Below are 53,308 nucleotides of genomic sequence, written 5' to 3'. Positions count from 1 at the left end.
CCCGTGGGGCATCTCCTTCGGCGGCATCTGGGTGCGCGACAACGAGGATCACCCGCGGGCCAAGGCCTTGATGGCCGACTACCAGCAGACGCGCGGTGAGCGCGTGCGCGGCGAGCGTGAGGCCGCGCTGCGCGAGGGCACGGCCGAGACCTTCGGCAGCCTGATCCGGCGCCGCCCGGTGTTCGTGGTCACGGTGCTGGTCGGGATGGCCGTCGCGGCCGCGCTGGTGCTGCTGCCGTTCGTGCTGCTGCGCGGCTGATTCCGGCGCGGCTCAGGCGTCGCGGCCGCCCAGCGGCTAAAATGGCGTGATGATCGCCAATACCGCCGCCTACCACTTCACCCCCGTCGCCGACCCGGACGCGCTGTGCGCGACCCTGCTGGAGCGGGCCACCGCCGCGCAGCTGCGCGGCACGATCCTGGTAGCGGGCGAGGGCATCAACCTGTTCCTGGCCGGGGCGGAGCAGGCAATCGATGGCTTCTACACCGCCCTGCGGGCCGATGCCCGGTTTGCCGGGCTGCGGGTGAAGACCAGCTACAGCCACATGCAGCCCTTTGCCCGGCTCAAGGCCAAGGTCAAGCCGGAGATCATCAGCTTCCGCATCGACGACGCCCAGCCGCTGGCCTACCCGCGCGCGCCCTCGATCGATCCGGCCACGGTGCAGCGCTGGCTGCGCCAGGGGCACGATGACGCCGGCAAGCCGGTGGTGATGCTGGACACCCGCAACACCCAGGAGATCGAGTACGGCACGTTCCAGGACGCGCTGGTGCTGCCGATCACCAAGTTTACCGATCTGCCCGAGGCCCTGGCCCCGCACCGCGAGGCGCTCAAGGACAGCACCGTGGTCAGCTTCTGCACCGGCGGCATCCGCTGCGAGAAGGCGGCGCTGTGGATGCGCAACGACGGCATGGACAACGTCCTGCAGCTGGACGGCGGCATTCTGGGCTATTTCGAGGCCGTGGGCGGTGAGGGTTATGACGGCCGCTGCTTCGTCTTCGACGAGCGCGTGGCGCTGGATCCGGCCCTGCAGCCGCTGGTCGACCAGGACACCGGCGCCGCCTGAGCCGTCTTCACGGCGTTGATTGTCCTGAATCGTCGCGAGACGGAAATCAGCGTCTTGCCACCTGCGCCTTGTGGGCGGTGGCAAACCAGCCGGACAGCCCCATCTCAGTGGGATATCTCCTGGTTGGAACGAGCATTCATGATGCAGCTGTCGATTCTTGATCTGGCGCCGGTCTGCGAAGGCAGCGACACCACGCAGGCCTTCGCCAACATGCTGGACCTGGCCCAGCACGCCGAAGGCTGGGGCTTCCACCGCTATTGGCTGGCCGAGCACCACAACATGCCCGGCATCGCCAGTGCCGCCACCGCGGTACTGATCGGCCATGTGGCCGGGGGCACGAAGCGTATCCGCGTTGGTGCCGGCGGCATCATGCTGCCCAACCACTCGCCGCTGCAGGTCGCCGAGCAGTTCGGCACGCTGGCCTCGCTGTACCCGGACCGGATCGATCTTGGCCTGGGCCGCGCGCCTGGTACCGATCAGCCCACCGCCCGCGCACTGCGTCGTTACTTCGACAGCGCTGACCAGTTCCCGCAGGACGTGCGCGAGCTGCTGCATTACTTCGAGCCGGCCCAGAGGGGCCAGGCCGTTCGCGCCGTGCCCGGTGCGGGCATCCCGGTGCCGGTGTGGCTGCTCGGCTCCAGTCTGTTCAGTGCGCGGCTGTCGGCTGCGATGGGCCTGCCCTTCGCCTTCGCCTCGCACTTTGCGCCGGACGCGATGGATGAAGCGCTGGCGGTCTACCGTCGCGAATTCCGCGCATCGCAGTATCTGCAGGCGCCGTATGCGGTGCTGGGCTTGAACGTGGTCGCCAGCGATTCCGAAGCCGAGGCCAAGCGTCTGTTCACCACCCAGCAGCAGAGCTTCGTCAATCTGCGCCGTGGCCTGCCGGGCCTGATTCCGCCGCCGATCGACGACATCGAAGCGTTCTGGCAGCCGCACGAAAAGGCCGGCGTGCAGAACGCGCTGGCCTGCGCAGTGGTCGGTGACGTGAAGCAGGTGCAGGAAGGGCTGGCCGCGTTTGTGGCGCGGCACAAGCCTGACGAAGTGCTGGTCACCGCCAACATCTACGACCATGCCGCGCGCAAGCGTTCGTTCGGGCTGGCGATGCAGGCATGGCGCGCACTGCAGGCGTAATGCCCACGGCGCATGCGAAGAAGGTGTGACCGCGCGGTTCACGTCGCCGTAGCCGCCGATCGGCTGTGATGGTGGCTCCCCTTGCAGGAGCCACCCCATGGCCGAGCACGATCGTCAGCAGCACATCAAACAACTGGCCGAACTGATCCGCGGCGTGGACATCGCGATGTTCACCACGGTCGGTGTGGACGGACGCTTGTTCAGTCGTCCGCTGGGCACGCAGGAAGTCGAGTTCGATGGCGACCTGTGGTTCGCCACCGGCGCCGACAGCCCGAAGATCGCGGAAATCACCGCCAACCCGCGCGTCAACGTGGCCTACGCCTCGCCCTCGGGCAATACCTATGTCTCGGTCTCGGGCATCGCCCGTGTCGTGAACGATCGGGCCAAGATCGACGAACTCTGGTCGCCGGCGATGAAGATCTTCTTCCCGGGCGGCAAGGACGACCCGAACCTGCGCCTGATCCACGTCAGCGCCGAATCGGCCGAATACTGGGATGGCCCGGGTGGACTGCTCGGCAAGGCCCTGTATTTCGTGCTGTCGGCCGTGACCGATGACCCGGGCGCGATGTCCGACACCGGCACGGTGGATCTCAAGCCCGGCGCGTAACCGGGCTCACAGGGCCGGCCCTGCGCCGGCCAGTGTGGTGCTGAAGCCGGCCGCGGGGTCGGCTTTTTTCATGGCGCGTCGCGTGAAGGGGGGCCGGCCTCAGCCGAACCAGCGTTGGAACAGGTCCACCGTGTAGCCCACCAGGTGGCCCGAACTGAAGCCGAAGAACAGCACGGCAGCCACCGCCCCGACCCAGTTGACCAGCATCAGCACGCCGTCGCGTTCCAGCAGCGCCAGCGCGAACAGCAGCAACTGGAAGCCGAACAGATAGTTGGTGAGCGGGATCGGCAGCGACAACAGCACGCCGATCAGGATCAGCAGCAGGCCGCTGAAGGCATGGGCGGGCAGCGGCACCAGCAGTCCGGCCATCCGCGGTTTGAGCAGGCGGTCCAAGCGCCGCAGCGGGCCGTCGATGCGCTCTAGGAAGCGATGCATGGTGCCGCGCTTGGGCCCACGGTTGCGGATGAAGCCCGGCAGCCACGGCCGGCGCATGCCGCACAGCATCTGCGCACCGATCAGAACCACCAGCGGCCCACTGACCGCGCCGCCGATCCCGGGAATCGGAATGAAGGCCGGCAGGATCGCCACGAACAGGAACACACCGAACGCGCTCTGCTGCAGATCCTGCAGGATCTGGCCCAGCAGCAGCCGTTCCTCCGGGTCACCGTGGTCGAACATCGCCAGGAGGGTACGGATACCCTCGTTGCGGTACTGCGGCCGCGTCGGATCCGGCGGCGTCGGCTCAGCCGGTGATGTCATCGGTTTCGTCTTCGCTCAGGGTGCGCAGCAGCAGCTTGTCGACACGGGCACCGTCGAGATCGACGATCTCGATGCGCCAGCCGGCCCAATCGAAGTACTCGCCCGCATGCGGGATGCGGCCGAAATAATGGATGCACATGCCGGCCAGCGTGTAGTAATCGCCATCGTCGGCATCGGGCAGCTCGGCGTTGCCCATCAGTTCGCGCAGGTCCTCGATCGACAGCGAGCCATCGACCAGGAACGAGCCGTCCTCACGGGTCACGACCAGTGCGTCCTCGTCCACGTTCTCCACCGACTGCAGGCGGCCGACCACCGCGCCCATCAGGTCGCTGATGGTGACCAGGCCCTGGATCTCACCGTACTCGTCCACCACCAGCGCCATCGACTGCTGCTCCTCGCGGAAGATCTCCAGCAGCTTCATCGCGTGGGTGGACTCGGAGACGTACAGCGGCTCGCGCAGGTTCTGGAACAGCGAATGGTCATCGCGCACGAGGCGCGTCACCAGGCTTTTGACTTCCAGCACCCCGACGATGTCCTGGTCGTTGTCGCGGAACACCGGGTAACGGGAGAACTCGTTCTCGCGCATGGTGGCGAGGTTCTTCTCCGGCGCGGCCTGCGTATCCAGCCAGGCGATCCGGTTGCGCGGGGTCATCAGGCTGTCGGCGGTACGGTCGCCCAGGCGCATGACGCGGTTCATCATGTCGCGCTCGTGGGCGTCGATCACGCCGGCTTCGTGGCTCTCGGCCACCAGCATGCGGATCTCTTCTTCGGTGACCGAGGCGGCCTCATCCTTGCCCAGGCCGAGCACGCGCAGCACCAGCCGGGTGCTGTGGGAGAGCAGCCACACGAACGGGAAAGCGATCCGGGACAGCCAGCCCATCGGCCAGGCGACCAGCCCGGCGATGTCTTCCGAACGGGTAATGGCCAGTCGTTTGGGGACCAGTTCACCGAAGATCAGCGTCAGGAAGGTGATCAGGGCAACCGCCAGCGCCTTGCCCACTTCACTGGAGTAGGCGAAGGCCGGAACGATGCCGTGCAGCCACTCGGCGATGGCCAGGCCGATCGCCTCACCGCCGAACACACCGGTCAGGATGCCGATCAGGGTGATGCCGATCTGGACCGTGGACAGGAAGCTCTCGGGCTTTTCAGACAGTTCAAGCGCGCGCTCGGCGCGTTTGCTGGTGGCGGCCATCTGCTTGAGGCGGCTCTTGCGCGAGGTCATGACCGACATTTCGGACATGGCGAAGAAGCCGTTGAGCAGGATCAGGGCAAGGACGATAAGCAGTTCAAACACGGGCTTCATCCCCGGTTGGTGGCAGGGAGGGCGTGTTCAAGCGATGTCGGCTACCGGAGGGCGCGTAAGCGCGGCGGTGCGGCGGGGGGTAAGGGTCGTCGTCCATAGAGTGCACCCGAAGGTGCCCGCGCATCTTAACAAAAGGCCGGGGCAGGGATGCAATCAGGGTCGTTCAGGCAGGGCCGTGGGAGCGTGAAGATGACAGGGAGTACCCGGATTGGACATCAAACCGTCATAATTCCGCCCGGTGCCGTCCTTCCTCGACGGCGAATAGGTTTCTCAATGTTCTCTCTGCAGACCATTTTTGGCTCCGGCAAACAGTTCTACACCCTGCTGGACGAGGCTGCCCAGGCCGCCCAGGACAGCGCCAAGGCGCTGCACGCGATGCTGCGCGAAGCGGACCGCCAGCCGGCGCTGGACGCCTTCAAGCTGGCCCGCCTGCGCGAGCGCGCCGCCTCGGACAAGATCAGCCAGGCGCTGGTCGACAGCTTCATGACCCCGATCGAGCGCGAAGACATCGAAGCGCTGGGCTCGGCGCTGTACAAGATTCCCAAGCAGATCGAGAAGTTCGCCGATCGCTATTCGCTGGCCACCCAGCACCTGGAACACATCGATTTCGCGCCCCGCGCGGCGATGCTGGAGCAGGCCGCCAGCGTGGTGGTGGAAATGGTGGGCGACCTGCGCCACATGAATCTGGACCGGATGACCGCGCTCAACGAGAAGCTGCGCTCGCTGGAGAACGAAGCCGACCGCCTGATGCTCGAGCTGTACCGCGACATCTATTCCGGCCGCCTGGACAGCCTGCAGATGTTCCTGCTCAAGGAGTTCTTCGAGATCCTGGAGAAGGCCATCGATCGTTGCCGCGAGGCCGGCGTGGTCGCCTACCAGATCGTCTTGAAGAACAGCTGACGGACGCCACAGCATGCTGACCCTTGTTCTGGTGGTGATCCTGGCCGCGCTCGTCTTCGAGTTCATCAACGGCTTCCACGATACCGCCAACTCCATCGCCACCGTGGTGGCGACCAAAGTGCTCTCGCCCGGCTGGGCGGTGATGCTGGCGGCCTTCATGAACCTCATCGGTGCCCTGACCGGCACCGCCGTCGCGCTGACCATCGCCTCGGGCCTGCTCAACACCAACGTGGTCGATGTGACCCCGCAGGTGATCCTATGCGCGCTGCTGGGCGGCATCATCTGGAACCTGATCACGTGGTGGAAGGGGCTGCCGTCCTCGTCCTCGCACGCCCTGATCGGCGGCCTGTGCGGCGCCGGCCTGGCCGCTGCCCATAACAACTGGGACGCGCTGATCTGGTCCGAGCGCATCGGCACCTGGGCCCAGAATAAGGGCCTGCTGTGGAAGGTGTTCCTGCCGATGATCACCTCGCCGATCGCCGGCTTCCTGCTCGGCATCGCGGTGATGCTGCTGCTGTGGGCGATCATCGCGGGCATGGCCAAGGTGGGCGGGTTCATCGGCCGGCTGGCGCGCCCGCGCATCGTCAATGCGTTCTTCGGCAAGGCCCAGATCGCCTCGGCGGCCTACATGGGCTTCGCCCACGGCCACAACGATGCGCAGAAGACCATGGGCATCATCGCCATGACGCTGATCGGTGCCGAAGCGACCGGTGCCCTGAACGACCTGCCGTCCTGGCTGGCCTTCATGCACCCGGACGCGAGCGCCGGCGACGGCATCGCCATGTGGATCGTGCTGACCTGCGCCGTGGTGATGGCCGCCGGTACCGCCTCGGGCGGCTGGAAGATCATCAAGACCCTGGGCCACAAGATGGTCAAGCTGCACCCGATCCACGGCTTCGCCGCGGAAACCAGCTCGGCCACCATCCTGACCCTGGCCGCGCACTTCGGCATGCCGGTCTCGACCACCCACAGCATCTCCACCGCGATCATGGGCGTGGGCTTTGCCAAGAACCCGCGTTCGCTGCGCTTCGGCGTGATCGAGCGCATCGTGTGGGCGTGGATCCTGACGATCCCGGCCGCCGGCGGCTGTGCGTACCTGATCCTGCGCCTGTTCGAACTGTTCGGCTGGGCCTGACCGGTCCGCACGGTTGAACATCGAAAAGCCCGCCGCAAGGCGGGCTTTTTCGTGGAGGGAGCGTGCCGGACGGGGCGGGGCGAGGCCGGTATACGCAGGATGGCGCCGCGCCCGTTCTAACGCGGCGCCGGGTCGGCCCGATCCTGCCACTCGCGTGCCAGCAGGCCGTAGACGGCAGAATCGGAGACCTCGCCGGCAACCCGCCAGCGCTCCCGCAGCAGTCCTTCGCGCTGGAACCCGATCCGCTCCAGCACCTTGGCCGACGAGACGTTGCGCGGATCGATCTCCGCTTCCAGCCGACGCATGCGCAGTTCATCGAACAGGTAGGCCGCGAACCGTGACAGCGCCTCGTGCATGTAGCCCTTGCCCTGTGCCGCCGGCGCCAGGTGATACCCGATCTCCGCGCGCCTGGACGTCTCGTCGATCGCGAACACGACCACGATGCCCAGCAGCGGTCCGTCCACGTGCTCACGGATCGCCAGTTTCAGTTGCGTGCCTGCCTCCAGCGCGGCGAGATCGTCGAGGATCTGTACGTAGGCCTGCTTGAGGTCGGTCCACGCCGGATGGTTCCAGTAGCGCATGCCCGGACGGTCGGACTGGATCGCGAACAACGCCTGCGCGTCCGTGGCGCGGATCGGTGTCAGCACCAGGCGCGTGGTTTCCAGCATCAGGGTCGGGTCGAACGGCATGCGGGTTCCTGCGAATGCGGTGACGCCACGGTAATCCTTCCCGCTGCATGCATCCATGCCTGGTGGCACAGGCAAGAAAAAACCCGCCGGAAGGCGGGTTTTTTCAGTGCCACTCGAGGCGGATCAGACCTCCAGCGAAGCCAGGTCGCCCTTCTTTTCCAGCCAGCCCTTGCGGTCGCTGGCGCGCTTCTTGGCCAGCAGCATGTCCATCAGCGAATGGGTCTGCTCGCCATCATCGATGGTCAGCTGCACCAGGCGACGCGTATCGGGATGGATGGTGGACTCGCGCAGCTGCTGCGGGTTCATTTCACCCAGGCCCTTGAAGCGGGTCACGCTGACCTGGCCCTTGATCTTCTCGCGTTCGATCTTGTCCAGCATCGTGCGCTTCTCTTCCTCGTCCAGGGCGTAGAACACCTGCTTGCCCACGTCGACACGGAACAGCGGCGGCATCGCCACGAACACGTGGCCGGCATCGACCAGTGCCGGGAAGTGCTTGAGGAACAGCGCGGTCAGCAGGGTCGCGATGTGCAGGCCGTCCGAGTCGGCGTCGGCCAGGATGACGACCTTGCCGTAGCGCAGCCCGGCGATGTCTTCCTTGCCCGGGTCGCAGCCGATCGCGATGGCCAGGTTGTGCACTTCCTCGGAGGCCAGCACGCTGCCCGAGGACACTTCCCAGGTGTTGAGGATCTTGCCGCGCAGCGGCAGGATCGCCTGGAAGTCCTTGTCGCGGGCCTGCTTGGCACTGCCGCCGGCGGAGTCGCCTTCGACCAGGAACAGCTCGGTGCGCGACAGGTCCTGGCTGATGCAGTCGGCCAGCTTGCCGGGCAGGGCAGGCCCCTGGGTGACCTTCTTGCGGGTCACCAGCTTTTCGGTCTTCAGGCGCGCACTGGCGCGCTCGATCGCCAGCTGGGCGATCTGCTCGCCCAATGCGACGTTCTGGTTCAGCAGCAGGCTGAAGGCATCATGCGCAGCGCCCTCGACGAAGCCGGCGGCCTGGCGCGAGGACAGGCGTTCCTTGGTCTGGCCGCTGAACTGCGGATCGGTCATCTTCAGCGACAGCACGAACGACACGCGGTCCCATACGTCTTCCGGGGCCAGCTTGACGCCACGCGGCAGCAGATTGCGGAAGTCGCAGAACTCGCGCAGCGCCTCGGTCAGGCCGGTGCGGAGGCCGTTGGCGTGGGTGCCGTGCTGGGCGGTCGGGATCAGGTTGACGTAGCTTTCCTGGACCAGCTCGCCTTCGGGGATCCAGGCCAGGGCCCAGTCCACCACCTCGTTTTCTTTCTTCAGGTGGCCCACGAACAGGTCGGCCGGCAGCATCTCGCGCTCGCCGAGCTCGGCCTTGAGGTAATCGCTCAGGCCGTCTTCGTAGTACCAGGTGTCCTGCTCGCCGGTGGCTTCGTCGTGGAGCTTCACGGTCAGGCCCGGACACAGCACGGCCTTGGCACGCAGCAGGTGGCGCAGCGCGCGCAGGTTGTACTTGGGCGTGTCGAAGTACTTCGGGTCGGCCCAGAAGCGCACGCGGGTACCGGTGTTCTTCTTGCCGACGCTGCCGACCACTTCCAGCGGGGTGGCGCGGTCGCCGTTGCGGAAGGTGATGCGGTGTTCGCTGCCGTCGCGCTTGATATGCACTTCGACCAGGGTGGACAACGCGTTGACCACGCTCACGCCAACGCCATGCAGGCCGCCGGAGAAGGTGTAGTTCTTGTTGTTGAACTTGCCGCCCGCGTGCAGGCGGGTCAGGATCAGTTCGACGCCGGGGATCTTCTCCTCGGGGTGGATGTCCACGGGCATGCCGCGGCCGTCATCGCTGACCTCGCAGCTGCCGTCCTTGAACAGCGTGACTTCGACCGTGTGGGCATGCCCGGCCAGGGCTTCGTCGACGGCATTGTCGATGACTTCCTGCGCCAGATGGTTCGGGCGCGCGGTGTCGGTGTACATGCCGGGGCGGCGCTTGACCGGGTCCAGGCCGGACAGGACTTCAATATCGGCGGCGTTATAGCGGGCGTTCATCTGTCTTCATAAAGCGCAATGCGACGGCGAAGTTTGCGGTCTGGACGGGTTTTTTGCACGCCACACGTTCAGGGGGCGGCCGACCGGGGCGCGATAGACTGTGATGGATGGGAAACCGGAGCCTCCGGCGCCCCATTCCATGCCATACCGCGAGGAGCACCCCATGAAGAAGTTGCTGACCATCGTTGCCATCGCCGCCGCCGTGGTGGCCGTGCCCATGGCACTGGCCCAGAACGCCGGACAGGGCCAGCCCACGCCGCAGCAGGGCGAACAGGCCGACAGGGCGCAGGCCGAGGCGGACGCCAAGGCCAAGCGCCGCGCGGCCGCCACGGCCGAAATGAAGGCCAGGGGCGAGCAGGCCCCGCAGAAGGAGGAAGAGGAAGAAGCGCGGAAGAAGCGATAAGCGCTTCGCGCTGACGCTTCCCCACGGTTTGCGCGGCAAACCGTGGGCCCCGCTCACCCTCTCTTCCACATCCCCGCGCCTGTCGGCGCGCCCCCTTGAACTCCAAGGGGGCTCTCCACCAGAGAGACCTGGGGATCTGAAAAAGTAGTCAACATGAGCCCCGGTATCGCGCCGGGGCTCTTCTTCTTATGTGAAGACCGTCATCCGCCCCTTGGGCTGGGGGCCGTCAATCTGTAAACTATGGCTTTCCGGGAGTAGTGCGTGTCATCCATCAGCGAATGGACTGGCCTGATCGTGCGCGATCGCCAGCAGGGTAGGCAGGAGGTGACGGTCCAGACAGTGGCCGGCACGGCTGACCCGACGTCGCTGACCCACTCCCGCACCGCATCCCCCCTGATCCCGGCCCTGGCGCGTGAACGCCCCGCAGCCGCCCGGATCGCTCTGATTTCCCCCTTCACGTCGTCCGTCGCCCTGCGCGTCGGCGCCGTTTCCCCCTTCCTGACAGGACACCCCCAGCCATGACTCCCTTGATCTTCGTAACCGGCGGCGTAGTGTCCTCGCTCGGCAAAGGTATTGCCGCCGCGTCGCTTGCCGCCATCCTCGAGGCCCGCGGCCTGCGGGTGACGATGATGAAGCTCGATCCGTACATCAACGTCGACCCGGGCACCATGAGCCCGTTCCAGCACGGTGAGGTCTACGTCACCGATGACGGCGCCGAGACCGACCTGGACCTGGGCCATTACGAGCGCTTCGTGCGCACCCGCCTGAGCCGCAAGAACTCGGTCACCACCGGCCGCATCTACGAGAACGTGATCCGCAAGGAGCGCCGCGGCGACTACCTGGGCGCCACCGTGCAGGTCATTCCGCACATCACCGATGAGATCCGCCGCTGCATGGACGAGGCCACCGAAGGCTTCGACGTGGCGCTGGTGGAGATCGGCGGTACGGTGGGCGACATCGAGTCGCTGCCGTTCCTGGAGGCGATCCGCCAGGTGCGCACCGAGCGCGGCCCGGAGAAGGCGCTGTTCATGCACCTGACCCTGGTGCCGTACATCGCTGCCGCCGGCGAGTTGAAGACCAAGCCGACCCAGCACTCGGTCAAGGAGCTGCGTTCGATCGGCATCCAGCCGGACGTGCTGCTGTGCCGTTCCGAGCAGGTCGTGCCGGATTCGGAGCGCCGCAAGATCGCCCAGTTCACCAACGTCTCCGAGCGCGCCGTGATCAGCGTGCCGGACGTGGACGTGCTGTACCGCATTCCGATGGGCCTGCACGCGCAGGGCCTGGATGACATCGTCATCAACCAGCTCAAGCTCGGCGACAAGGCCGGCCCGGCCGACCTGCACGAGTGGGAAGCGGCGGTGGACGCCACCCTGCACCCGCTGGACGAGGTCACCATCGCGGTGGTCGGCAAGTACGTCGACCACCAGGACGCCTACAAGTCGGTCGGCGAAGCGCTCAAGCACGGCGGCCTGCGCCAGCGCACCAAGGTCAACCTGAAGTGGCTCGAAGCGCAGGAGCTGGAAGACAGCGACCTGGCCGCGCTGAAGGATGTCGACGGCATCCTGGTGCCGGGCGGCTTCGGCGACCGTGGTTTCGAAGGCAAGGTGCTGAGCTCGCAGTTCGCCCGTGAGCAGCAGGTGCCGTACTTCGGCATCTGCTACGGCATGCAGGCCGCAGTGGTCGATTTCGCCCGCCACGTGGCCGGCCTGGAAGGTGCCAACAGCACCGAGAACGATCGCCAGTCGCCGAACCCGGTGATCGGCCTGATCACCGAATGGCGCACCGCCACCGGCGATGTCGAGAAGCGTGACGACAAGAGCGACCTGGGCGGCACCATGCGCCTGGGCCTGCAGGAGCAGCGCCTGAAGCCGGGCACGCTGGCCCGCGAGCTGTACGGCAAGGACGTGGTCGCCGAGCGTCACCGCCACCGTTACGAGTTCAACAACCGCTATCGCACCCAGCTGGAAGATGCCGGCCTGGTGATCGCGGGCAAATCGATGGATGACACCCTGGTGGAAGTCATCGAACTGCCGCGCGACCAGCACCCGTGGTTCCTGGCCTGCCAGGCGCATCCGGAGTTCCTGTCGACCCCGCGCGACGGCCACCCGCTGTTCATCGGCTTCATCCGTGCCGCGCGCGAGCGCAAGGCCGGTGGCAAGCTGGCCCAGGACGCGGCCGCCTGATCGGCACGCCGCACTTGCGGTGGGGGCCACGTGCCCCCATTGCAGAGCGCTAATCACCCACGGCGGCTGGCCTGGCCAGTGTTCGCCGGACAACAAGGAAACGCCATGAAACTGTGTGGATTCGACGTCGGGCTGGACCAGCCCCTGTTCCTGATCGCCGGCCCGTGTGTGATCGAGTCGATGCAGCTGCAGCTGGACGTGGCTGGCAAGTTGAAGGAAATCACCGATCGCCTCGGCATCAACTTCATCTTCAAGTCGAGCTTCGACAAGGCCAACCGCACCTCGGGTACCGCCTTCCGCGGCCCGGGCATGGAAGAGGGCCTGAAGGTCCTGGCTGAGGTGAAGAAGCAGATCGGCGTGCCGGTGCTGACCGACGTGCACGAATACACCCCGATGGACGAAGTGGCCTCGGTGGTGGACGTGCTGCAGACGCCGGCGTTCCTCGTGCGTCAGACCGATTTCATCACCAAGGTGTGTGCGGCCGGCAAGCCGGTCAACATCAAGAAGGGTCAGTTCCTGTCGCCGTGGGACATGAAGCCGGTCGTCGAGAAGGCCAAGGCCACCGGCAACCAGGACATCATGGTCTGCGAGCGCGGTGCCAGCTTCGGCTACAACAACCTGGTCAGCGACATGCGTTCGCTGTCGGTGATGCGCGATACCGGTTGCCCGGTCGTGTTCGATGCCACCCATTCGGTGCAGCTGCCGGGCGGGCAGGGCAACAGCTCCGGCGGCCAGCGCGAGTTCGTGCCGGTGCTGGCGCGCGCGGCAGTGGCGGTCGGTGTCTCGGGCCTGTTCGCCGAGACCCATCCGGATCCGTCCAAGGCGCTGTCCGATGGCCCCAATGCGTGGCCGCTGGATCGCATGGAAGAACTGCTTGAAACCCTGATGGAACTCGACGCGGTCACCAAGAAGCACGGGTTCTCGCGCTTCGCATGATGGCCGACGTGCCGGCGTCACCCGCGGTGCGCCGCGGCTGGCGCGGTTGGGCCTGGGGCTGGATCGCGCTGGGTGCGGCGATGACCGCCTGGGGCGGTGTGTTCGTGCTGGTGCTGCTGGTATTCGCCAGCGTCGGCTCGCCGGGCGATGGCGACAACGCGCTGCGCTCGGTGCGCCCGCTGCTGCTGGTGACGCTGTCGCTGACCGGGACCGTCGCGCTGGTCTGTGTCACTGCCAGCGTGCTCGCATTCCGGCTGCGCCGGCAGGCGGCTGGCGGCGGTGGCGCACTGCTCCTGCTGGCGCTGTTGATGCTGGTATTGTTGATCCCATCGCTGGTCTCGCGCCAGGCCACCGTGGCCGGGGTGCTGCCGTCGGCCACGCCGATTTGGCAAGTGACGGGTGTGCAGGGATAATCACGCGGCATGTTTTTTTCGGCGCTGCATTGGCGGCGCCTCCCCTCTCTGACTGGTAACCGGCCCGCTATGACCACGATCCGCAGCATCCACGCCCGTGAAATCCTCGACAGCCGTGGCAACCCCACGCTGGAAGCCGAAGTCATCCTTGAGGACGGCTCGTTCGGTCGTGCCGCGGTGCCGTCGGGCGCCTCGACCGGCACCAAGGAAGCCGTGGAACTGCGTGACGGCGACAAGACCCGTTACCTGGGCAAGGGCGTGCGCAACGCCGTGTCCAACGTCAACACCACGATCGCCACGGCACTGAAGGGCTTCGACGCCGCCGACCAGGAAGGCCTGGACCGCCGCCTGATCGATCTGGACGGCACCGAGAACAAGGGCCGCCTGGGCGCGAACGCGCTGCTGGGGGTTTCGCTGGCCAACGCGCATGCCGTGGCCGCCTCGAAGAAGCAGGCGCTGTGGCAGCACCTGGCCAATGGCCGCGACGTGACCCTGCCGGTCCCGATGATGAACATCATCAACGGCGGCGCACATGCCGACAACAACGTCGACTTCCAGGAGTTCATGGTGCTGCCGGTCGGCTTCACCTCGTTCTCCGAGTCGCTGCGTGCCGGCACCGAGATCTTCCATTCGCTCAAGTCGGTGCTCAAGGGCCATGGCCTGAGCACGGCGGTGGGCGATGAAGGCGGCTTCGCGCCGGACTTCCGCAGCAACGTCGAAGCGCTGGACACCATCCTTGAAGCGATCGGCAAGGCCGGCTACACCGCCGGTGAAGACGTGCTGCTGGGCCTGGACGTGGCCTCCAGCGAGTTCTACGAGAACGGCAAGTACAACCTGGTCGGCGAGAACAAGCGCCTGACCTCCGAGCAGTTCGTCGACTTCCTGGCCGACTGGGCCGCGCAGTACCCGATCATCACCATCGAAGACGGCCTGGCCGAGAACGACTGGGCCGGCTGGAAGCTGCTGACCGATCGCATCGGCAACAAGGTGCAGCTGGTCGGTGACGATCTGTTCGTCACCAACCCGAAGATCTTCAAGGAAGGCATCGAGTCCGGCACCGCCAACGCGATCCTGATCAAGGTCAACCAGATCGGCACCCTGACCGAGACCCTGGAAGCGATCGCCATGGCGCACGCGGCCAACTACGCCTCGATCGTCTCGCACCGTTCGGGCGAAACCGAAGACACCACCATCGCCGACATCGCCGTGGCCACCACCGCCACCCAGATCAAGACCGGCTCGCTGTGCCGCAGCGATCGCGTGGCCAAGTACAACCAGCTCCTGCGGATCGAGGAAGCCCTCGGTGCCGGCGCGCGTTACGCTGGTCGTGACGCGTTCGTGTCGCTGAAGCGCTGATCGCATGCGCAACTGGCGCTGGCTGCTGCTGGTGCTCGCGCTGCTGCTCGCGTGGCTGCAGTACCGCTTCTGGTTTGGACCGGGCAACTCGGGCGAGGTGATGATGCTCGAAGCCCAGGTCGAGAACCAGAAGCGGGACAACGCCGGCCTGCAGCAGCGCAATGACGCGCTGGCTGCCGAGGTCAAGGACCTCAAGGAAGGCGAGGCGGCCATCGAAGAACGCGCGCGCAGCGAGCTGGGCATGATCAAGCCCGGCGAGAAGTTCTACCGCGTGGTCGAAGACGCGCCGGTGCCGCCGCCGCGTGCACCGACGGCCGTTCCCGATCCGGACGCGCCGCACCAGGACGTGCCCTGATGGCCGGCATCTGGGCGGTGGTGCCCGCCGCTGGACGTGGCACCCGCTTCGGCGGGCCCACGCCCAAGCAGTATCTGCTGGCCGGCGACCGCGTGTTGCTGGCCCATACCCTCCAGGCGCTGCTCTCGCACCCGGTCGTGGCCGGGGTGATGGTGGTGGTCGCCGAGGATGACGCCGATTGGCCGGGCTGGCAGTCGCTGGCGGACAAACCCATCCTGACCTGCATCGGCGGGGCGACCCGTGCCGGCTCGGTACTGGCCGGCCTGCATGCCTTGCCCGATGACGTGCGGGCCGATGATTTCGTGCTGGTCCACGATGCCGCCCGCCCCAACCTGGCCGCTGCCGATCTGGGCCGCCTGCTGGAAGTGGGGCGTGCCGACCCTGTCGGCGCGATCCTCGCCGCCCCCGTCCGCGACACCCTCAAGCGTGCCGGCGACGACGGCGGCATCGATGCCACCGAGCCGCGTGAGCGCCTGTGGCGCGCGCTGACCCCGCAGCTGTTCCGCCGCCACCAGCTGGCGCGCGCGCTGCAGGAGGCGGCCGATGCCGGCGTGGAGGTCACCGACGAGGCCATGGCCATGGAGCGCCAGGGGCTGCGCCCGCTGCTGGTGGAAGGCAGCGAAGACAACTTCAAGGTCACCACCCCGGCTGATCTGTCCCGTTTTGAATTCGTGTTGTCGCGTCGCGAACCCTGACGTCCGCACGCGCCACACCCAACCGCAGGTTCTTGCAATGACCACGCCACAGTTCCCTCCCTTCCGCATCGGACAGGGCTACGACGTCCATGCCTTCGGCGAGGGCGACCACATCATGCTCGGTGGCATCCGGGTCGAACACAGCTGTGGCGTGCTCGCGCACAGCGATGGCGATGTGATCCTGCACGCCCTGTGTGATGCGATGCTCGGCGCGCTGGCGCTGGGTGACATCGGCGTGCATTTCCCGCCGACGGACATGCGCTGGAAGGGCGCGGACAGCGCGCACCTGCTTGCGCATTGCAACGGCCTGCTGCGCGAGCGCGGCTGGCAGGTCGGCAACACCGACATCACCGTGATCTGCGAGCGGCCCAAGGTCGGCCCGCATGCGTTGGCCATGCGCGAGCGCATCGCCACCGTGCTGGGCATCGCGCTGGACTGCGTGAGCGTCAAGGCGACCACGTCGGAAAAGCTGGGCTTCACCGGCCGCAGCGAGGGCATCGCCGCCCAGGCCAGCGTACTGCTGGTGGCGCTGTGATCCCGTTGCCGCTGGCGTTCGGCGCGCCGTTGCTCACCGCGAAGATCCGCACCACGCCCGAGGATTTCCAGGTCGACGAACTGCCGGCATTCGAGCCGAGCGGCGAGGGCGAGCACCTGCTGCTGACGATCCGCAAGCGTGGCGCGAACACCGTGCACGTCGCCAAGGTGCTGGCCAAATGGGCCGGGCTGCCGGACATGGCGGTCAGCTACGCCGGCATGAAAGACCGCCATGCGGTCACCACCCAGCGCTTCAGCGTGCACCTGCCCAAGCGCGTGGCGCCGGATCCGGCGCTGCTGGCTTCCGATGAGATCGAGGTGGTCGAGTCGACCTGGCACAACCGCAAGCTGCAGCGCGGTGCGTTGGCCGGCAACCGCTTCAAGCTGGTCCTGCGCGATGTGCAGGGGGATGCTGCGGCCATCGAAGAGCGACTTTCCCATATCGCCTCGCGCGGCCTGCCGAACTGGTTCGGTGAGCAGCGTTTCGGTCGCGATGGCGGCAATGTGCCGGCGGCGCTGGCGATGTTCGGTGGCCGCCGCATGCGTCCGGACCAGCGCTCGCTGCTGCTCTCGGCCGCCCGTTCGGCGCTGTTCAACCAGGTGTTGGCGGCGCGCGTGGAGCAGGGCAACTGGGACGCGCCGCTGGACGGCGAAGTCTGGATGCTCGATGGCAGCCGCAGCGTGTTCGGCCCGGAGCCGTGGACGGATCTGCTGGCTGATCGTCTCGGCCGCTTCGACATTCATCCCAGCGGCCCATTGTGGGGAGAGGGGGAACTGCGCAGCACCGGTGCCGCTGCCGAGCTGGAGCTGGGCGCGGTTGCCGATGCGCAATCGCTTGCACTGCGCGCCGGCCTGGAGAGCGCCCGCCTGAAGCAGGAGCGCCGCGCGCTGCGCCTGCGCCCGGCGATGCTGCAGCACCGGTGGCTGGCTCCCGACGTGCTGGAACTGAGCTTCGCGTTGCCGCCCGGCTGCTACGCCACCGCGGTGCTGCATGAGCTGGGGCCGGTAGAAGACGCCAGCCAGTCCGCGTAGAGCCGACCGATGGTCGGCTGCCGTCCGTCCCGGCACCACAAATTGCGTAGAGCCGACCGTTGGTCGGCTGCCTTCCTCAGCCGACCAACGGTCGGCTCTACCCCGCGCGTGGGGGCCAGGGCCGGCGTTACCGGTTGCTCAGCAGCACCAGCACTGCGCCGGTGCCGCCCTGGCCGGCGGGCGCGGAATGAAACGCGAGTACGTCGTTGCGCAGGCGCAGCAGACGATCCACCAGATTCTTCAGCACCGGTGCGCCGCCATCGGATTGCAGTCCCTTGCCGTGGATGATGCGCACGCAGCCGTACTCATGGGCATGCGCTTCCACCAGGAACTGGCGCACCAGTGTCTCGGCCTGGGCCACCGTCGCGCCATGCAGGTCCAGTTCGTCCTGCACGGAGTACTGCCCGCGCTTTAGCCGCTGGAACATCCGCGGCGGCAGATTCTCGCGCCGGTAGCTGGCGGTATCGCCGGCCTCCAGTGGGCTGCTGTCGCGCAGCAGCCGGGCGAATTCCCCGCGGGCCTCCTGTTCATCCTGTTCGGCCATGCGCGCACGCGGCTTGGGCCGCGGCGTGGCCGGCGGCGGGGTGACCACCTTGCGCAGCGGCTTGACCTCGCCGATGGCGGCCCGGAACAGGGCCGCGGGATCTTCGTCTTCAGAATGTGACATGCGTACAGCCTAATGGGCGGGAGGGGCGATGCCTACCGTTATCGGGGTAGGACGATCTGTCCGCTTGCGGCACAATAGCTGACGCACTTGCGCGGTCGTCGCGCTCCGGAAGGGGCAGGGCCACCGCCGCCAACAGTGGGAAGTGATGGAATCGATGTCTTGAAAAATCAAGCGGTTAAATCGCAGATGCGGATTCTGGTCAGCAACGACGACGGTGTCGATGCGCCGGGCATCAAGATGCTCGCCACGGTATTGCGTGACGCAGGTCATGAAGTGACCGTGGTCGCCCCCGATCGCGATCGCTCAGGCGCCAGCAATTCGCTGACCCTGGACCTGCCGATCCGCATGAAGCGCATCGACCACTACACCTGCTCGGTGGCCGGCACGCCGACCGACTGCGTGCATCTGGCCCTCACCGGCATGCTCGAGTACGAGCCGGATATCGTCGTCTCGGGCATCAACAACGCGGCCAACCTCGGCGACGACGTGATCTATTCCGGCACCGTCTCGGCGGCGATGGAAGGGCGCTTCCTGGGTCTGCCCGCCGTGGCGATGTCGCTGGTCACGCACAACCACGAGCCACGCAACTTCGAAACGGCCGCCCGCGCTGCGGTGGAGATCGTCACCCGGCTCAAGGCCGATCCACTGCCCGCCGACACCATCCTCAACGTCAACGTGCCGGACCTGCCGTGGAGCGAAGTACGCGGCTTCGAAGTGACCCGCCTGGGCAACCGTCACCGCGCCGAAGGCTGCATTGCCCAGCGCGACCCGCGCGGCAACCAGGTGTACTGGATCGGCCCGGCCGGGCGCGAACAGGACTCCGGCCCGGGCACGGATTTCCACGCGGTGCGCAACGGCTATATCTCGATCACCCCGATCCAGGTCGACCTCACCCGCTACCAGGCGCTGGAGAAGGTGGCCAGCTGGGTCGGCGGGCTGACCGCCGCGCTGGATCGGCCGGCATGAGCCCACGCCTGCGCCTGCAGCCCGAAGCGGTCGGCATCGGCATGACCTCCCAGCGCGTCCGCGACCGCCTGGTCGACCGCCTGCGCGATGCCGGCATCGCCGACGAAGCCACCCTCAATGCCATCCGCGTGGTGCCGCGCCATCTGTTCATCGATGAAGCACTGGCCTCGCGTGCCTACGAAGACACCGCCCTGCCGATCGGCCACGGCCAGACCATTTCGCAACCCTGGGTGGTTGCGCGCATGACCGAAGCGGTGCTGCAGTCGGCGCCGACGAAGGTGCTGGAAGTCGGCACCGGCTCGGGTTACCAGGCCGCCGTGCTGGGGGCGATCGGGCTGGAGGTCTACACGGTCGAGCGCATCGGAGATCTGCTGCGCCAGGCGCGCAAGCGCTTCCGTGCGCTGGGCATGAACATCCGCAGCAAGCATGACGACGGGCGCGTCGGCTGGGCCGAGCACGGCCCTTACGATGCAATCGTGGTGACGGCGGCGGCACCGGCGCTGGTCGATGCGCTGGTCGAGCAGCTGGCCGTGGGTGGGCGCCTGGTGGCGCCGGTCGGCGGCCCGGGCGCGCAGTCGCTGATCCAGTTGACCCGTCGCGATGACGGCAGTGTCGAACAGCAGGTACTGGCACCGGTCACGTTCGTACCGCTGCTGTCTGGCATGCTGGACTGATTCCAAGGAGCGTTGCGTCATGAAGATTTTTGGTCCGCTGTACGAGCGGGCAATGAAGTGGGCCGCGCACGAGCGCGCCCCGACCTATCTGACGGTGTTGAGCTTCATCGAAGCGATCATCTTCCCGGTGATGCCCGAGGTGATGCTGGCGCCGATGTGCGTGGCCCAGCCCAAGCGCGGCTGGTGGTTCGCCACGCTCAGTCTGGCCGGCTCGATGGCCGGTGCGCTGGTCGGCTATGCGCTGGGCCACTTCGCCTTTGAAGCGCTCAAGCCGGTGTTCGCCGCGCTGGGCATGCTGGGCAGCATCGAGGGCGGTATCGCCATCGTGCAGGCCAAGATGGCCGAGTCGCCGTGGGCAGTGTTCACCTTCCTGGTGCTGGGCGGCTTCATGCCGATCCCGATGAAGGTCTTCACATGGGCATCGGGTATCGTCGGCGTGCCGTTGCCGCAGTATTTCCTGAGCATGTTGATCGGCCGTGGCAAGCGCGTGTACGTGCTGGCGGCGGTCATTCGTATTGGCGGGCCGCGCGCGGAAGCTGCGCTGCGCCGTTGGATTGAACCGCTGGGCTGGATCGCGACCGCGCTGGTGGTCGTGCTGGTCGCCTGGCTTGTATGGAGGTCGAAGTTCGCATGAGTGCTGATCGTTTGAGCAAGGGAGTGCGCAGCGGCGCGCTGCTGTTGGTGGTGTCGGCGCTGAGCGCCTGCGGCACTGCCACCGTGGTGCGGCCCTCGGGCTCGGGCGGCGGCGTGGCCCACAGCACGCCGCAGACCTCGGTGGCCAAGCCCGGCCAGACTGCGGTCGTCCGTCGTGGCGACACGCTGTATGCACTGGCCCGCATCCACAACATCACCCCGCGTGATCTGGCTGCCTGGAACGGGCTGGCCGAGCCGTACACGATCTATCCCGGCCAGTCGCTGCGCCTGTACCCGGGCGGCAGTGGCAGCCCCGGTCGCGCCCCGACCACCGTGGTCACCGCGCCGCGTCCGGGCAGTACGGCGCCGGCGGCCACCCCGGCCCCGACCACCGCCATCAAGAGCAACATCAGCTGGCGCTGGCCGGCCGATGGCGCGATCGTTGGCCGCTTCGTCGCCGGCGAGGCGACCAAGCAGGGCGTGGACATCGCCGGCACCAGCGGCCAGCCGGTCCGCGCGACCGCCGCCGGCGTGGTGGTGTATTCCGGTGCGGGCCTGGTCGGTTTCGGTGAGCTGATCATCATCAAGCACAGCGACCAGTGGCTGTCGGCGTATGGCCACAACCGCAAGCGCCTGGTCAGCGAAGGGCAGAGCGTGAAGGCCGGCGAGCAGATCGCCGAAATGGGCCGCACCGGCGCTGCGCGCGACATGCTGCACTTCGAGATCCGCTACAACGGCAAGCCGGTCGATCCGCTGCTGTATCTGCCGCCGCGGTAATCAATGCAGCCGACCAACCGTCGGCTCTACCCCGCACAGCCCGTAACCGGGTGGTAGAGCGACGCCAAGCGTCGCTGTCGAGGCCGGGACGCAGGCACAAAAAAGGCCGCTCGCGGCGGCCTTTTCTGAACGGAAAGCCCGGTCTCACCCCTTCAGGATGAACGCCGCCGCCACCTTGCGACCCTCGCTGGCGAGGATGTTGAAGGTCCGTGCGGCCGCCGGGTTGTTCATCACTTCCAGGCCGATCCCCCGGGTCAGGCATGCGGCCATGACCGCAGCGGGCGGGAACACCTGGGTATCGCCGGTGCCCAGCACCACCAGTGCGGGGTTCAGCGCCAGCACCGGCGCCAGGTCTTCCGTGGTCAGGCGGGCGATATCGGCCACCGGCCAGGCTTCGATCAGCGTGTCCGGGGCCAGGATGAAACTGGCGGCCAGGGTCCGGTCATTCACCTTCGCGCTGCGGCCATCGGCGGCACGCAGGGCGTAGGCGTAATCGGGGATTTCGTGGCTCAGCTGCATGGGCGTTCCGGGATCAGCCGCGCGGCAGGACGATCTGGCGCTGTTCCTTGCTCGGGCGGTACAGCACGGCCACGTGGCCGATGCGCTGCACCAGCGCGCTTTCACTGGCATTGACCAGCTCGGCGATGAGGGCGTCGCGGGCCTCGCGGTCTTCGGCGGCGACCTTCACCTTGATCAGCTCGTGGCGTTCCAGCACCTCTTCCAGTTCAGCCAGGAAGGCCGGTGTCACCCCCTTGCCGCCGATCTGGAGCAGGGCTTTCAGATCATGCGCGTGACCGCGGAGGAAACGGGTTTGGGAAGACGTCAGGGCGATAGCCATTCAGGAACAAGCGGTTAACTGGGGCGATCAGGGTATCATGACCTCCCCATCGGACCCGCATCTCAATGGCAACCCGCAGCAAAAGCAGTCAACGTTGGTTGAAAGAGCACTTCGCCGACCCCTTCGTGAAGAAGGCCCAGGCCGAGGGCATGCGCTCGCGCGCGGCCTACAAACTGGAGGAGCTGCTGGAGCGGGATCGGCTGCTGAAGCCGCACATGGTCGTGGTCGACCTGGGTGCCGCCCCGGGCGGCTGGTCCCAGCAGGTCCGCCGTCAGATCGGCGACACCGGCCGGGTCCTGGCGCTGGACATCCTGGAGATGCCGCCGCTGGCAGGCGTGGAGTTCCTTCACGGTGACTTCAGGGAACAGGCCGTCCTATCGGAGTTCGAAGCCATGCTGGGGGATCAGCCGGTAGACCTTGTGCTCTCGGATATGGCCCCCAATAAGAGTGGAATGGACGCGGTGGACCAACCGCGGATGATGCACCTGGCAGAGTTGGCGTTGGAGTTTGCCGACAACCATCTCAAGCCCGGTGGCGCGTTCCTGATCAAGCTGTTCCAGGGCGTGGGCTTTGACGACTACGTGCGCGAAATGCGCCGCCGGTACGACAAAGTGGTGATCCGCAAGCCTGAAGCGTCCCGTAAGCGCTCGCCCGAGGTGTACGCCTTGGGGCAGGGAAAACGCGCGCAGATCAAGTAAGCTCAACCATACGAATCGCGTCAGGAATTAGAGGAACACCGGAGCCAATGAGGATGAACGACTTGACCAAGAACCTCCTGCTATGGGTGGTCGTCGCCGTCGTGCTGATGGTGGTCTTCCAGAGCTTCTCGCCGAAGAGCAGCGGAGCCGGCGCGCAGGGTGCGACGTATTCGCAGTTCCTCGACCAGGTGGACAGCGGCAACATCCAGAAAGTAGTGCTGGGCGAAATGCGCGGCGGTGCCAATGATGTGACCTACACCACCCGCAGCGGCCAGACCAGCACCATCACCGCGCCCTACGATCGCGACCTGATCAACGTGCTGCGCGGCAAGAAGGTGGAATTCGAGCAGGCGCCGCCGTCCAGCGGCATCTCGCTGGGCGCGATCCTGATGAACTTCCTCCCGGTGATCCTGATCATCGGCTTCTGGATCTTCATCATGCGCCAGATGCAGGGCGGTGGCGGCGGGGCCAAGGGCGCGATGTCCTTCGGCAAGTCGCGCGCCAAGCTGCAGGGCGAAGACCAGATCAAGGTCACCTTCGCCGATGTCGCCGGCTGCGACGAGGCCAAGGAAGAGGTTGGCGAACTGGTCGACTTCCTGCGTGACCCGACCAAGTTCACCAAGCTGGGCGGCAAGATCCCGCGCGGCGTGCTGATGGTCGGCCCGCCGGGTACCGGCAAGACCCTGCTGGCCCGCGCCATTGCGGGTGAGGCCAAGGTCCCGTTCTTCTCGATCTCCGGTTCGGACTTCGTGGAAATGTTCGTCGGCGTCGGCGCCAGCCGCGTGCGCGACATGTTCGAGCAGGCCAAGAAGCAGGCCCCGTGCATCATCTTCATCGATGAAATCGACGCCGTCGGTCGCCATCGTGGCGCCGGTCTCGGCGGCGGTCATGACGAGCGCGAGCAGACGCTGAACCAGCTGCTGGTCGAAATGGACGGTTTCGAGGGAGGCGAGGGCGTGATCGTCATCGCCGCCACCAACCGTCCGGACGTGCTGGATCCGGCGCTGCTGCGCCCGGGCCGTTTCGATCGCCAGGTCGTGGTCGGCCTGCCGGACGTCAAGGGCCGCGAGCAGATCCTCAAGGTGCACATGCGCAAGCTGCCGCTGGCCGACGATGTCGAGCCGATGGTGATCGCGCGCGGTACCCCGGGCTTCTCCGGTGCGGACCTGGCCAACCTGGCCAACGAAGCGGCGTTGTTTGCCGCGCGTGGCGGCGAGAAGGAAGTCCGCATGGACCACTTCGACCGTGCCCGCGACAAGATCCTGATGGGTGCCGAGCGCCGTTCGATGGCGATGAGCGAAGAAGAAAAGACGCTCACCGCGTATCACGAAGCTGGCCATGCCATCGTCGGCCGCCTGGTGCCCGAGCATGACCCGGTCTACAAGGTCACCATCATTCCGCGCGGCCGCGCGCTGGGCGTGACGATGTACCTGCCGGAAGGCGACAAGTACTCGATGAACCGCGTGGCGATCGAATCGCAGCTGTGCTCGCTGTACGGTGGCCGTGTGGCCGAAGAGTTGATCTTCGGCACCGACAAGGTCACCACCGGTGCCTCCAACGATATCGAGCGCGCCACCAAGATGGCCCGCAACATGGTCACCAAGTGGGGCCTGTCCGACGAGCTCGGCCCGATCGCCTATGGTGAAGAGGACGATGAAGTGTTCCTCGGCCGTTCGGTGACGCAGCACAAGAGCGTGTCCGACGACACCGCGCGCCGCATCGACGAAGTGGTTCGCAGCATCCTGGACAAGGCTTACGCCCGTACCACCGAGCTGCTGACCGCCAACCTCGACAAGCTGCACACGATGTCCCAGCTGCTGCTGCAGTACGAGACCATCGATGCGCCGCAGATCAACGCCGTGATGGAAGGGCGCGATCCGCCGCCGCCGGCGGGCTGGGGCAAGTCGGCCAGCAACAAGGATGGCGGCAACAACGACAAGGGCGGCGATGCCCGTCCGGTCGCCCCGATCGCCGGCCCTGCCGAACAGATCTGAGTGTTGCCCACGTAAGTGACGAAGGCCGGGGAGACCCGGCCTTCGTCGTTTCCGGCGGGTCATAATGTGGCTCTGTTTTCGTTCCCGTTCTGGAGTCGCCATGTCCGCACCCCCACCGCAGCCGATCTCGCACACCACCGAAATGGTGATCGCCACGATCATTGGCGTGGCCATCGGCCTGACCCGCGACAACTTCCTGCTCGGCGCCGGCATCGGCATCGCCGTCGGCGTGCTGATGAGCATCGCCAAGACGGTCTACGTGGAGCGCAAGCGCCGCCAGCGCTGAGGGCAGGCTTCGTCAGCGCGACCGGCAGGCGGTCGCGTGGTCCGGCGTAAACTACGCGCTGGCGTACTTCGTGGATCTGCCCATGTTCGACATTTCTCCCCAGCTCGATTGCGGCGGCCGCTTGCTGCGGCTGGATCGCCCGCGGGTCATGGGCATCGTCAATGTCACCCCGGATTCGTTCTCCGACGGCGGTGAGCACGGCAGCGTCGAGGCCGCGGTCGCACACGGCCTGCAGCTGGTCGCCGAAGGTGCCGACCTGCTCGACATCGGCGGCGAGTCGACCCGGCCTGGCAGTGCGCCGGTGCCGCTGGACGAAGAACTGCGCCGGGTCATCCCGGTGATCGAGCGCCTGGCGCGCGAAACTTCCGTGCCGATCAGCATCGACACTTTCAAGCCCGAGGTGATGCGTGCCGCCGTTGCCGCCGGTGCCGGCCTGATCAATGACATTCATGCGCTGCGCCAGCCCGGTGCGCTGGAGGCTGCCGCCGAGCTCGGCGTGCCGGTGGTGTTGATGCACATGCAGGGCGAGCCGGGCAGCATGCAGGACACCCCGCACTACGACGATGTCGTCGCCGAGGTGCATCGTTTCCTGACCGAGCGCATGTTCCAGGCCGAGATGGCCGGCGTCGCCAAGAAGCACCTGATCATCGATCTGGGCTTCGGCTTCGGCAAGACCACCGAACACAACATGATCCTGCTGGCGCGCTCGGACCGTTTCCTTGAGCTCGGTGTCCCGATGCTGGCTGGTCTGTCGCGCAAGCGCAGCATCGGTGAGCTGACCGGTCGTGAACAGCCGCGTGACCGCGTGGCCGGTTCGGTCGCCGCGCACCTGATCGCTGCCCAGCGCGGCGCAATGCTGCTGCGCGTGCACGATGTCGCGGCCACGGTCGATGCCCTGAAGGTGTGGGCGGCGGTGGATGCCGTGCCGATGCCGCGGGCGCCGGCCGCACCGGGGATTCCGCGCTGGCCGGACGAGGACTGATGGCCGTCGACCAACGCCCGCTTGCGATCGCGGTGATGGGGCCGACCGCGTCGGGCAAGACCGCCACCGCGATCGCGCTGGCCCAGCAGTTGGACGGTGAGATCGTCAGCGTCGATTCGGCCCTGGTCTACCGCGGCCTGGATATCGGTTCGGCCAAACCCGACGCCACCGAGCGCGCGCAGGCCCCGCATCATCTGCTCGATGTGCGCGACCCGTGGCAGACCTATTCGGCGGCAGAGTTCGCCGGCGACGCTGCCCGGGCCGTGCGCGACATCATTGCGCGCGGCCGCATGCCGATTCTGGCCGGTGGCACCGGGCTGTACTTTCGTGCCCTGCTGCAGGGCCTGTCGCCGATGCCTGAAGCCGATCCGGCGATGCGCGCGCAGATCGCCGCCGAGGCGGCCGGGCAGGGCTGGGCGGCGATGCACGCCCAACTGGCCGATATCGATCCGGCAGCGGCAAGGCGCATTCATGCGACCGATCCACAGCGCATCCAGCGGGCGCTGGAAGTCCATCGCCTGACCGGCACCCCGATCAGCGAATGGCAGAAGCTGCCTGGTGTGGACCGGCTGCCGGTGCGGGCGCTCAAGCTGGTGTTGGCCCCCCGCGAGCGCAAGGTGCTGCACCAGCGCATCGAAACCCGGTTCGACGCGATGCTGGATCACGGTTTCCTGGACGAAGTCCGCGCGCTGCGCGCCCTGCCGGCCATGGCCGGGGTGGCCGCGCCGCTGGATCTGCCGGCCGTACGCGCGGTCGGGTACCGGCAGGCATGGGAATACCTGGGCGGGCAGGGGACGGCCGCCGAGTTCCGTGAGCGGGGTATCCAGGCCACCCGGCAGCTGGCCAAGCGGCAGCTGACCTGGTTGCGCGGGGAGCTTGATGCGCGCTGGTTCGATCCCCATTTAGAGAAGGCTTCCCTGGCGGATGCGGTGTCGACCTTCGTCGCACGCTGAGTCCACGCCGCCACCCACCCGCCCCGTGTACCATCAAGGGTTCCGGCGGGCGGCGGGGGCCGTGGCAACTGCCGGAAGACCATAAAAACAATAATCAGGAGTGTGCAATGTCCAAGGGGCAATCGCTGCAGGATCCGTTTCTGAATGCACTTCGGCGCGAACGTGTGCCGGTGTCGGTGTATCTGGTCAATGGCATCAAGCTGCAGGGGACGATTGAATCGTTCGACCAGTTCGTGGTGCTGCTGCGTAACACGGTGAGCCAGATGGTGTACAAGCACGCCATTTCGACCGTGGTACCGGCGCGCAATGTGAAGGTCGGGCCCGGTGGTGGCTATGTGCAGTCCAACGATGGCGCCGAAGGCGTCCAAGGTGATGACGACGTTGAGTGACAGTGTGAAAAATTCTGGAGAACTGCGTGTTTGACCGTTCCAAGCGAGGCGAACACGCACTCCTGATCCAGCCGCACGCCGGCCGGCTCGAAGATGACGTGCTTGAAGAGTTCACCGATCTGGCCCGCTCCGCCGGGGCCAGCATCGCGGCCACGTTGACCGCGCGCATCGATCGGCCCAATCCGTCGATCCTGATCGGCAGCGGCAAGCTGGACGAGGTCAAGGCCGCGGCCGAGGCCACCGGCGCTGACCTGATTCTGGTCAACCACGCCCTGTCGCCGGGGCAGGAGCGCAACCTGGAGCGGTTCCTGGAGCGGCGCGTGATCGACCGCACCGGGCTGATCCTGGATATCTTCGCCCAGCGTGCGCGCAGCCATGAAGGCAAGCTGCAGGTGGAACTGGCGCAGCTGCGCCACATGTCCACGCGGCTGGTCCGCGGCTGGACCCATCTGGAGCGCCAGCGCGGTGGTTCCATCGGCCTGCGCGGCCCGGGTGAAACCCAGCTGGAAACCGATCGCCGCCTGCTGCAGAAGCGGGTGGAGCAGCTGCAGAAGAAACTGGAAAAGGTGGAAGTGCAGCGCACCCAGATGCGCCGTGCCCGCCTGCGCAGCGAACTGCCGCGCGTCGCCTTGGTGGGTTACACCAACGCCGGCAAGTCGACGCTGTTCAACGCATTGACCGGCGCCGAGGCCTACGCGGCGGACCAGCTGTTCGCGACGCTGGACCCGACGGTGCGCCGCATCGCGCTGCCCGGTGGCAGCGTCGTGCTTGCCGATACCGTCGGTTTCGTCCGCGACCTGCCGCATGACCTGGTGGCGGCGTTCCGCTCGACCTTGTCTGAAGCCCGCGAAGCGGACTTCCTGCTGCACCTGGTCGATGCCGCCGATCCGCACCGTGAGGAGCGCATCGCGCAGGTCGATGAGGTGCTGACTGCCATCGGCGCGGGCGATCTGCCGCAGCTGCTGGTGTTCAACAAGATCGACCGCATCGACGGGGCCGAGGTGCGCCACGATGGCCAGGACGGCATCCCCGACAGCGCCCGTCGCGAACGGGTCTGGATTTCCGCCCGCGACAACGTGGGCCTGCCGCTGCTGCAGTCCGTGCTGGGCAAGCGCCTGGGCCTGCAGCACGTCAGTGGCGAGCTGCGGCTGCCGCCAAGTGCCGGTCGCCTGCGGTCGCGTCTGCACCAGCTGGAGGTCGTGCGCAGCGAAGCAACCGATGAAGACGGTTGGCTGCTCCAGGTTGAGATTCCGATCGCCGAGGCCGAGAAGCTGGCGGCCGGCGAGGACGGCGCACCGATCCGCGCCATGCTCCCGGAAAAACTTCCGGAGTGGTGAGGGGTGTGCCGGCCGCTGGCCGGCATCCCATGATCCTGAGGGTACGCGACCCTCCGTCGCACCCGGCGACACACGACATCACCCACGATTTCGGCTAAAACTGGGGGCGTTCGTTCCCCCGTTGATCCAGGATTCCCCATGACCGTTCCTTCCGACGCCGAGCTCGGCGCCCTCGCCAGTGACGTGGGCCAGCGGCTGCAGCAGGCCTCGCTGCAACTGGTGACCGCCGAGAGCTGTAGTGGCGGCTGGATCGCCAAGGCGATGACGGATATCGCCGGTTCCTCGGCGTTCTTCGACTGCGGCATGGTGGTGTACAGCTACGAAGCCAAGCAGCGTCTGCTTGGCGTGCGTGCGCAGACGCTGGAGCAGTTCGGCGCGGTCAGCCGCGAGACCGTGCTGGAGATGGTCTCCGGCGCGTTGATCAATTCCGGGGCGGGCATTGCCGTGGCGGTGACCGGGATCGCCGGGCCGGGCGGCGGAAGCGAGGACAAGCCGGTCGGCAGCGTCTGGATCGGCTGGAAGGGCCGGGGCGGCTACGCCCGTGCGCAGTTGTTCCAGTTCGACGGCGACCGCGAAGCCATACGGCGGCAGACCGTACAGCAGGCGCTGACGGGAATCTTCCCCCTGTTGTGACATCCTGACCGCGTGTGCTGACAGGAGAGTGGGCCGATGTGGGAAACGCTGGGTACCGTGCGTGACCTGGGGCGATTGCAGGAAATCGCGTCGGTCCTGATCCGCTATGGCTTCGGCGATCTGGTGCGCCGGATCGGCTTGGCCGATGTGCTTGAGCGTGCCGGCCGCCTGCTGCACTGGAACGACACCCAGCAGATGCTGCGGATGACCGCGCCGGTGCGCGTGCGCCGCGCGATGGAGGATCTGGGTCCGACCTTCGTCAAACTCGGCCAGGTGCTGGCCACCCGCGTGGACCTGTTCCCGCCGGACTGGATCGCTGAATTTTCCGAACTCCAGAACGCGGTACCGGCGCTGCCGTACGCGCAGGTGCGCGACCAGCTGGAGCGCGACCTGGGCGCGCCGGCGACGGAGGTGTTCGCGTGGCTGGATGAAACCCCGATGGCCGCCGCCTCGCTGGCACAGGCCCATCGCGCGACCCTGCATGACGGCACTGCCGTGGTGCTGAAGATCCGCCGCCCCGGCATCCGCGACGTGATTGAAGCCGACCTGCGCCTGCTGGCGCGGCTGGCCGAGATCGTGGAGGCGCGGCTGCCCGATCTGCAGCGCTACCGCCCGGCCGAGGTGGTGCAGCAGTTCCAGGTGTCACTGCGGCGCGAGCTGGATTTTGCCGCCGAATGCCGCAATGCCGAACGCATCGCGCGCAACTTCCAGGGCCGCAATGACATCCTGATTCCCAATGTGCACTGGCAGTGGACCTGCGAAAGCCTCAACGTGCAGGACTTCGTTGATGGTATTCCGGGCCGCGACCTGGCCGGTGTCGATGCAGCCGGCCTGGACCGCGTGCAGCTGGCCCGGACCGGGGCGCGCATCGTGCTCAAGATGGTGCTCGAGGATGGCTGTTTCCACGCCGACCCGCACCCGGGCAACATCATCTACCTGCGCGACGGCCGGATCGGCGTGATCGATTTCGGCATGGTCGGCGCGATTTCCGAACAGCGCCGCTTCCAGGTCGCCCAGCTCCTGCACGGCCTGGTCACGCAGGAGCCCGAGCAGGTGGCCGACGTCCTGCTGGACTGGGCCGGTGGCGTGGAGGTGGACGAATCGCGGCTGCAGCAGGACATCAGCACCTTCGTCGACCAGTACCGCGGGGTGCCGCTCAAGGACCTGCACATGGGCCTGATGCTGGGCAACATCACCCAGCTGCTGCGCCAGTACGCGCTGACCCTGCCGGCCGATCTGGCCCTGATGATCAAGACCTTCCTGACCCTGGAAGGGATGGGCCGCCAGCTTGACCCGCAGTTCGACATGGCCAGTGCCGCGCGTCCGTACCTGGAACGGGTGATGTGGCAGCGTTACTCGCCCGGCGCGATGCTCAAGCGCGGCAAGCGCAGCCTGGTAGGGGTGATGGACCTGGTCGGCGACCTGCCGCGCGATGTCCGCCGACTGCTGCAGATGGCGCGCCGCGGGCGGCTCCAGCTCAAGGTCGAGACCACCGCACTGCAGGGCTTCGGCGACCAGGTCAACCGCGCCGCCAATCGGCTGGTGATGGGCATCGTGACCGCTGCGCTGATCATCGGCTCCTCCATCGTCATGCACAGTGTCGGCGGCGTCTCCAGCCGCTGGCTGCTGGCGCTGGGCGTAGCCGGGTTCATCGGTGCCGGCTTCTGCGGCGTGTGGATACTGTTCTCGATCTGGCGCAGCGGCAAGAACCCATAGGGTTCCTGCCGCTGGGATCCGAAGGATCCCAGCAACGTGCCGCCGACGCCGCACGTCGCGCGTAGAGCCGACCGTTGGTCGGCTGCTCTTGGCTGACCGGGCCGGTCATCGTATTCCCCAGGTAGCGCCACGCCCTGCGTGGCTGCTCCCCATCCCGCGCCAGGAATGCCTGACCCAGGAAATGGCAGAGGCTCAACGCCGGAGGGATGGCCGCATGCGGCACGCGCCCGCAGCGCCAGGCATTGCCGTGCTGCGCGCGGTCACCGACCAACGGTCGGTGGCTACAGGCGTTGCTGGCGTCTTCGGCCGGGGCCCGGACCACCGTCCTTGTAATGGCTCTTGCTCTGCGGGCACTTGCGTGCCCGCATCGTTAGTAGTAATACTACTAACCATGGACCTGACCGATACCCAGCAGGCGATCCTGCAGTTGATCGCCGAGCGTATAGAGACCGATGGCGCACCGCCGTCGCAGACCGAAATCGCCCGCGCGTTCGGCTTCAAGGGCGTCCGCGCGGCCCAGTACCATCTGGAAGCGCTGGAGCAGGCCGGGGCGATCCGCCGCATTCCGGGCCAGGCCCGCGGCATCCGCCTGGTCCAGGCACCGGCGCTGCAGAGCGGCCTGCCCGAATCGCTGCCCGCCTCGGCGCTGCCGGACCACGTCCTGCGCCTGCCGGTGCTGGGCCGGGTCGCGGCCGGTCTGCCGATCGGTGCGGACATCGGCTCGGATGACTTCGTGGTCCTGGACCGGGTGTTCTTCTCGCCCGCGCCGGACTACCTGCTGAAAGTGCAGGGCGATTCGATGATCGACGAGGGCATCTTCGACGGCGACCTGATCGGCGTGCACCGCACCCGTGACGCGCGCTCCGGCCAGATCGTGGTGGCCCGCATCGATGACGAGATCACGGTCAAGCTGCTGAAGATGGGCAAGGACCGGATCCGCCTGCTGCCACGCAATCCCGATTACAAACCGATCGAAGTGCTGCCGGACCAGGACTTCGCGATCGAAGGCCTCTATTGCGGGTTGCTGCGGCCCAACCGCTGACCCTGTTCCCCCTGAATCACGCGCGGTCTTTTGTGGCACATCTCTGGTTTTGCTGAGGTTGGTACGGATGTCCGATAATTTTTTTCCGAACGCCGGGCAGAATCTCAGCCCGTGCGATACGCCAGCCTTAAAGTGAACCCATGGCCAAGAAGACTTCCAAAGACAGCACCTCCACCGATACGACCTCTGCAAGGACCACTCCGATGGACGAAAACAAAAAGCGCGCCCTCACCGCCGCGCTGAGCCAGATCGAAAAGCAGTTCGGCAAGGGCGCCGTGATGCGCATGGGCGACCGTGTCGTCGAGGCGGTCGAGGTCATCCCTACCGGTTCGCTGATGCTGGATATCGCACTCGGCATCGGCGGCCTGCCAAAGGGCCGTGTGGTGGAGATCTACGGTCCGGAATCGTCGGGCAAGACCACCCTGACCCTGCAGGCGATCGCCGAATGCCAGAAGAAGGGCGGTACCGCCGCCTTCATCGATGCCGAGCACGCGCTGGACCCGATCTACGCCGCCAAGCTGGGCGTCAACGTGGACGACCTGCTGCTGTCGCAGCCGGATACCGGTGAGCAGGCGCTGGAAATCGCCGACATGCTGGTGCGCTCCAGCTCGGTGGACATCGTGGTGGTCGACTCGGTCGCCGCGCTGACCCCGAAGGCTGAAATCGAAGGCGAAATGGGCGACCAGCTGCCGGGCCTGCAGGCCCGCCTGATGAGCCAGGCGCTGCGCAAGCTGACCGGCAACATCAAGCGCTCCAACACCCTGGTGGTCTTCATCAACCAGCTGCGCATGAAGATCGGCGTGATGATGCCGGGCCAGAGCCCGGAAGTGACCACCGGCGGCAACGCGCTGAAGTTCTACGCCTCGGTCCGCCTGGACATCCGCCGTATCGGCGCGATCAAGAAGGGCGACGAGATCATCGGCAACCAGACCAAGATCAAGGTGGTCAAGAACAAGCTGGCGCCGCCGTTCAAGCAGGTGATCACCGAAATTCTGTACGGCGAAGGCATCAGCCGCGAAGGCGAGCTGATCGACATGGGCGTGGAAGCCAAGCTCGTCGAAAAGGCAGGCGCCTGGTACAGCTACGGCGAAGAGCGCATCGGCCAGGGCAAGGACAACGCCCGCGGCTATCTGCGCGACAACCCGCAGGTTGCCCAGCGTCTGGAAGCCGAGCTGCGCGAGAAGTTCCAGCCGGAAGAAGCCGTGCGTGAAGGCGGCGACGACGCCGAAGACGACGCCGAGTGAGTTTCCTGCGGGGCAGGGCGGCGCCGTCAGTGACGCCTGCCCTGGCCCGCAGTTCCACCAATCCCCGACGGGATGGCGCCAAGGATGGCGCACTGTAATGATAGGCGGCCATGCACGATTCCGATCCCCCCGCACCCCGGCGCAAGCGCCGTGTCCAGGAACAGACGCCGGTCCAGCGGGCGTTGGGGTTGCTGGTGCGCCGCGAGCATTCGCGCAAAGAGCTGACCCGCAAGCTGCAGGCCCGGGGCATCGAGAACGAGGCCGCCGAAGCGGCCGTCAGCAAGCTGGCCGAGGCCGGCTGGCAGGACGACACCCGCTTTGCCGAGAATCTGGTCCGGATCCGGGCCAATACCGGCTATGGGCCGATCCACATCCGCGCCGAACTGGGCACGCATGGCCTGGATAGTGATCAGATCGCTGCCGCCATGGATACTTTCGAAGGCGACTGGACCGAGAACGCCCGCGACCTGGTCTGCCGCCGTTTCGGCGAGGCCGGCCCGCAGGAACTGCCACAGCGGCGCAAAGCGGCCGATCTGCTGGCCCGCCGCGGCTTCCCCGGCGACAGTATCCGCCAGGCCACCCGTTACGACCCTGAGGACTGAGCGGCCCGGGCCTGATACCCTTTGTGGTTTCGGCGGTCCTGCAGTTGACACCCGGCCATTGGGGCTGCGTGCCAGGGACTGACCGGCCCGCACAAAGCCAGCCCCCCATGAACGCATCCGTCAAATTCACTACCTCCCAGATCCGCAGCGATTTCCTTGAGTTCTTCAAGGGCAAGGGTCATACGATCGTGCCGTCGGCGCCGTTGGTGCCGGGCAATGATCCGACCCTGCTGTTCACCAATTCCGGCATGGTGCAGTTCAAGGACGTGTTCCTTGGCGCCGAGAAGCGCAGCTACGTGCGCGCGGCCGACGTCCAGCGCTGCCTGCGCGCCGGTGGCAAGCACAACGACCTGGACCAGGTCGGTTACACCGCGCGCCATCACACCTTCTTTGAAATGCTGGGCAACTGGTCCTTCGGCGATTACTTCAAGAAGGATGCCATCGCCTGGGCATGGGAGCTGCTGACCCAGGTCTGGAAGCTGCCGGCCGAGCGCCTGCTGGTCACCGTCTACCAGACCGATGACGAGGCCTACGCGCTGTGGCGCGACATGGTCGGCATTCCGGAATCGCGCATCGTGCGCATCGGCGACAACAAGGGTGCGCCGTTCGCCTCGGACAACTTCTGGCAGATGGCCGAGACCGGCCCGTGCGGTCCGTGCACCGAGATCTTCTATGACCACGGCGACCACATCGCCGGCGGCCCCCCGGGCTCGCCCGACGAAGACGGCGATCGCTTCATCGAGATCTGGAACCTGGTCTTCATGCAGTTCGACCGCCAGCCCGACGGCACCCTGTTGCCGCTGCCGGCGCCGTGCGTGGATACCGGCATGGGCCTGGAGCGCCTGGCCGCGATCCTGCAGCACGTCCATACCAATTATGAAATCGACCTGTTCCAGGCGCTGATCCGCAAGGCCAGCGAGCTGACCGGCATGGCCGATCTGGAGAACAAGTCGCTGCGCGTGATCGCCGATCACATCCGCGCGTGTTCGTTCCTGATCGTCGATGGCGTGCTGCCGTCCAACGAAGGCCGCGGCTACGTGCTGCGCCGTATCATCCGCCGCGCGCTGCGCCATGGCTGGATGCTCGGCGTGCGCCAGCCGTTCTTCAGCAAGCTGGTGCCGACCCTGGTCGAGCAGATGGGCGTGGCCTATCCGGAACTGCCGGCCCAGGTCGACACCGTCGTGCGCGCCCTGCAGGCCGAGGAAGAGCGTTTTGCTGAAACGCTGGATTCGGGCATGAAGATCTTCGACGACGTCGCGGCCAAGGTCAGCAACGGCGTGATCCCCGGCGTGGATGCGTTCCGCCTGTACGACACCTACGGTTTCCCGCTCGATCTCACCCAGGACATCGCGCGCGAGCGTGACCTGACCGTGGACATCGACGGCTTCAACGCCGCGATGGAGACCCAGCGCGAGACCGCGCGCGCGGCCGGCAAGTTCGGCGGCGGCGTGACCCTGTCGGCCGATCTGGTCGCCACGCTCAAGCCGACCGTGTTCCTTGGGTACGACCGCCTGCAGGCCGACGACCTCACCGTGGTCGCCATCCTCAAGGACGGCCGCCCGGCGGAGACCGCCCAGGCCGGTGACGACGTCATCGTGCTGACCAACCAGACCCCGTTCTACGCCGAATCCGGCGGCCAGGTCGGCGACAACGGCACCCTGACCGGCGCGGGCGTGCAGGTGGACATCCGCGACACGCAGAAGTTTGCCGGCCAGTTCCATGGCCATGTGGGCAGGCTCACCCAGGGCAGCCTGAAGGTCGGCGACGTGCTGTCCGGCCAGGTCGATGGCAAGCGCCGCGGCGCCACCATCCTCAACCACTCGGCCACCCACCTGCTGCATGCCGCCCTGCGCGAAGTGCTGGGCACCCACGTGCAGCAGAAGGGCTCGCTGGTTGCGCCTGATCGCCTGCGCTTCGACTTCTCGCACTTCGCGCCGATCAGCGCCGAGGACCTGGCGATCATCGAGCGCAAGGTCAACGAGCAGGTGCGTGCCAACAACGCGGCCGAAGTCCACAACATGGGCATGCAGGAAGCGCTCGACTTCGGCGCGATGGCACTGTTCGGCGAGAAGTACGGCGAACACGTGCGCGTGCTGAAGATGGGCGACTACTCCACCGAACTGTGTGGCGGTACGCATGTCTCGCGCACCGGCGACATCGGTCTGTTCAAGATCACCGCCGAAGGTGGCGTGTCCTCCGGCGTGCGCCGTATCGAAGCGGTGACCGGGCAGGGCGCCCTGGATTACGTGGCCCATGAAGAAGCCCAGCTGAGTGAAGCGGCCGCACTGCTCGGCGGTAACGCCGGTGACGTGGTCGACAAGATCCGCCAGCTCGGCGAGCGCCAGAAGAAGCTCGAGCGCGAACTCGACGCACTCAAGGCCAAACAGGCTGCGGGCGCGACCGCCGATCTTGGCGCCGGCGCAGTGGAGGTCAAGGGCGTCAAGATCCTGGCCGCGCGCCTGGAAGGCTTCGACGCCAAGGCCCTGCGCGATGCCATCGACCGCCTCAAGCAGCAGCTCGGTGATGCGGTGATCGTGCTGGCCGGCACCCAGGACGGCAAGGCCGCCTTGGTCGCGGGCGTGAACGGCAGCGCAATGGGCAAGGTCAAGGCCGGGGAACTGTTGGCCCATATCGCCAGTCAGATCGGGGGCAAGGGCGGCGGCCGCCCGGACCTCGCCCAGGGTGGTGGTGAGGACGGGCCCGCCCTTGCTTCTGCACTGGCCGCCGTCGTCGACTGGGTCACCCCCCGTATCTGAACAACCTGACGGTTCCTGCTCCTTGAAGGGGCGGGAGGCCTGACGGTACTATGGCGAATCTTTTCCCGTTGTCGTGGGGCGCTCTTGCCGGGGCGCCAAGCCGGTGGGGAAATGCCACCACCGGTTCCCTGGAGACTTGAACAAATGTTGATCCTGACTCGCCGCGTAGGCGAAACCCTGATGATCGGTGACTCGGTCAGCGTGACCGTGCTCGGCGTCAAGGGCAACCAGGTGCGTATCGGTATCACCGCTCCGAAGGACGTGGCCGTGCACCGCGAAGAGATTTACCAGCGCATCCAGCGCGGTGATGAGCCGAATGCATCCGGAAGTGAAAATTCTTCGGATTAAGGCTTTACCTGAGGGCGCGGAAAACGTTATTATTCGCGCCCCCGCTGAGATGATTCATCGCAGTGGCGGACCAAGAACACTGGAGCGGTGCCCGAGTGGCTGAAGGGGCTCCCCTGCTAAGGGAGTATAGGGCTTAAAACTCTATCGAGGGTTCGAATCCCTCCCGCTCCGCCAGTTGTAGAAAAGGCCTTCGTACGCAAGTACGGAGGCCTTTTTCTTTATGCGATCCGGCTCAGGCGACCGATGTGCAGGCCGCCTCGATCCGATACCCAACCGGATCGATAAGGAAGGCGGCGTAATAGTGATCGCCATACGCATGAAACCGGCGGAACGCGCGTCGGCCGACGCATTCGGATGGCGAATGCAGTCGATCCCCAATCTTCATTGGTGCCGGCGCGGCGGCTCGGCTACGGTCGTTCTCCAGCGGCGCCCACCGGGCGCCCCCGTGGAAGGAGCAGGAACATGTCGATGGGAAGGAGGTCGCTACGCGGCTGGGTGGTCATGAGCCTGCTGATGGGCATGGTCATGCCGGCCGGTGCCGCTTCGTTGGATGAGCGGCTGCATCGGGCAGCGGAGAAGGGCGATGCCACTGCAGTGCGTACGCTGCTGGGGCAGGGCGCCAGGGTGGATGCGCGCGGCGTGGCGAAGGCGACACCGTTGCTGGTTGCGACCCACCACAATCACGTGGAGGCCGCGCTTGCGCTGATCCAGGCGGGTGCCGACGTCAATGCCAAGGATGCGATCCAGGACAGCCCCTATCTCTACGCCGGTGCCCGCGGGCATCTCGAGATCCTGCGCGCGACCCTGGCGGCCGGTGCGGACTTGAAGAGCACCAATCGCTACGGTGGCACTGCACTCATTCCGGCGGCCGAACGCGGGCACGTGGAGACCGTGGCGACGCTGATCGCTGCCGGCGTCGAGGTGGATCATGTCAACAACCTGCAGTGGACCGCGCTGCTGGAGGCGATCATCCTCGCCGATGGCGGCCCGCGGCATGTCGAGATCGTCCGTCAGCTCATCGCGGCGGGCGCGGATGTGAACCTGCCCGACGGTGACGGCGTTAGCCCGCTGCAGCATGCACGCCAGCGCGGGTACCGCGCGATCGAGACGCTGCTTCTCGCCGCCGGCGCTGCCCAGGGCTGAGCATCCGCACGGCGGCGGGGGGAGCAATGTTGCCGCTGCCTTGACGCGGCAACGGCATGCTCTGCACCACCGTTCTGCGACGCTGTGCGCTTCCCCCGCAGAATCAGGAGTCGCCGTGAACGCACGTCGCCACTTCCTCTCCGTTGCAGCCGCCGGCACCGCAGCCTTCGCCGCTTCACCGTTGATGGCGCAGTCGTCCGGCCCGGGCAGCGTCCTGCCCACCCGCGGCCAGGCCTCGACGAAACCCTTGCCCGGCAATCCGGCGCAGCAGGGCAGGCGCTATCGTCCGCAGACCCGCCTGGGCCTGGGCGGTGTCGCGATCGGCAATGGCTTCGCGGCCGCCAGCGACGCACAGAGTGAAGCCACGCTGGCAGCGGCCTATGCGGCAGGCGTGCGCTATTACGACACGTCACCCTGGTACGGGCTCGGCCTGAGCGAGCGCCGCTACGGCCATCACCTGCACAACCACCCGGCGCGCGAGTACACGCTGTCGACCAAGGTCGGCCGGCTGCTGACCGCGACCGCCGGTGAACTGCAGGAGGTGATGTGGAAGGATCCCTCGCCGTTCCATTACCGCTACGACTACTCCGCCGACGGCACGCGGCGTTCGGTGGAGGACAGCCTCAACCGGCTTGGTGTGTCGCAGCTGGATGTGGTCTTCATCCATGACCTCTCGCCGGACAACGAGAAAGACCTGGGCATGCCGTGGGAGCAGCGCTTCGCGGAAGCGGCGAAGGGCGCCATGCCAGCACTGACCCGCATGCGCGAGGAGGGCTTGATCAAGGCGTGGGGCTTCGGTGTGAACCGTCCCGAGCCCGCCCTGCGTGCGGTGGCCGAGGCGGATCCGGACATCTTCCTGCTCGCCTGCCAGTACTCGCTGCTCGACCACGAGCAGGCCCTGCACGACACCTTCCCCAAGATCGCCGCACACGGAGCATCGGTAGTGGTCGGCTCGCCGCTGCTGGCTGGCTACCTGGCTGGGCGCGATCGCTATCTGTATGACGGCAAGGTGCCGTCGTGGGCGCCGGAAAAGCGTGCCAGGGTGCAGGCCATCTGTGATCGCCATGGCGTGGACCTGCGCACCGCGGCGCTGCAGTTCGCCGATGCGCCGGAGGTGGTCTCGGCGGTCATTCCGGGCGCGCGCACGCCCGAACAGGTGCTGGCCAACGTCGCTTCCATGTCCGTGGCGGTGCCGGGCGCCTTCTGGGCAGAGCTCAAGCAGGAAAAGCTGATTGCCTCCGATGCGCCGGTGCCGCGCGGCTGACCAGGCCGAAGCGCCGGCAGATCGCTTGAGCTGAGCGGCGCGCCAACCCGACCCATCACGCCCCGCGCCCAGTGGGGCGTGGCCGGGCGCCGTCCGCGTCCCTGGGCGGGCTGGCCTTCCGCTGGCCCGCCGGATGCGGCATCATGCCGCCCAATCGTTCCCTCCAGCCGCCGCCAGAGGAATCCCTTCCTGCCTGGAGGCATTGCCGTGTCCGTCGTTCCGTTCCGTGTTGCCCCGATCCATTCGGGTCGTCGTCGTGCTGTTCCCTCGATCTCCCCGCTGATGCAGGCGATGGGCTGCGTGCTGGGCCTGGCCCTGTCCGCGTCTGCCGTGCAGGCCGAAGAGGCGCCGGCGGGCGAGGCACCTGCCAAGGACGGCGCACAGACCCTGCAGACCGTGCAGGTCACCGCCAACCAGCTCGGCACCGTCACCGAGGGCAGTGATTCGTACACGCCCGGCACGATCGCCACCGCCACCCGCCTGGTGCTCAGTCCGCGCCAGACGCCGCAGTCGATCAGCGTGATCACCCGGCAGGAAATGAACGACTTCGGGCTCAACGGCATCGATGACGTCATGAAGGTCACGCCCGGCGTGAGCATCGTCACCTATGACAGCGAGCGCACCGAGTACTACGCGCGTGGCTTTGCGGTGCAGAACTTCCAGTACGACGGCATCCCGATGGCGCGCGATTCGGCCTACTCGGCCGGCAACACGCTCAGCGACATGGCCATCTATGACCGCATCGAAGTGCTCAAGGGCGCCACCGGCCTGCTGACCGGCATGGGCGATCCGGGCGCGACCATCAACCTGGTGCGCAAGAAGCCGACCCGCGAACTGGCTGGCAGCGCCACGCTGGGCGTGGGCTCGTGGGACAGCTATCGCGCCGAGGTCGATGTCGGCGGGCCGCTCACTGAAAGTGGCCGCGTGCGCGGCCGCGTCGTGGGCGCCTACCAGGACAAGCATTCCAATGCCGACCACTACCAGCGCAGCAATGAAGTCTTCTACGGCATTCTCGAGGCCGACGTCGGCGAGAGCACCCTGCTGACTGTCGGTGCCGATTACCAGGACAGCGATCCGGAAGGGTCCAGCTGGGGTGGCATTCCGCTGCTGGACAGCGAGGGCAACTTCAACAGGATGCCGCGCTCGTTCAACAACGGCGCACGCTGGAGCCGCTGGGGCCAGTACGCCCGTACCGGCTTCGCCACGCTGGAGCACACCTTCGCCAATGACTGGGTCGCCAAGTTGCAGCTCAATCACCAGGTCAACGGGTATGACGCCTCGCTGGGCGCGGCGGCCGGTGGCAATCCCGATCCGGTCACCGGTGAGGGCGTGAGCATGTGGCTGGGCCAGTACATCGGCAAGACGACCAGCAATGCGGCCGATCTGTACGTCAGCGGCAAGTTCGAGTGGTTCGGCCGGCAGCATGAGCTGGTGGTCGGTGGCAGCGTGTCGCGCAAGCGCTGGGTCAACAACGGCTACTCGCCGCAGCCGGGCTATGTCAGCAGCGTTGCCGACTACTACGCCTGGACCGGCGATGTGCCCGAGCCGGATTGGCAGTGGGGCTACGGTGACAACCAGGTCACCCGCGAAAGCGGTGCCTACGTGGTGGGCCGTTTCGACCTGGCCGATCCGCTCAAGCTGATCCTCGGCAGCCGCATCGCCAACTACAAGTCTCCGGATACCGACGAGAGCGGCGTGGTCGTGCCGTATGCCGGCCTGGTGTACGACCTCAATCGCAACGTCTCGGTGTTCGCCAGCTACAGCACCATCTTCAAGCCGCAGGGCAACCAGGACGAGCAGGGCCGGGTGCTCGATCCGCTGGAAGGGCGCAGCTACGAAGCCGGCCTGAAAGCGGAGTTCTACGATGGCCGCCTCAATGCCAGTGCGGCGGTGTTCCAGCTGGAACAGGACAACTACGCGCAGCCGACCGGCGGCAGGACGCCGAGTGGCGGCATCGCCTATGAAGGCCTGATGGGCGTGCGCACCAAGGGATATGAGCTGGAGGTGTCCGGTCAGCTGGCGCCGGGCTGGCAGGTGCAGGGCGGCTACGCGCACAAGATCGCGCGCCAGCAGTCCGCCAAGGTCTCCACGCTGGAGCCGGAAGACCAGTTCAGCGTGCACACCAGCTACCGGCTCACCGGTGTGGCTGATGGCTGGAGCCTCGGCGGTGGCGCGCGCTGGCAGGGCAGCACCTTCGGCACCATCACCAACCCGGCCACCGGCGGAAGCCAGGTCCATCGCACCGAGCCCTATTGGCTGCTCGATGCGATGGCGCGTTACCAGTTCAATGACCAGCTCTCGGCGACGCTCAACGTCAACAACCTGCTGGACAAGCACTACTACACGATCTTCAGCTGGTACAGCACCTACACCTGGGGTGAGCCTCGCAACGTCCGGCTGACGCTGAACTACAGATTCTGATCCACGCAACGAACGACACCCCGGGCAACCGGGGTGTCTGCGTTTCCGCGCCTGGTGATTACAGCGCGACGTCGAACACGATGACTTCCGCATCATTGGCGTTCTCCAGCGTCAGCTGCGCCTCGTCGCTGACCTGCAGCGCATCGCCGGTTTCCAGGGTGATGCCGTTGACCTGCAGCTGCCCGCGGGCCACCTGTACATAGGCGCCGCGGCCCGGGGCCAGCGGCAGGTGGACGCGCTCGTCACCGTCCAGGATCGTGGCGTAGAGGTTGGCATCCTGGTGGATCAGCAGCGAACCCTCACGGCCATCGCGCGAAGCGATCAGGCGCAGCTGGCCGCGCTTGGTCTCCGGCGCGAAGTGGGTCTCCTGGTAGCTCGGGGTGATGTTTTCCTGATCGGGGAACAGCCAGATCTGCAGGAAGTGCACCGCCTCGTCGGCCGAGTGGTTGAACTCGCTGTGGCTGACGCCGCTGCCGGCGCTCATGCGCTGCACATCGCCGTAGCGCAGCACCGAACCGGTGCCCATCGAGTCCTTGTGCTCCAGCGCGCCGCCGAGCACGTAGGAGACGATCTCCATGTTGCTGTGGCTGTGGGTGCCGAAACCCTGGCCGCCCTGCACGCGGTCTTCGTTGATCACCCGCAGCGGCCCGAAGCTGACGTAGCGCGGGTCGTAGTAATTGGCGAAGGAGAAGGTGTGCATGGAGTTCAGCCAGCCATGGTCGGCCTTGCCACGGGTGTTGCTCTTGCGGATCTGCAGCATGGGAATCTCCTGGGTGTTCGATGGTTTCGATGGCGGTCCGGGGTGGTCGCTGCCGTTCCCTTTCCTGTTGCGGCCAGTATCCGCTTGCTCCGACCGCTTGAAAAACGGATAGTTTCGCAAGCCATCATCGAAAATTTCGAATGCTCAAGCTCAGCCTCGACGCCCTGCAGATCCTGGACGCCATCGACCGCCGTGGCTCGTTCGCCTCGGCCGGCAAGGCCCTGCACAAGGTGCCCTCGACCATCTCCTACACAGTCGCCAAGCTGGAAGAAGACCTGGGCGTGCAGCTGTTCGACCGGGTCGGGCCGCGCGCGCACCTGACCCCGGCCGGGGAGGCGCTGCTGGAAGAGGGGCGCCATCTGCTGCGGGCCGCCCGCGAGCTGGAGATGCGGGTGCGGCGCGTGGCCTCCGGCTGGGAAGCCGAGCTGACCGTGGCGGTCGATTCGATGTTCGTACCGGCGCTGCTGGCCGAGGACGTACGAGCCTTCAATGCGGTGGCCGAACAGACCCGGATGCGGCTGATCACTGAATCGCTCTCGGGCACGTGGGAGGCATTGCTGGACCGGCGCGCGGACCTGCTGGTCGGCGCGCCGGGTGAGGGGCCCAGTGGCGGCGGCTACGTAGTCGAGCCGATGGGCGTGGTGCGCTTCGTGTTCGCCGTGTCGCCCTCACATCCATTGGCGGCCGCGCCCGAACCGTTGGGCCGTGAGCAGCTGGCCACCCACTGCGCGATCGCCGTGGCCGATTCGGCACGGCGGCTGCTGCCGCGTACGGTGGGCCTGCTGATGGGACAGGAAACGGTCACCGTGCCGGACATGGTCAGCAAGTTCCGCCTGCAGTGCGCCGGGCTCGGTTTCGGTTTCCTGCCCGAGCCGTATGTGCAGCAGGCGGTGCGGGACGGCCGGCTGGTGATCAAACAGGTCGAGGAACCCAAACCGGACGAGACGTTCTGGCTGGCCTGGCGCACCGGCGAGGAGGGGGCCGCATTGCGCTGGTGGCGGGAGCGGCTGCAGCGCCCGGAGGTGCTGGCGGGCTGGTGGCCCACCATGGAAGGCTGGCTGGGCTGATCGCAGGCCGGGCAGGGGCCTGCGGCGATGCCGCTGCCCGTCCGTTCAAGCTGAATGTTGGCTTGGCTGTCATCGGATGGTCATCTGGATGCGATAGAGCGGCGCTTGCGTGATCGGTACCCTGCGCGACTCGTCTGGTTTTTCCGATTCTGCCCATGAAGCGCTTGCTGCTGTTGCTGCTGGCCGGGGCTGGCCTGTGGCTGGCTGCCTGCTCTTCCTTGACCTCCACCGCTGCCTCGACCTCGTTGAGTGATCGCCTGATCGCGCCCGGCGGCGTATCCACGCTGCTGGACATGCCGCGCATCGCCGAAGCGGTGGAGAGCGTGCCCAACCGGCATGGCCGGGTGACCGGGCGCGCGGGCGTGCCGATCTTCTGGCGTGCGTTCGACCCCGGTCAGTACGGGCTGCATTACCAGTACCTGGCCCAGCAGCACGACAACGGCGAGCCGCTGCGCACCGGCATGGCGCTGGACCTGCCGCACCCGTTCCGGGCGCAGGCACCGCGCGGCACGGTGGTGCTGCTGCACGGCTGGATGATGAACGGTGATGCGATGCTGCCGTGGTCGCTGCAGCTGGCGCAGTCCGGCTACCGCGTGGTCACCATCGACCTGCGCAACCACGGCCATTCGGGTGCGGGACCGTCGGGCTACGGCACCTTCGAATCGGACGACGTGGTCGATGTCATCGCGGCGCTGAAGGCGCGTGGTGAAGTGGTCGGGCCGTTGTACCTGTTCGGGGTGTCCTATGGCGCTGCCACTGCGCTGTTCACCGCCGACAAGCTCGGCGACCAGGTCACCGGCGTGGTGGCGATGGAGTCTTTCGCCAATGCCGGCGATGCCATCCGCAGCATGATCCCGCACCTGATGTCACTGCAACCGACGGCATGGAAAGCGCAGGCGATGGCCGCCTACGGACGTTGGCGCTATGGCGGTCAGGATATCGACCAGGTGATCGCCGCCGCCAGCCAGCGGCTGGACCTGGATCTGGACCGCGTCGATGTCACCCGCGCGCTGGCCGACAGCCGCGCCTGCGTGCTGCTGTTGCATGGCCAGGACGATCAGCATGTACCGGTCGGGCAGGGGCGCCGCCTGGCGGCCGCCAGCCCGCGCGTGCACTACATCGAGCTGCGTGGCGAAGACCACATCACGCTGCCACTGCGCGTGGATCTGCTGGGCAGTGTGGTGGATGACTGGCTGGCGCATGACGACCACGCCGGTGGTGCGTGCCCCGCGCCGGAACTGCCGGGTGAAGCCGACCTGATGGCGATGCAGGCGGCACAGGCGCACGCCCCGCCGCAGGGGTGACAGTTGGGGACAACGCAAAAAAAAACAGCAACCGATGGCTGCTGTCTTCGTCGATGCAATGGTGCGCCCGGAGAGATTCGAACTCCCGACCGCCTGGTTCGTAGCCAGGTACTCTATCCAACTGAGCTACGGGCGCATTTACATCGAATTTTCATTACTGATACCGACGGCGAAATCGATACCCTGTTGATGGTGCGCCCGGAGAGATTCGAACTCCCGACCGCCTGGTTCGTAGCCAGGTACTCTATCCAACTGAGCTACGGGCGCGTCAACAGGAGCGGAATTATGCGGATCGGCGTCGCATTCGTCAACGGTTTTTGTGAAGGTCTTCATTCAAATGAATGAAAAAGGCGCTCCACCACGGCTTCCGGCGTTTTCATCCAGGCGAAGTGATCGGCACGCGTGCCCAGCGCCTGCGCACTCAACACGCTGAGCTGCGCACGCATGCCGGGCATCTTGGCCAGCAGGGCCTGCATCGAGGAAGGCGGTGCCAGCCAGTCGTGATCCATCACCACGGCAGTGGCCTGGCCCTGCAGGGTGCGCATGCCGGCCTCCAGATCGGTCGCCATGCCCGCCGCCGCATAGTGGTTGTTGAGGCCTACGCGTGACCAGTCGCGGATCAGGCCGCGCGCTTCCGTGCCGCCGAAGCCGAGCTTCTTGCCGTGCAGGACCCCTTGGCGCTGTGCCAGCCAGGGCAGGAAGCGGTACACCAGCGGCAGCGCCCAGCCGCGCGGGGCGGGGAAGGTGCGCCAGTACGGCGTGCCGCTGGCGACCAGCCACAACCGTGCGAAGCGCTGCGGGTGCAACCCGACGAAGCAGCAGGCCAGCTGACCGCCGAGGCTGTGGCCGCCGATGATCAGGGGCGTTACCGCGTCTTCGGGCATCTGGGCCAGGCTGGCCGGCAGGTCGTGTTCGAGGATCTCGCGATACCCCCAATCCTGCGTGCGCGACGGCCGCAGGCTGCTGCTGCCGTTGCCGCGCCACTCATGCAGGTACACCGCGATGCCACGCGCCGCGAGCGCATCGGCGAAGGGCAGGTAGTGGCGCGCGGCGACGCCCAGCGCCGGCAACCACAGCAGGCGTGCGCGTGGCTGCGTCGGCACGCGTGCCAGCAGTTCGAAGCGATGGCCATCGCCGGTCTGCACGGGAAGGGGAGAGGCGTCGATCATGCCGGGCGTGCCGCGCCGAAGTGGTCGATCACCAGCACCTCGCTGCGGCCCGGGTAGTAACCGCTCTGCAGGCCCCGCGCGACGTAGTCGATGGCCGCTTCGCAGGCGTTCGGCAACGACAACCCCTGGCACAGCTGCGCGGCGATCGCCGAGGCCAACGTGCAGCCGGTGCCGTGCGCATCCACCGGCAACCGGGCGTGGATGAACTCGTCGCGGGTGACGCCGTCGAAGTAGCGATCGATCACGCGGCTGCCTTCATCCAGATGGCCGCCCTTGAGCAGTACCGCGCCGGCACCCAGCTCGAGCAGCGCGTCGGCGGCATCTTCAGCGTCTTCGGCGGTGACGATGCGGCGGCCGAGCAGCAGCTCGGCTTCCGGCGTGTTGGGCGTGAGCAGCGTGGCCAGTGGAACCAGGCGCGTGCGCATGGCCTTCAGGGCGGCGTCTTCAAGCAGTTTGGCACCGCTGGTGGCGACCATGACCGGATCCAGCACGACATGCGGCGGGCGGTGCTTTTCCAGCGCGTCGGCCACCAGGCCGATCACCTCGGCATTGGCGAGCATGCCCAGCTTCACCGCATGGATATCGAAATCGGCGAAGCAGGCGTCGATCTGCGCCTGCAGGAACTCCAGTGGCGGCACGTGCACGGCGGTGACGCCGCGGGTGTTCTGTGCGGTCAGCGCGGCAATCGCCGAAAGGCCATGTACGCGATGGGCGGCGAAGGCCTTCAGGTCGGCCTGGATGCCTGCGCCACCGCCGGAATCGGAGCCGGCGATGGTCAGGGCGGAAACGGGGCTGGAAGGCGTCATGCCTCGATTGTGCAATGTTTGCCGCCGTATTGCTGCCGCGCCGTCAGCGCGCCCGCAGCAGCGCCCACTGCCGGTACAGCACGTAGCCCAGACCGGTGCCGCCGGTCAGCAGGGCAGGCGCCAGCAGCGCGTCGTAACCGAAGCGCAGGAACAACCCGGCGCCGATCACGCCGCCAGCCAGGAAACCGCTGACGATCAGGCCGCTCAGGGTCAGCCGCCGGATCGGCAGTGGCAGGCCGCGCAACAGGTGACCCAGGCCGATGCCCAGGTCGGTGAACATGCCGCTGAGATGGGTGGTGCGCACCACCGCCCCGCTGAACGTGGTCGCCATCGCGTTCTGCAGGCCGCAGGCCATCGCCGCCGCGAGCGCGCCCCAGATCTGCTGCTGTTTGAACAAGGGGATCGCGATCAGCAGCAACAGCGATTCGAGCGCCAGCACCACGCCATAGCGGCGGCCCAGCTGCAGGCCGCTGTCCTGGATGATCACGCCGCTGAGTGTGGCACCCACGCAGAAGGCGATCAGCAGTCCCCACAGATGCCCGACCACGCGCCAGTCGCGCTGGGCCAGCGCCATGCCGAGCTGGCTGGTGGTGCCGGTCATGTGGCTGACCGCCTGGTGCTCGAAGCCGAGGAAGCCGACCACGTTGACCATTCCGGCCACGCAGGACAGCGCGATCGCGCCGATCCAGACCCAGGTGGGCAGCCGGATGCTCATCCGGCGCGTGTGGTGGGGGTCACGGCACGATCAACGGCCCGCAGGCGGGCCGTTGAACTGCACATCGGAGAAACTGCCGCTGGCCGGATCGAATACCGCGCCCCAGAACTGCGCGCCGCCATCGCAGACCCGGATCGCATCGCGCGCCGGGTCGATATCGGCATCGTCGGGCAGATGGAAGGCGTTGAGATAGATCAGCTGGCGGCCGTCCATTTCGATGCCCACGTATTGGCGATCGAAATCGGCCGCCTTGGGCACCTGCGCCTCCAGCGACGGCAACTGGGCTTCCAGCTGTTCGACCTGTTGGCGGCTGGGGGCCCAGTAGCCGGTGACGCGCCCCGGCTCGCGGCCGGGGCTGGAGCGTGAGCAGGTATCCAGGACCTGGGCGGCGACGACCGGTCGCGTCACCACCCAGGACTGGCCGGTCTTGACCGCGGTCGGGACGCTGGCGCCCGGCCGTGTATTGGCAGGCGTGCAGGCGGCCGCCAGCGCAGCAAGCGCCAGCGGCAGGACCGCACGGGACAGGAAACGGCTCACAACACCTCCGAAGCGTAATCGGCCAGGCGCGAACGCTCGCCACGGCGCAGCGTGATGTGCGCGCTGTGCGGCCAGTTCTTGAAGCGGTCCACCGCGTAGGTCAGGCCCGAGGTGGTCTCGGTCAGGTACGGGGTATCGATCTGTTCCACGTTGCCCAGGCACACGATCTTGGTGCCGGGGCCGGCACGGGTGATCAGGGTCTTCATCTGCTTGGGAGTGAGGTTCTGCGCTTCATCCAGGATCAGATAGCGCGACAGGAACGTGCGGCCACGCATGAAGTTCAGCGAGCGGATCTTGATCCGGCTGGCGATCAGGTCGTTGGTCGCCGCACGGCCCCACGCGCCGCCTTCCTGGGTATGCGTGAGCACTTCCAGGTTGTCGGTCAGCGCGCCCATCCACGGCGTCATCTTCTCTTCCTCGGTACCGGGCAGGAAGCCGATGTCCTCGCCGACGCTGACCGTGGCGCGGGTCATGATGATCTCGCGGTAGCGCTGCTGGTCCATGGTCTGGGCCAGGCCGGCGGCCAGCGCCAGCAGCGTCTTGCCGGTACCGGCAGTGCCGAGCAGGGTGACGAAATCGATCTCCGGGTCCATCAGCGCGTTGAGGGCGAAGTTCTGCTCGCGGTTGCGCGCGCTGATGCCCCACACCGCGTGGCTGCCATGGCGGAAATCGTTGACCAGCGACAGCGTGATCTTCTCACCGTCCACCTTGGCCACGCGCAGTTCGACTTCATCGTCGCCCGGCAGGTAGGCGTACTGGTTGGGATGCCAGTTCTCGTCTTCGCTGGCGATGATTTCGTAACTGGTGCGTCCCTTGTCGCTCCAGCTGCGCAGGTTGTCGGTGTGCTTCTTCCAGAAGTCTTCCGGCAGCTCGGTGGCGCCGGTGTAGAGCAGGCTGAAATCGTCGAGTGCGCGGTCGTTTTCGTAATCCTCGGACACGATGCCGGCGATCGCCGCCTTGATCCGCAGGTTGATGTCCTTGGAGACGAACACCACAGGGATCTCGGGCACCTGCTCCTTCAGGGCCAGGATCGCCCCGAGGATGGCATTGTCCGGAATCACCGCGCCGAAGCTCTTGCCGGCCTCGAAGTGGCTGGTCTGGAAACGCAGCAGGCCCACGCTCTGCTTGCCGCGCAGCTGCAGCCCGTTCGGCCGCTGCAGCGGAATGCCATCGGCCAGGTTGTCCAGGCCCGAGGCCTGCACCAGCTCATTGAGGAAACGGCTGACCTGACGCGCGTTGCGGCTCGCCTCGGTGGTGCCCTTCTTGCCGTTGTCCAGCTCTTCGATCACCTGCATCGGCAGGTAGACATCATGCTCCTCGAACTTGAACAGCGCGGTCGGATCGTGCATGAGCACGTTGGTATCCAGTACGTAGATGCGCTTGCCTCGGGTCATCGTCAATTCCTGGTGGCAGAACAGGGACAAGCCATCACGACCTGCGGGGCAGGGTGATGGCCATTGGGGGTGCCGGGGTGATCACTGGGTTTTCGCGGCCTTCAGGGCTTCAAGGACGGTGTCTGCGTGGCCGGCCACTTTGACCTTGCGCCACGCCTGCACGATACGACTGTCCGGCGAAATGAGGAAGGTGCTGCGCTCGATGCCGCGCACCTGCTTGCCGTACATGTTCTTCAGCTTGATCACGTCGAACGCGGTGCACAGCGCTTCATCGCCATCGCTGATCAGCGGGAAGGCGAAGCCCAGCTTGGCGCAGAAGTTGTCGTGGGATTTGACCGAATCGCGGGAAACGCCGAAAACGCGGGCGCCGGCGTTGGTGAACTGCGGGAGCAGTGCGTTGAAATCGATGCCCTCGGTGGTGCAGCCCGGGGTGCTGTCCTTGGGGTAGAAGTACAGCACCAGCCACTGGCCGGCCAGATCGCCGAGGGTGGTGGTCTCGCCGCCGGACAAGGCCAGCGGCAGTGCGAGGGTGGTGCTGTCCAGGGTGTCGCCGTCGTTCATGGGTTCCTTTCCGGATCCTGGGGTAGATCTACTACAACTGCATGAAACCCCGCGCGCCCGTGACGAGCGCGCGAAACATCAGAACTTCATCGGGTCCATGATCGCATCGAGGTTGAGGTGATCGCAGAACTCGAGGAAATCATCGCGCAGCGCGGCGATGTGCATGTTGGCCGGCACACCGATCGTGACCTGCGCGGAGAACATTTCCGCACCGGTCTGCATCGCGCGGTAACGCGTGCTCTGCAGGTTTTCGATGGTGATGCCCTGGCGGTCGAAGAAATCGGCCAGCTGGAACAGGATTCCCGGCTTGTCGGCGGCGATCACTTCCACGATGTAGGGCAGCAGGTTGGACTGCGCCTGCTTGGCCCCGGTGCGGTACCAGACCAGCTTCAGGCCTTCCTCACGCTCCAGCCGGGTCAGCATCGCCTCCAGCTTGGCCACCGAGTCCCACGAGCCGGTGGCCAGGGCGGTGACGGACACGTCGCGCCCGACCGTGGCCAGGCGGGCGTCGACCAGATTGCAGCCACTGTCGGCGATACGCCGGGTCACAGGCAGCAGGGGGGACTCCGGATGCGTCGTATAGGCGTTGATCAGGAGGTGGTTTTCGGTCGGCGCAGGCCGCGGCGTGGTGTCGGTCAAGATGGTTCCGGGTGATGCAAGGTGAGTCTGAACGGCCGGACGACGGCACGTTCGCCGGAGTCCAGCATACTTGCCCGCGCTTTCGACCCGCAAGTAACATGCAACGTACATCTGGCCGGCGTTTACGCAGGCACGGTGCCCCCTTTCTTCCGAGCACGATGTCCTTGTCCCTTTCCGGTCTCATCACCGCGCTGGCGACGCCCTTCCAGGCGAACGGCGCATTGGATCCCGACGGTTGGCAGCGCTTGCTGCATCTGCAACTGGAGGGTGGTGTTCACGGGGTGGTGGTGGCCGGTTCGACCGGTGAAGCCGCGGCCCTGTCCGATGACGAATACGACCAGCTGCTGCGCAGTGCGGTCAAAACCGTCGCCGGGCGCATCCCGGTATTGGCCGGCACCGGCCTGTCCGGGACGGCCAAAACGATCGAGCAGACCCGCCGGGCGGCCGCCAATGGCGCCACGCACGCGCTGGTGGTGACCCCGCCGTACGTGCGCCCCACCCAGGAAGGCCTGATCGCGCATTACCGCGCGGTGGCCGACCAGGGCGGCCTGCCGGTCATCCTGTACAACGTGCCCGGCCGCACCGGCTGCGACATGCTGCCCGCGACCGTGGCCGAGCTGGCCAGCCACCCGAACATCGTCGGCATCAAGGAAGCGGTGGGCGATATCGGCCGCGTGCATGCCCTGCTGGCCCTGCGTTCGCCGGATTTCGCCATCCTCAGTGGTGACGACGGCACGGCCGCGCGCTCGATCCTGTCCGGCGTGGACGGCCTGATCTCGGTCGGTTCCAACGCCTTGCCGGGTGCCTACCGGCGGATGTGCGACCTGGCAGCGGCCGGTGAGCGCGAGGCGACCGAGTCGTGGGATGCCCGTCTGGAGCCCTTCCATGAATTCTGCGGCGTGGAGTCCAACCCGATCCCGGTGAAGGACCTGCTGCGCCGGATCGGCATTGGTGACGGCCTGCGCCTGCCGCTGCTGCCCCTGTCCGCGGCCCACCACGCCGCTGCCGAACACCTGGCCACCGATATCGGTGCGCTGGAAGCACTATCCAACCACTGATCACAGTGGTCACCCAGGAGATTCCCATGCGTCAATCCGTTTCCGCCATCCGCGTGCTGTCCTTCGCGATCCTGGCTACCGCCACCCTCGTCGGCACCACCGGTTGCTTCAAGCGCGGTGCCAAGGGCGACTACGCCCTGGCCCCGGAAGTGCGTCCGCTGGAAGTGCCGCCGGATCTGAACGTCCCGGCCGGCCAGGCCGCCGCCACCGCCGCCACCAGCTCCACGCTGGCCTCGCAGTCTGCGCGTCCGGCGCCGTCCTCGACCCAGGCACCGGCCAACAATGCCGGGTTCACCGTGCCGGGCACCAAGGAAGAGGTGTTCGCCAAGGTCGGCACCGCGCTGGAGTCCGTTGAAGGCGTGAAGATCGCCAGCAAGGCACAGCTGCTGGGTTCCTATGACGTGGCCTTCGAAGGCAGCGACTTCCTGGTCCGCGTGGTGGCCGTCGATGCCGGCGCCTATGTGTCGGCCGTGGATCCGCGTGGCCTGCCGGCGACCGCCGCCGCCCCGACCAAGCTGCTGGGTGAGCTGAAGGCGAAGCTGGCTCCGTAAAAGCGCCAGCGGCCGGCACTACCGAAGCTGCGGGTCAGAGAAGCAAAAAGGGCGCCCTCGGCGCCCTTTTTGTTGCTGCCAGCGCCGGAAGGCTCAGCGTTCCAGCAGCTTCAGCTTGTCCGGCTTGCCGTCCCATTCGCCGGCATCGGCAGGCGGGTCCTTGCGCACGGTAAGCACCGGCCAGGCCTGGGCCAGTTCGGCGTTCAGGGCGACGAACACTTCCTGCCCGGCGGGCACGTCGTCTTCAGGGAAGATCGCGTTGACCGGGCACTCCGGTTCGCACAGGGTGCAGTCGATGCACTCATCCGGGTCGATCACCAGGAAGTTGGGGCCTTCGTGGAAGCAATCCACGGGGCACACTTCCACGCAATCGGTGTGTTTGCACTTGATGCAGTTTTCAGTGACGACGAAAGGCATGGGGAAATCCGGCGTTAAGCCGACCAATTCTAGAACAGGTTGTGCCTGAATGCTGGGGCCGTGCGCTCAGCCGAGCAGGCCGCGCTGCCGCGCAAGACGGTACAGGCCCCGCGCCGCAAGGCTTTCAGGCGCATCGACGGGGGTCCTGTCGAGCACCTTCAGCGCGTGGGCATAGCGCGTGGTCAGCGTGGTATTGCCCACCAGGTGCACCTCGGCCCCGGGCGCGGCCAGGTCGCGGATTTCATGGCCGAGCAACAGGCCGGAGAGATAGGAGGGGGCGGCCGAAGGCGCGAGACGCTCGAACAGGCCCAACGCACGCACGCCGAACAGGTGGTGCAGCAGGCCACCGGCATCGCCGCTGCGCTGCACGCCTTGGGCGAAGGCGATGGCATCGAAACCATCGCCGTCGTCCATCAGGCGGCCGAGCAGGCTGTGCTGGCGCAGCAGCGCGAACACCTCGCC

General features: G+C 66.7%; 58 protein-coding genes and 3 tRNA genes (2 of these 61 only partly in view). 42 read left to right on the top strand and 19 right to left on the bottom strand.

Going from position 1 to position 53,308, the window contains the following annotated elements; genetic code table 11:
* The 4 genes from HMPREF3113_RS02785 to HMPREF3113_RS02770 form a co-directional block, all read left to right on the top strand.
* Window positions 1–259: the 3' portion of a DUF6164 family protein gene (locus tag HMPREF3113_RS02785; protein WP_070470656.1), read on the top strand. It extends 107 nt beyond the left edge of the window; the window shows 259 of its 366 coding nt (coding positions 108–366); the start codon falls outside the window, past its left edge; its stop codon occupies window positions 257–259.
* A gap of 49 nt (window positions 260–308) precedes the next feature.
* Window positions 309–1,061: a sulfurtransferase gene (locus HMPREF3113_RS02780; RefSeq protein WP_070470655.1), complete on the top strand. Its 753-nt coding sequence runs from the start codon at window positions 309–311 to the stop codon at window positions 1,059–1,061.
* 138 nt (window positions 1,062–1,199) lie between these two features.
* Window positions 1,200–2,192, top strand: coding sequence for an LLM class flavin-dependent oxidoreductase (locus HMPREF3113_RS02775; RefSeq protein WP_070470654.1), 993 nt, complete (start codon window positions 1,200–1,202; stop codon window positions 2,190–2,192).
* Window positions 2,193–2,289: 97 nt separating this feature from the next.
* Complete coding sequence (locus HMPREF3113_RS02770) at window positions 2,290–2,799, top strand: pyridoxamine 5'-phosphate oxidase family protein (protein WP_070470652.1); 510 nt, start codon at window positions 2,290–2,292, stop codon at window positions 2,797–2,799.
* A 99-nt stretch (window positions 2,800–2,898) separates the two neighbouring features.
* Here HMPREF3113_RS02770 and HMPREF3113_RS02765 read toward each other — a convergent pair whose 3' ends face one another.
* On the bottom strand, window positions 2,899–3,558 hold the full coding sequence (locus tag HMPREF3113_RS02765; protein WP_019183347.1) for an exopolysaccharide biosynthesis protein: 660 nt from the start codon (window positions 3,556–3,558) through the stop codon (window positions 2,899–2,901).
* Window positions 3,542–4,852: a hemolysin family protein gene (locus HMPREF3113_RS02760; RefSeq protein ID WP_070470699.1), complete on the bottom strand. Its 1,311-nt coding sequence runs from the start codon at window positions 4,850–4,852 to the stop codon at window positions 3,542–3,544. The genes HMPREF3113_RS02765 and HMPREF3113_RS02760 overlap by 17 nt, the downstream gene beginning before the upstream one ends.
* A 282-nt stretch (window positions 4,853–5,134) precedes the next feature.
* Between HMPREF3113_RS02760 and HMPREF3113_RS02755 the strand changes: the two genes are divergently transcribed.
* Complete coding sequence (locus HMPREF3113_RS02755) at window positions 5,135–5,761, top strand: DUF47 domain-containing protein (RefSeq protein ID WP_019183345.1); 627 nt, start codon at window positions 5,135–5,137, stop codon at window positions 5,759–5,761.
* A 13-nt stretch (window positions 5,762–5,774) separates the two neighbouring features.
* Window positions 5,775–6,896 carry an inorganic phosphate transporter gene (locus HMPREF3113_RS02750; protein ID WP_019183344.1) on the top strand — a complete coding sequence of 374 codons (1,122 nt, stop codon included), beginning with the start codon at window positions 5,775–5,777 and terminating at the stop codon, window positions 6,894–6,896.
* A gap of 116 nt (window positions 6,897–7,012) precedes the next feature.
* On the opposite strand, the gene HMPREF3113_RS02745 is transcribed toward HMPREF3113_RS02750, so the two are convergent.
* Window positions 7,013–7,585, bottom strand: a complete 573-nt coding sequence (locus tag HMPREF3113_RS02745; RefSeq protein WP_070470651.1) for a GNAT family N-acetyltransferase — start codon at window positions 7,583–7,585, stop codon at window positions 7,013–7,015.
* Window positions 7,586–7,708: 123 nt separating this feature from the next.
* Complete coding sequence (parE, locus tag HMPREF3113_RS02740) at window positions 7,709–9,598, bottom strand: DNA topoisomerase IV subunit B (RefSeq protein ID WP_046273688.1); 1,890 nt, start codon at window positions 9,596–9,598, stop codon at window positions 7,709–7,711.
* A gap of 163 nt (window positions 9,599–9,761) precedes the next feature.
* Here parE and HMPREF3113_RS02735 point away from each other — a divergent pair, with 163 nt between their 5' ends.
* The 10 genes from HMPREF3113_RS02735 (at window position 9,762) to truD (ending at window position 17,505) form a co-directional block, all read left to right on the top strand.
* Window positions 9,762–10,001 (top strand): hypothetical protein, encoded by a 240-nt coding sequence (locus tag HMPREF3113_RS02735; RefSeq protein ID WP_070427082.1) that lies wholly within the window; start codon window positions 9,762–9,764, stop codon window positions 9,999–10,001.
* A gap of 261 nt (window positions 10,002–10,262) precedes the next feature.
* Window positions 10,263–10,523, top strand: coding sequence for a hypothetical protein (locus HMPREF3113_RS02730; protein ID WP_070470650.1), 261 nt, complete (start codon window positions 10,263–10,265; stop codon window positions 10,521–10,523).
* Window positions 10,520–12,184, top strand: coding sequence for a CTP synthase (locus HMPREF3113_RS02725; protein ID WP_070427084.1), 1,665 nt, complete (start codon window positions 10,520–10,522; stop codon window positions 12,182–12,184). Before HMPREF3113_RS02730 ends, HMPREF3113_RS02725 begins: the two co-directional genes overlap by 4 nt.
* Before the next feature lie 105 nt (window positions 12,185–12,289).
* Window positions 12,290–13,120, top strand: coding sequence for a 3-deoxy-8-phosphooctulonate synthase (gene kdsA, locus HMPREF3113_RS02720; protein WP_019183338.1), 831 nt, complete (start codon window positions 12,290–12,292; stop codon window positions 13,118–13,120).
* Entirely contained in the window at window positions 13,117–13,533 is a 417-nt protein-coding gene (locus HMPREF3113_RS02715) for a hypothetical protein (protein ID WP_026069801.1), read from the top strand. Before kdsA ends, HMPREF3113_RS02715 begins: the two co-directional genes overlap by 4 nt.
* 69 nt (window positions 13,534–13,602) lie before the next feature.
* Complete coding sequence (gene eno / locus HMPREF3113_RS02710) at window positions 13,603–14,889, top strand: phosphopyruvate hydratase (RefSeq protein ID WP_019183336.1); 1,287 nt, start codon at window positions 13,603–13,605, stop codon at window positions 14,887–14,889.
* A gap of 4 nt (window positions 14,890–14,893) precedes the next feature.
* On the top strand, window positions 14,894–15,244 hold the full coding sequence (gene ftsB, locus HMPREF3113_RS02705; RefSeq protein ID WP_019183335.1) for a cell division protein FtsB: 351 nt from the start codon (window positions 14,894–14,896) through the stop codon (window positions 15,242–15,244).
* Complete coding sequence (gene ispD / locus HMPREF3113_RS02700) at window positions 15,241–15,939, top strand: 2-C-methyl-D-erythritol 4-phosphate cytidylyltransferase (protein ID WP_026069800.1); 699 nt, start codon at window positions 15,241–15,243, stop codon at window positions 15,937–15,939. Before ftsB ends, ispD begins: the two co-directional genes overlap by 4 nt.
* 37 nt (window positions 15,940–15,976) lie before the next feature.
* Window positions 15,977–16,474, top strand: a complete 498-nt coding sequence (ispF, locus tag HMPREF3113_RS02695; protein ID WP_019183333.1) for a 2-C-methyl-D-erythritol 2,4-cyclodiphosphate synthase — start codon at window positions 15,977–15,979, stop codon at window positions 16,472–16,474.
* On the top strand, window positions 16,471–17,505 hold the full coding sequence (gene truD / locus HMPREF3113_RS02690) for a tRNA pseudouridine(13) synthase TruD (RefSeq protein ID WP_070470648.1): 1,035 nt from the start codon (window positions 16,471–16,473) through the stop codon (window positions 17,503–17,505). The genes ispF and truD overlap by 4 nt, the downstream gene beginning before the upstream one ends.
* Window positions 17,506–17,632: 127 nt before the next feature.
* Here truD and HMPREF3113_RS02685 read toward each other — a convergent pair whose 3' ends face one another.
* Window positions 17,633–18,172: a Smr/MutS family protein gene (locus tag HMPREF3113_RS02685; RefSeq protein ID WP_070427087.1), complete on the bottom strand. Its 540-nt coding sequence runs from the start codon at window positions 18,170–18,172 to the stop codon at window positions 17,633–17,635.
* Between the two features lie 186 nt (window positions 18,173–18,358).
* On the opposite strand from HMPREF3113_RS02685, the gene surE reads away from it, so the two are divergent.
* From surE to HMPREF3113_RS02665, 4 genes are read left to right on the top strand one after another with little or no spacing between them, the layout of a single operon-like run.
* A complete protein-coding gene (gene surE, locus HMPREF3113_RS02680) occupies window positions 18,359–19,138 on the top strand; it encodes a 5'/3'-nucleotidase SurE (RefSeq protein ID WP_019183330.1) in 780 nt (259 codons plus the stop codon).
* The gene (locus tag HMPREF3113_RS02675; protein ID WP_070427088.1) at window positions 19,135–19,812 is read left to right on the top strand and encodes a protein-L-isoaspartate(D-aspartate) O-methyltransferase; all 678 of its coding nucleotides are present in this window, start codon (window positions 19,135–19,137) and stop codon (window positions 19,810–19,812) included. The genes surE and HMPREF3113_RS02675 overlap by 4 nt, the downstream gene beginning before the upstream one ends.
* 19 nt (window positions 19,813–19,831) lie before the next feature.
* Window positions 19,832–20,446: a YqaA family protein gene (locus HMPREF3113_RS02670; RefSeq protein ID WP_019183328.1), complete on the top strand. Its 615-nt coding sequence runs from the start codon at window positions 19,832–19,834 to the stop codon at window positions 20,444–20,446.
* On the top strand, window positions 20,443–21,222 hold the full coding sequence (locus HMPREF3113_RS02665; protein ID WP_070427090.1) for a peptidoglycan DD-metalloendopeptidase family protein: 780 nt from the start codon (window positions 20,443–20,445) through the stop codon (window positions 21,220–21,222). The genes HMPREF3113_RS02670 and HMPREF3113_RS02665 overlap by 4 nt, the downstream gene beginning before the upstream one ends.
* A 144-nt stretch (window positions 21,223–21,366) precedes the next feature.
* On the opposite strand, the gene HMPREF3113_RS02660 is transcribed toward HMPREF3113_RS02665, so the two are convergent.
* Both HMPREF3113_RS02660 and yhbY read right to left on the bottom strand, forming a co-directional pair.
* Window positions 21,367–21,741, bottom strand: coding sequence for an Mth938-like domain-containing protein (locus HMPREF3113_RS02660; RefSeq protein WP_070470647.1), 375 nt, complete (start codon window positions 21,739–21,741; stop codon window positions 21,367–21,369).
* A gap of 13 nt (window positions 21,742–21,754) precedes the next feature.
* Window positions 21,755–22,060, bottom strand: coding sequence for a ribosome assembly RNA-binding protein YhbY (yhbY, locus tag HMPREF3113_RS02655; RefSeq protein ID WP_070470645.1), 306 nt, complete (start codon window positions 22,058–22,060; stop codon window positions 21,755–21,757).
* Window positions 22,061–22,125: 65 nt separating this feature from the next.
* Between yhbY and rlmE the strand changes: the two genes are divergently transcribed.
* The 18 genes from rlmE to HMPREF3113_RS02565 all read left to right on the top strand — a co-directional run bounded on the left by rlmE (window position 22,126) and on the right by HMPREF3113_RS02565 (window position 41,868).
* Complete coding sequence (gene rlmE / locus HMPREF3113_RS02650; RefSeq protein WP_019183324.1) at window positions 22,126–22,758, top strand: 23S rRNA (uridine(2552)-2'-O)-methyltransferase RlmE; 633 nt, start codon at window positions 22,126–22,128, stop codon at window positions 22,756–22,758.
* Between the two features lie 53 nt (window positions 22,759–22,811).
* Window positions 22,812–24,752: an ATP-dependent zinc metalloprotease FtsH gene (gene ftsH, locus HMPREF3113_RS02645; RefSeq protein WP_019183323.1), complete on the top strand. Its 1,941-nt coding sequence runs from the start codon at window positions 22,812–22,814 to the stop codon at window positions 24,750–24,752.
* A 100-nt stretch (window positions 24,753–24,852) separates the two neighbouring features.
* On the top strand, window positions 24,853–25,038 hold the full coding sequence (locus tag HMPREF3113_RS02640) for a hypothetical protein (RefSeq protein WP_019183322.1): 186 nt from the start codon (window positions 24,853–24,855) through the stop codon (window positions 25,036–25,038).
* Window positions 25,039–25,120: 82 nt separating this feature from the next.
* Window positions 25,121–26,020, top strand: a complete 900-nt coding sequence (gene folP, locus HMPREF3113_RS02635) for a dihydropteroate synthase (RefSeq protein ID WP_070470694.1) — start codon at window positions 25,121–25,123, stop codon at window positions 26,018–26,020.
* Window positions 26,020–26,973: a tRNA (adenosine(37)-N6)-dimethylallyltransferase MiaA gene (gene miaA / locus HMPREF3113_RS02630; protein ID WP_070470697.1), complete on the top strand. Its 954-nt coding sequence runs from the start codon at window positions 26,020–26,022 to the stop codon at window positions 26,971–26,973. Before folP ends, miaA begins: the two co-directional genes overlap by 1 nt.
* 107 nt (window positions 26,974–27,080) lie before the next feature.
* Window positions 27,081–27,362, top strand: coding sequence for an RNA chaperone Hfq (hfq, locus tag HMPREF3113_RS02625; protein WP_019183319.1), 282 nt, complete (start codon window positions 27,081–27,083; stop codon window positions 27,360–27,362).
* 26 nt (window positions 27,363–27,388) lie between these two features.
* Complete coding sequence (gene hflX, locus HMPREF3113_RS02620; protein WP_070427094.1) at window positions 27,389–28,699, top strand: ribosome rescue GTPase HflX; 1,311 nt, start codon at window positions 27,389–27,391, stop codon at window positions 28,697–28,699.
* A gap of 138 nt (window positions 28,700–28,837) precedes the next feature.
* The gene (locus HMPREF3113_RS02615; protein WP_019183317.1) at window positions 28,838–29,332 is read left to right on the top strand and encodes a CinA family protein; all 495 of its coding nucleotides are present in this window, start codon (window positions 28,838–28,840) and stop codon (window positions 29,330–29,332) included.
* Window positions 29,333–29,368: 36 nt separating this feature from the next.
* Window positions 29,369–31,048, top strand: coding sequence for a 2-polyprenylphenol 6-hydroxylase (gene ubiB / locus HMPREF3113_RS02610; RefSeq protein WP_019183316.1), 1,680 nt, complete (start codon window positions 29,369–29,371; stop codon window positions 31,046–31,048).
* 391 nt (window positions 31,049–31,439) lie between these two features.
* Complete coding sequence (gene lexA, locus HMPREF3113_RS02605) at window positions 31,440–32,090, top strand: transcriptional repressor LexA (protein WP_019183315.1); 651 nt, start codon at window positions 31,440–31,442, stop codon at window positions 32,088–32,090.
* A gap of 203 nt (window positions 32,091–32,293) precedes the next feature.
* On the top strand, window positions 32,294–33,334 hold the full coding sequence (recA, locus tag HMPREF3113_RS02600) for a recombinase RecA (RefSeq protein WP_026069798.1): 1,041 nt from the start codon (window positions 32,294–32,296) through the stop codon (window positions 33,332–33,334).
* Between the two features lie 110 nt (window positions 33,335–33,444).
* A complete protein-coding gene (recX, locus tag HMPREF3113_RS02595; RefSeq protein WP_019183313.1) occupies window positions 33,445–33,936 on the top strand; it encodes a recombination regulator RecX in 492 nt (163 codons plus the stop codon).
* Between the two features lie 107 nt (window positions 33,937–34,043).
* Window positions 34,044–36,692 (top strand): alanine--tRNA ligase, encoded by a 2,649-nt coding sequence (alaS, locus tag HMPREF3113_RS02590; RefSeq protein ID WP_070470643.1) that lies wholly within the window; start codon window positions 34,044–34,046, stop codon window positions 36,690–36,692.
* 144 nt (window positions 36,693–36,836) lie between these two features.
* Entirely contained in the window at window positions 36,837–37,040 is a 204-nt protein-coding gene (gene csrA, locus HMPREF3113_RS02585) for a carbon storage regulator CsrA (RefSeq protein ID WP_019183311.1), read from the top strand.
* 81 nt (window positions 37,041–37,121) lie between these two features.
* A tRNA-Ser gene (locus tag HMPREF3113_RS02580) sits at window positions 37,122–37,214 on the top strand.
* A 327-nt stretch (window positions 37,215–37,541) separates the two neighbouring features.
* Complete coding sequence (locus tag HMPREF3113_RS02575; RefSeq protein WP_080341551.1) at window positions 37,542–38,183, top strand: ankyrin repeat domain-containing protein; 642 nt, start codon at window positions 37,542–37,544, stop codon at window positions 38,181–38,183.
* 115 nt (window positions 38,184–38,298) lie between these two features.
* On the top strand, window positions 38,299–39,447 hold the full coding sequence (locus tag HMPREF3113_RS02570) for an aldo/keto reductase (RefSeq protein WP_046273628.1): 1,149 nt from the start codon (window positions 38,299–38,301) through the stop codon (window positions 39,445–39,447).
* Between the two features lie 282 nt (window positions 39,448–39,729).
* The gene (locus tag HMPREF3113_RS02565; protein WP_102788303.1) at window positions 39,730–41,868 is read left to right on the top strand and encodes a TonB-dependent siderophore receptor; all 2,139 of its coding nucleotides are present in this window, start codon (window positions 39,730–39,732) and stop codon (window positions 41,866–41,868) included.
* Window positions 41,869–41,926: 58 nt separating this feature from the next.
* Here HMPREF3113_RS02565 and HMPREF3113_RS02560 read toward each other — a convergent pair whose 3' ends face one another.
* Complete coding sequence (locus HMPREF3113_RS02560; RefSeq protein WP_070470639.1) at window positions 41,927–42,628, bottom strand: pirin family protein; 702 nt, start codon at window positions 42,626–42,628, stop codon at window positions 41,927–41,929.
* Between the two features lie 140 nt (window positions 42,629–42,768).
* Between HMPREF3113_RS02560 and HMPREF3113_RS02555 the strand changes: the two genes are divergently transcribed.
* On the top strand, window positions 42,769–43,695 hold the full coding sequence (locus HMPREF3113_RS02555) for a LysR family transcriptional regulator (protein WP_070470637.1): 927 nt from the start codon (window positions 42,769–42,771) through the stop codon (window positions 43,693–43,695).
* Window positions 43,696–43,850: 155 nt separating this feature from the next.
* Window positions 43,851–44,999 carry an alpha/beta fold hydrolase gene (locus HMPREF3113_RS02550; RefSeq protein ID WP_070427101.1) on the top strand — a complete coding sequence of 383 codons (1,149 nt, stop codon included), beginning with the start codon at window positions 43,851–43,853 and terminating at the stop codon, window positions 44,997–44,999.
* Window positions 45,000–45,058: 59 nt separating this feature from the next.
* Here the strand turns inward: HMPREF3113_RS02550 and HMPREF3113_RS02545 are convergent.
* The 9 genes from HMPREF3113_RS02545 to HMPREF3113_RS02505 form a co-directional block, all read right to left on the bottom strand.
* Window positions 45,059–45,135: transfer RNA gene (locus HMPREF3113_RS02545), tRNA-Arg, on the bottom strand.
* 54 nt (window positions 45,136–45,189) lie between these two features.
* Window positions 45,190–45,266: transfer RNA gene (locus tag HMPREF3113_RS02540), tRNA-Arg, on the bottom strand.
* 62 nt (window positions 45,267–45,328) lie between these two features.
* Window positions 45,329–46,168: an alpha/beta hydrolase family protein gene (locus tag HMPREF3113_RS02535; RefSeq protein WP_070470635.1), complete on the bottom strand. Its 840-nt coding sequence runs from the start codon at window positions 46,166–46,168 to the stop codon at window positions 45,329–45,331.
* Window positions 46,165–46,974 (bottom strand): bifunctional hydroxymethylpyrimidine kinase/phosphomethylpyrimidine kinase, encoded by an 810-nt coding sequence (gene thiD, locus HMPREF3113_RS02530; protein ID WP_070470633.1) that lies wholly within the window; start codon window positions 46,972–46,974, stop codon window positions 46,165–46,167. The genes HMPREF3113_RS02535 and thiD overlap by 4 nt, the downstream gene beginning before the upstream one ends.
* Window positions 46,975–47,017: 43 nt before the next feature.
* The gene (locus HMPREF3113_RS02525) at window positions 47,018–47,689 is read right to left on the bottom strand and encodes a YoaK family protein (RefSeq protein ID WP_019183301.1); all 672 of its coding nucleotides are present in this window, start codon (window positions 47,687–47,689) and stop codon (window positions 47,018–47,020) included.
* A 30-nt stretch (window positions 47,690–47,719) separates the two neighbouring features.
* Window positions 47,720–48,199: a hypothetical protein gene (locus HMPREF3113_RS02520; protein WP_046273637.1), complete on the bottom strand. Its 480-nt coding sequence runs from the start codon at window positions 48,197–48,199 to the stop codon at window positions 47,720–47,722.
* Between the two features lie 23 nt (window positions 48,200–48,222).
* Window positions 48,223–49,620 (bottom strand): PhoH family protein, encoded by a 1,398-nt coding sequence (locus HMPREF3113_RS02515; protein WP_070470631.1) that lies wholly within the window; start codon window positions 49,618–49,620, stop codon window positions 48,223–48,225.
* Between the two features lie 81 nt (window positions 49,621–49,701).
* A complete protein-coding gene (locus HMPREF3113_RS02510; RefSeq protein ID WP_070470629.1) occupies window positions 49,702–50,181 on the bottom strand; it encodes a peroxiredoxin in 480 nt (159 codons plus the stop codon).
* A 78-nt stretch (window positions 50,182–50,259) separates the two neighbouring features.
* Window positions 50,260–50,820 carry a glycine cleavage system transcriptional repressor gene (locus HMPREF3113_RS02505; RefSeq protein WP_019183297.1) on the bottom strand — a complete coding sequence of 187 codons (561 nt, stop codon included), beginning with the start codon at window positions 50,818–50,820 and terminating at the stop codon, window positions 50,260–50,262.
* Window positions 50,821–50,984: 164 nt separating this feature from the next.
* Here HMPREF3113_RS02505 and dapA point away from each other — a divergent pair, with 164 nt between their 5' ends.
* The gene (gene dapA, locus HMPREF3113_RS02500) at window positions 50,985–51,878 is read left to right on the top strand and encodes a 4-hydroxy-tetrahydrodipicolinate synthase (RefSeq protein ID WP_026069793.1); all 894 of its coding nucleotides are present in this window, start codon (window positions 50,985–50,987) and stop codon (window positions 51,876–51,878) included.
* Between the two features lie 26 nt (window positions 51,879–51,904).
* The gene (locus tag HMPREF3113_RS02495; RefSeq protein ID WP_019183295.1) at window positions 51,905–52,429 is read left to right on the top strand and encodes a hypothetical protein; all 525 of its coding nucleotides are present in this window, start codon (window positions 51,905–51,907) and stop codon (window positions 52,427–52,429) included.
* Between the two features lie 93 nt (window positions 52,430–52,522).
* On the opposite strand, the gene fdxA is transcribed toward HMPREF3113_RS02495, so the two are convergent.
* Complete coding sequence (fdxA, locus tag HMPREF3113_RS02490) at window positions 52,523–52,846, bottom strand: ferredoxin FdxA (RefSeq protein WP_019183294.1); 324 nt, start codon at window positions 52,844–52,846, stop codon at window positions 52,523–52,525.
* A 66-nt stretch (window positions 52,847–52,912) separates the two neighbouring features.
* Window positions 52,913–53,308 carry the 3' portion of a 2-dehydro-3-deoxygalactonokinase gene (locus HMPREF3113_RS02485; RefSeq protein ID WP_070470627.1) on the bottom strand. Its footprint extends 483 nt past the window's final position, so 396 of the gene's 879 nt are visible here — the last part of the coding sequence; its start codon lies beyond the right edge, outside the window; the stop codon is at window positions 52,913–52,915.

It is taken from the genome of Stenotrophomonas sp. HMSC10F06 (assembly GCF_001807865.1).
In the GTDB taxonomy this organism is placed as follows: domain Bacteria; phylum Pseudomonadota; class Gammaproteobacteria; order Xanthomonadales; family Xanthomonadaceae; genus Stenotrophomonas; species Stenotrophomonas bentonitica_A.
Note: the sequence above shows the minus strand (reverse complement) of the source record. Positions and strands in the feature narration are given on the sequence as shown.

What these genes read in the sequence shown, in the direction of transcription:
- rlmE (WP_019183324.1), top strand. Translation starts at nt 22,126, where the DNA reads ATGGCAACCCGCAGCAAAAGCAGTCAACGTTGGTTGAAAGAGCACTTC.
- alaS (WP_070470643.1), top strand. Translation starts at nt 34,044, where the DNA reads ATGAACGCATCCGTCAAATTCACTACCTCCCAGATCCGCAGCGATTTC.
- HMPREF3113_RS02575 (WP_080341551.1), top strand. Translation starts at nt 37,542, where the DNA reads ATGAGCCTGCTGATGGGCATGGTCATGCCGGCCGGTGCCGCTTCGTTG.
- HMPREF3113_RS02715 (WP_026069801.1), top strand. Translation starts at nt 13,117, where the DNA reads ATGATGGCCGACGTGCCGGCGTCACCCGCGGTGCGCCGCGGCTGGCGC.
- thiD (WP_070470633.1), bottom strand. Translation starts at nt 46,974, where the DNA reads ATGACGCCTTCCAGCCCCGTTTCCGCCCTGACCATCGCCGGCTCCGAT.
- HMPREF3113_RS02510 (WP_070470629.1), bottom strand. Translation starts at nt 50,181, where the DNA reads ATGAACGACGGCGACACCCTGGACAGCACCACCCTCGCACTGCCGCTG.
- folP (WP_070470694.1), top strand. Translation starts at nt 25,121, where the DNA reads ATGTTCGACATTTCTCCCCAGCTCGATTGCGGCGGCCGCTTGCTGCGG.
- recX (WP_019183313.1), top strand. Translation starts at nt 33,445, where the DNA reads ATGCACGATTCCGATCCCCCCGCACCCCGGCGCAAGCGCCGTGTCCAG.
- miaA (WP_070470697.1), top strand. Translation starts at nt 26,020, where the DNA reads ATGGCCGTCGACCAACGCCCGCTTGCGATCGCGGTGATGGGGCCGACC.
- HMPREF3113_RS02515 (WP_070470631.1), bottom strand. Translation starts at nt 49,620, where the DNA reads ATGACCCGAGGCAAGCGCATCTACGTACTGGATACCAACGTGCTCATG.
- HMPREF3113_RS02555 (WP_070470637.1), top strand. Translation starts at nt 42,769, where the DNA reads ATGCTCAAGCTCAGCCTCGACGCCCTGCAGATCCTGGACGCCATCGAC.
- HMPREF3113_RS02770 (WP_070470652.1), top strand. Translation starts at nt 2,290, where the DNA reads ATGGCCGAGCACGATCGTCAGCAGCACATCAAACAACTGGCCGAACTG.
- HMPREF3113_RS02665 (WP_070427090.1), top strand. Translation starts at nt 20,443, where the DNA reads ATGAGTGCTGATCGTTTGAGCAAGGGAGTGCGCAGCGGCGCGCTGCTG.
- surE (WP_019183330.1), top strand. Translation starts at nt 18,359, where the DNA reads ATGCGGATTCTGGTCAGCAACGACGACGGTGTCGATGCGCCGGGCATC.
- HMPREF3113_RS02750 (WP_019183344.1), top strand. Translation starts at nt 5,775, where the DNA reads ATGCTGACCCTTGTTCTGGTGGTGATCCTGGCCGCGCTCGTCTTCGAG.
- HMPREF3113_RS02725 (WP_070427084.1), top strand. Translation starts at nt 10,520, where the DNA reads ATGACTCCCTTGATCTTCGTAACCGGCGGCGTAGTGTCCTCGCTCGGC.
- HMPREF3113_RS02550 (WP_070427101.1), top strand. Translation starts at nt 43,851, where the DNA reads ATGAAGCGCTTGCTGCTGTTGCTGCTGGCCGGGGCTGGCCTGTGGCTG.
- HMPREF3113_RS02495 (WP_019183295.1), top strand. Translation starts at nt 51,905, where the DNA reads ATGCGTCAATCCGTTTCCGCCATCCGCGTGCTGTCCTTCGCGATCCTG.
- kdsA (WP_019183338.1), top strand. Translation starts at nt 12,290, where the DNA reads ATGAAACTGTGTGGATTCGACGTCGGGCTGGACCAGCCCCTGTTCCTG.
- HMPREF3113_RS02660 (WP_070470647.1), bottom strand. Translation starts at nt 21,741, where the DNA reads ATGCAGCTGAGCCACGAAATCCCCGATTACGCCTACGCCCTGCGTGCC.
- HMPREF3113_RS02615 (WP_019183317.1), top strand. Translation starts at nt 28,838, where the DNA reads ATGACCGTTCCTTCCGACGCCGAGCTCGGCGCCCTCGCCAGTGACGTG.
- HMPREF3113_RS02535 (WP_070470635.1), bottom strand. Translation starts at nt 46,168, where the DNA reads ATGATCGACGCCTCTCCCCTTCCCGTGCAGACCGGCGATGGCCATCGC.
- HMPREF3113_RS02560 (WP_070470639.1), bottom strand. Translation starts at nt 42,628, where the DNA reads ATGCTGCAGATCCGCAAGAGCAACACCCGTGGCAAGGCCGACCATGGC.
- HMPREF3113_RS02565 (WP_102788303.1), top strand. Translation starts at nt 39,730, where the DNA reads ATGCAGGCGATGGGCTGCGTGCTGGGCCTGGCCCTGTCCGCGTCTGCC.
- yhbY (WP_070470645.1), bottom strand. Translation starts at nt 22,060, where the DNA reads ATGGCTATCGCCCTGACGTCTTCCCAAACCCGTTTCCTCCGCGGTCAC.
- HMPREF3113_RS02640 (WP_019183322.1), top strand. Translation starts at nt 24,853, where the DNA reads ATGTCCGCACCCCCACCGCAGCCGATCTCGCACACCACCGAAATGGTG.
- hfq (WP_019183319.1), top strand. Translation starts at nt 27,081, where the DNA reads ATGTCCAAGGGGCAATCGCTGCAGGATCCGTTTCTGAATGCACTTCGG.
- HMPREF3113_RS02775 (WP_070470654.1), top strand. Translation starts at nt 1,200, where the DNA reads ATGATGCAGCTGTCGATTCTTGATCTGGCGCCGGTCTGCGAAGGCAGC.
- HMPREF3113_RS02525 (WP_019183301.1), bottom strand. Translation starts at nt 47,689, where the DNA reads ATGAGCATCCGGCTGCCCACCTGGGTCTGGATCGGCGCGATCGCGCTG.
- ftsH (WP_019183323.1), top strand. Translation starts at nt 22,812, where the DNA reads ATGAACGACTTGACCAAGAACCTCCTGCTATGGGTGGTCGTCGCCGTC.
- HMPREF3113_RS02755 (WP_019183345.1), top strand. Translation starts at nt 5,135, where the DNA reads ATGTTCTCTCTGCAGACCATTTTTGGCTCCGGCAAACAGTTCTACACC.
- fdxA (WP_019183294.1), bottom strand. Translation starts at nt 52,846, where the DNA reads ATGCCTTTCGTCGTCACTGAAAACTGCATCAAGTGCAAACACACCGAT.
- recA (WP_026069798.1), top strand. Translation starts at nt 32,294, where the DNA reads ATGGACGAAAACAAAAAGCGCGCCCTCACCGCCGCGCTGAGCCAGATC.
- lexA (WP_019183315.1), top strand. Translation starts at nt 31,440, where the DNA reads ATGGACCTGACCGATACCCAGCAGGCGATCCTGCAGTTGATCGCCGAG.
- HMPREF3113_RS02745 (WP_070470651.1), bottom strand. Translation starts at nt 7,585, where the DNA reads ATGCCGTTCGACCCGACCCTGATGCTGGAAACCACGCGCCTGGTGCTG.
- eno (WP_019183336.1), top strand. Translation starts at nt 13,603, where the DNA reads ATGACCACGATCCGCAGCATCCACGCCCGTGAAATCCTCGACAGCCGT.
- ubiB (WP_019183316.1), top strand. Translation starts at nt 29,369, where the DNA reads ATGTGGGAAACGCTGGGTACCGTGCGTGACCTGGGGCGATTGCAGGAA.
- HMPREF3113_RS02675 (WP_070427088.1), top strand. Translation starts at nt 19,135, where the DNA reads ATGAGCCCACGCCTGCGCCTGCAGCCCGAAGCGGTCGGCATCGGCATG.
- ispF (WP_019183333.1), top strand. Translation starts at nt 15,977, where the DNA reads ATGACCACGCCACAGTTCCCTCCCTTCCGCATCGGACAGGGCTACGAC.
- ftsB (WP_019183335.1), top strand. Translation starts at nt 14,894, where the DNA reads ATGCGCAACTGGCGCTGGCTGCTGCTGGTGCTCGCGCTGCTGCTCGCG.
- csrA (WP_019183311.1), top strand. Translation starts at nt 36,837, where the DNA reads ATGTTGATCCTGACTCGCCGCGTAGGCGAAACCCTGATGATCGGTGAC.
- parE (WP_046273688.1), bottom strand. Translation starts at nt 9,598, where the DNA reads ATGAACGCCCGCTATAACGCCGCCGATATTGAAGTCCTGTCCGGCCTG.
- HMPREF3113_RS02765 (WP_019183347.1), bottom strand. Translation starts at nt 3,558, where the DNA reads ATGACATCACCGGCTGAGCCGACGCCGCCGGATCCGACGCGGCCGCAG.
- HMPREF3113_RS02735 (WP_070427082.1), top strand. Translation starts at nt 9,762, where the DNA reads ATGAAGAAGTTGCTGACCATCGTTGCCATCGCCGCCGCCGTGGTGGCC.
- HMPREF3113_RS02780 (WP_070470655.1), top strand. Translation starts at nt 309, where the DNA reads ATGATCGCCAATACCGCCGCCTACCACTTCACCCCCGTCGCCGACCCG.
- HMPREF3113_RS02670 (WP_019183328.1), top strand. Translation starts at nt 19,832, where the DNA reads ATGAAGATTTTTGGTCCGCTGTACGAGCGGGCAATGAAGTGGGCCGCG.
- HMPREF3113_RS02685 (WP_070427087.1), bottom strand. Translation starts at nt 18,172, where the DNA reads ATGTCACATTCTGAAGACGAAGATCCCGCGGCCCTGTTCCGGGCCGCC.